We start from the raw sequence: 56,267 nt of genomic DNA, 5'->3' as shown, positions 1-56,267 counted from the left end.
GCGACCCGAGAGAAAATCCTCAAGGCGGTGAACGAACTCGGCTACGTACTTGACCACACGGCCGGCACTCTGTCGTCAAGACGTACAGGCTTTATCGCGGCTCTGGTTCCATCCATTAACAATTCCAACTTTTCCGACACCGCACGCGGGATCACCGAAGAGCTCCAGCGCGCCGGTTTGCAGCTCATGCTTGGATACACGGACTACTCGGAACAGAAAGAAGAGGAATTGATCGAAACAATGCTCCGCCGTCGGCCCGAGGGCATCATTCTCACCGGGGGTGTCCATACCGAACGCGCCCGGCGCATGCTCAAGATGGCGGCTATTCCTGTCGTGGAGACATGGGATTTGCCAGCGGATCCGATTGACCAGGTTGTGGGCTTTTCGAATGAAGAGGCCATGGCGCTGCTGACCCGCACGCTTGCCGGACGCGGCTACCGACGGTTCGGCTTCATTGGCGGGACGTCAGCGCGCGACCAGCGCGGCGACCAGCGCCGAAGGGGCTTCATCCGCGCTCTCGATGAGTTGGGACTGCCACCCGGCCGATTGGTGTCCTTCGGCGTTCCGCCAATATCCATCGAGCAAGGCGGTCAGGCGATTGCGATGATGCTGGAACACTGGCCCGACACGGAAGTCGCCATTTGCGTTTCCGATCTTTCCGCGTTCGGCGCCCTCATGGAGTGCAAGCGCCGTGGCCTGGCCGTGCCCGGCGATCTCGCAATCGCCGGCTTTGGCGACTACGAGGTCGGAGCTTTTTGCTTTCCGCGGATCACCACCGTCAATGTCGATTGCTACGGCATCGGCCAGCAGGCCGCCGCGCGGGTGGTGCAAATCCTTGGCGGCAAGGAGACCTCTCGCCACCATGAAATCGTGCTTACGTCCTTCCGCGTTGTCGAGCGCGAAAGCACCTGAGTGCTCCGCCCAGGCAAAAGCCCGCTTGACAGTGTTATCGATAACATAAACACTGCCTGAAATCATTCGACTGCAATGTACGAGGAAGCCATTGCGCCCTCCACTTTTCGATCTCAGCGGCAAAAGAGCGTTGGTGACCGGTTCCAGCCGTGGCATTGGTTTCGCCATCGCAGAGGGACTGGCGCGGCATGGCGCCACCGTCGTGCTCAACGCACGCGAGACGACTGCACTCGAGTCTGCATGTGGCAGGCTCGCAGCCGATGGTTATTCGGTGGTTTCGGCGCCTTTCGACGTCACCGACCATGCTGCTTCGCGGCAGGGAGTAGACGAGATCGAGCGTGACATCGGGCCAGTCGACATCCTGGTCAACAATGCCGGCATGCAGCATCGCGCGCCGCTGGAGGAATTTCCCGCGGAGCGCTGGGAAGAACTGCTGCGCACCAATGTGTCGAGCGTGTTCAATGTCGGTCAAGCGGTTGCCCGCCACATGATCAAGCGTGGCCAAGGCAAGATCATCAATATCGGTTCGGTTCAGAGCGAGCTCGCTCGCCCCAACATAGCGCCCTATACGGCCACCAAAGGCGCGGTGCGCAATCTGACCCGCGGCATGGCGACCGACTGGGCCAGATACGGTCTGCAGGTCAACGCCATTGCGCCGGGATATTTCAAGACCGTTCTCAATCAGGCCTTGGTGGATGATGCGGTGTTTTCCACCTGGCTGCAGGGACGCACACCCGCGGGACGCTGGGGCGAAGTCGAAGAACTGGTCGGCGCCACCGTGTTCCTCGCCAGCGCTGCGTCATCCTTTGTCAATGGACACACGCTCTATGTCGATGGCGGCATTTCGATCTCGCTCTGAACCGGCGCTGGCCGTGGTGATGGGCGTCTCCGGTTCGGGAAAGACCCGCGTCGGCGCGGCCCTGGCGCAGCATCTTGGCGTCGGCTTCCTCGAAGGCGACAGCCTGCACCCGGCGTCCAACATCGATAAAATGTCGAGGGGCGTTCCGCTGACCGACGAAGATCGCTGGCCCTGGCTTGATCGCATCGGCGATGCGCTGCGCGATGCGGCAAGACAAGGCGAGGGTTTGATTGTTTCCTGTTCGGCGTTGAAGCGCAGTTATCGCGAGCGTCTGCGGGGCGACGCTGAAGGGCTCGCCTTCATCCATCTCACCGGCAGCCAGACGCTGCTTGCGGAGCGACTTGCCAGTCGCACCGGTCATTTCATGCCGGCGCGTCTTCTGGCCAGCCAGTTGGCGACGCTGGAGTCCACGCGTGGCGAGTTGCGCACGATCGATATCGACATTGGCGCTGCGCCCGAGGTGCTCGTCGCGCACGCGGCGCGTTTCCTGAAAGACATCTGGGCACCGGCTGTGGTCAGCGCGCGCGGGAAGTCCTAGATTTTGGAGATGAAAACTTGACCAAGGTGGAAATTCTACAGGTCGGCGGTTATCCCGCCGGTGACGAGGAGGCGCTCAACCAACGCTTCGTCACGCATCGCTATTTCGAGGCTGCCGACAAGGCGGCGTTTCTCAGAAGAAACGGCGCCAATGTCAGGGCCATAGCAACGCGCGGTGAACTTGGCGCCAGCCGCGAGATGATTGATGCGCTGCCCAAACTCGAGATCATCTCGATCTACGGCGTCGGCTACGACGCGGTCGATCTCGCGGCGGCGCGCGAGCGCGGCATCCGGGTCACCAACACCCCCGACGTGCTGACCAAGGATGTCGCCGATTTCGGCATCGCGATGATGTTGGCGCTTGCCCGCGGCATCGTCGGTGGCGAGGACTGGGTGAGATCAGGCGATTGGGCGCGCAAGGGCGGCTATCCGCTGCAGCGGCGGGTGCATGGCAAACGGGCGGGTATCCTCGGCCTTGGACGGATCGGCTACGAGGTCGCGCGGCGGCTGGCGGCTTTCGATATGGACATTGCCTACTCCAGCCCCGAGCCAAAGGCGCATGCCGGCGAGTGGACCTATGTGAAAGATCCAGTCGAATTGGCTGCGCGGTCGGATATCTTCTTCGTCACGCTGGCGGCATCGGCGAAAACCCGTCATATCGTCGGGCGCCAAGTGATCGAGAGGCTCGGCCCCGAAGGCATGCTGGTCAACATTTCACGCGCCGCCAACATCGATGAGGTCGCCTTGCTGGACGCGTTGGAGAGCCAAACGCTCGGCTCGGCCGCGCTGGATGTCTTTGACGGCGAGCCGAAGATCAATCCGCGCTTTCTTGCGCTCGATAATGTGCTGCTCCAGCCGCATCAGGCCTCGGGCACGGTTGAAACCCGCAGGGCGATGGGCAAACTGGTGTTCGACAATCTGGCCGCCCATTTCGATGGTCGCGCGCTCCCCACTCCAGTCTTGTAAGGCCAAAGCCATGCGTGCCGTCGTCATTCACCAGGAGATGGATCTACGGATCGACGACCGGGAGATTTCTCCCCGGTCCCGGCGAAGTGCAGGTCCGGCTTGCCGTCGGCGGCATATGCGGGTCTGATTTGCACTATTACCAGCATGGCGGCTTCGGAACCGTTCGGCTCAAGGAACCGATGATCCTTGGCCACGAAGTGTCCGGGCACATCGCGGCCTTGGGCGAGGGCGTTTCGGGGCTGGCGATTGGCGATCTGGTCGCCATCTCGCCGTCGCGCCCGTGCGGCCATTGCCGCTATTGCGCCTTGGGCATGCGCAACCAGTGCCTGAACATGCGGTTCTACGGGTCGGCCATGCCTTTCCCGCACATCCAGGGCGCCTTCCGCGAATTGCTGAACTGCGATGCCGTCCAGTGCGTGCCGGCATCGGGTCTCACCCCTGGCGAGGCGGCGCTGGCCGAACCTTTCTCCGTCATTCTTCATGCGGCGCGTCAGGCGGGCGACTTGATGGGTGCCCAGGTGCTGGTGACCGGTTGCGGCCCCATCGGCATTCTTGCCATCGCCGAGGCGCGACGCGCCGGAGCAATCGAGATCGTCGCCACCGATATCGCCGATGCCGCCCTGATGATGGCCGGAAAACTTGGCGCCGACCGCACCATCAACGTCGCATCGAACCCCGACGCTCTCGATGCCTACCTGCCGGACAAGGGGTATTTCGATGCCATGTTCGAATGTTCGGGCTCGGCGGCCGCGCTCGCGCAAGGCATGACGGTGGTACGGCCGCGCGGCGTCGTGGTTCAGGTTGGTCTTGGCGGCGACATGAGAGTTCCCGTGCAGTTGCTGACGGCGAAGGAATTGCGGCTGCATGGCACGTTCCGGTTCCACGAGGAATTCCCGCTTGCCGTCGAGTTCATGCGCTCGGGTCTTGTCGATCTGAAACCGATGATCAGCCACACGCTGGCGCTCGATCGGGCGGTCGAGGCGTTCGATCTGGCCGGCGACCGCTCGCAGGCCATGAAGGTCCAGATAGACTTCAACTGATCCCGGTAGGAAAATTCGTCGCAAGATCATCCCAGAAGGCTTCCGGAATTTCGGCGCCGAACCAGGACAGGGCCGACGACAATTCCTTGCCGTTGCGCAGGCCGGGGAGCACGGCTGCAACCGCCTTGTGTCGAAGCGGGAATTGCAGGGCGGCGGCGGGCAGGGCAACACCGTGAGACCGGCAGATCTCTTCCAGGGCAGCGACCCGCTCAAGCACCGTTCCGGTGGCCGGCGCATGATCATACGTGGTTGCGACGCTAGAGCCGGTCACCAGGATGCCGGAGTTGAATGGCGCGCCGGCAATTATCGAAATGTCGCGTTTGACGCACTCGTCGAAAAGCACATCGGTGTTGGACTGTTCGAGCAAGGTGTATCGGCTCGCCAGCAGGAAGACGTCCATATCGCCGTACTGCAGGGACTCGAGGCAAGGTTCGACCGTATTGACGCCAAGCCCGATCGCCTTGATGTCCCCACTCGAGCGCAGTTCGCTCAAGGCTTTCAGGCCGCTCTCCATCGCGATTTTGAAGTGCCTCGCATACTCGTCCGCAGAATGCATGTCGCGCGACAAATCATGGATCAGCAGGATGTCGATCCTGCCGAGCCCGAGGCGATGCAGGCTCGCTTCATACGAGCGCATGATACCGTCGTAGCTGTAGTCGAACACGAAGTCGAAGGGCATCGGGCTGTCGTAGAAGGCCGAAGGCGCACGCTGGCTGATGCCGCCGGCCAGCGGGTAGAGCAGCCTGCCGACCTTGGTGGACAAGGCAAAGCTGTCACGCGGCAGATTGCGCAGCGCATCGCCCATGCGGCGCTCGCTCAGGCCAAAACCGTAAAATGGCGAGGTGTCGAAGAAAGCCACGCCCGCTGCCGCGGCGTTCTGGATCACGGCATCGACGTCGCGATCCTCGACCTTGCTGAACAGATTGCCGAAGGGGCCGCCGCCGACGCCAAGTGGCGATACCGCGACGGTGGAGCGACCGATCGTGTTCGATCGTGAAAGCGTTCTGGCCATCGAGTGTGTTTCCTAGAGGTGGCGCGATCGCATGAACACGCGCAGGTCATTGAGGTTTCGTATGCCGCCGAACACCACCAGCGTGCCGACCAGCACGGCGCCAGTGACGATATCCTGCTGTTCCGGCGTCATGCCGATCAGGCCAAGGATGTTCTTGACGAAGGCCAGCACCAAAAGCGCGAGCAGAACGCCAAACAGGCTACCCGACCCGCCAAAAATGTTCACTCCGCCCAGCACCACGGCGGTGATGACAGGCAGCTCCAGCCCGATCGCCGTGTCCGAACGCGCACTCGCGAGATAGGCAGTGAAGATGATTGCCGCGACCGAACAGATGATCCCCGAAAGGATGAAGATGACGAGCATCTTTTGCCGCACGTTGATGCCAGAATATTCGACCGCGACCTTGTTGTTGCCGATGGCGTAGATGGCTCGGCCGCCATGGCTACGGTGCAGGTAGAGGGCAAACCCCACGAACAGCACCAGGAATACCAAAATGCTCCAGGGCACTGGTGTGCCCGCAACGGTGCCAAAGCCAAGCTCCTGGTACCAGTCCGGGAAGTCGCTCACGCCACGCTCCTTGAGCAGGATCTGCGCGATACCCCGGTAGAGCGCCAGCGTGCCGATGGTGACCACCAGCGAGGGCAGCCCGAAGCCGACGATGATCAAGCCGTTGAACAGGCCAGCCAAGGCCCCGACCGCGACGCCGACCAGCATCGCGGTCTCGATCGGCAAATGCTGTTCGAGACAGATGGCCATGATCGACGCACACAGGCCGACCATGGATCCGACCGAAATGTCGATTTCGCCGGTTATGATGATCAGCGTCATCGGCAGCGCGACGATTGCCGTGGGCGCCATTCCGGCCAGCGCGATCGAGATGTTGGAGGATGTAGCGAAATAGGGCGACACCTGTGTACCCACGACCAGCGTGGCGATCAGGATCACCAGCAGAAAGCTTTCCCAGCGCAGCAGACGTGTCCATGCCGTCATCGCGCATCTCCTCGTTTCTGCCTCGGCGTCTTGCCATCGCGAAGGGTGATGCGGCTGTAGAGGATCACGGTCACCAGGATCGCGGCACCGATCATGGCCTGAAGCCAGAACTGGTCCATGCCGAGAAGCTGGACCCCATTCTGCAACACGACAAAGATCGCGGCACCGATGGCGGCGCCATAAACCGAGCCGCTGCCGCCAAAGATGCTGACGCCGCCGACGACAGCGGCCGATATTGTTTGCAGTTGCAGGTCGGGCGCGATGACCGCGTCGATCGTACCGAAGCGGGCGCCCCAGAGCACGCCGGTCAGGCCACACAGGCCGCCCGACAGCAGGAACAGGTAGGCGCTGTGCCATCTGACGCTGATGCCGGCGAATTCCGCCCCCTCGCTGTTGCTTCCCACCGCGTAGATGTTGCGCCCGGTTCTGGCATAGCGCGCCAGAATGCCAAGTAGCAGAGTCAAGCCGATCGCAATCCAGATCAGCGGCGACAGGCCTGCAATGGTCTTCTGGGCGAAGGCACCGTAATCCGGAGGTAGAATGGTCGCCGAGATCTGGCGGCCTCCGGCATAGACGATGGCGCCGCCGCGATAGATGGCGAGCGTGCCGAGCGTCGCGACGATTGCAGGGATCCTCAACCCCGCAACCAGCAAGGCATTGCCGGCGCCGAGCAAAAGACCGACGCCGATGCCGATCAGGAAGACAAGCACCAGCGGACTGTCCGGATGTCCCGACAGCCATTCGGTTGCGACAAAGGCGCTGCTGGCGACGATGGCGCCCACCGAAAGGTCTATCTGGCGACCGATGATGAGAAGCGCCTGTCCAAGCGCCACAATGCATAAAAGCGTGCCCGAAAGCGCGATCTGTTCGAGATTCTGGAGGCCGAGAAAACGTGGCTCCCGCAAGGCGATGCCGATGCAGATGATGATGAGGACAAGCAGCAGCTTGAGCTCGCGCGATCTTGTCAGCGACACCAGCATACTCATCCCTGCCGCTCCGCCACGCGGGCATGGTTGGTCTGCGGGGCGTGGGCGGCGGCCAACAGCATGCGCTGCCGGTCGAATTCGGGACGTGCCAGCTCGGTGGCGATACGGCCGTTGCGGAAGACGAGAATCCGGTCGGCCATGCCGATCAGTTCGCCGGCATCGTCGCTGATCATAATGATTGAAAGCCCCTCTGTCGCGAGCTGCGATATGACACGATGGATTTCCGACTTGGCACCGACGTCAATGCCGCGCGTCGGTTCATCGAGGATCAACAGTTTCGGCGACGGTATCAGCCATTTGGCCAACAGCACCTTCTGCTGGTTGCCTCCCGACAAGGTGCCGGTCACCTGCTCGATGCCGGAGGAGACCACGCGCATGCGCTCGGCATACTGGCTGGCGATCTGGCGTTCGCGGCCACGATCGATAAAGCCGAACCGCCCCGAAAGCTTGCGCAGGATCGGCATGGTCTCGTTGGCGCGAATGGGAAACTGCAGCACCAGTCCCTGCTTGTGCCGGTCTTCTGGAACCAGCGAAATGCCATGCGCCACCGCTTCCCGGGCCGACCGCGGGGCGATCGTCTCGCCAGCCATGGTGATAGTCCCTGCATCCGGCTCGATCATGCCGAAAAGCATGTTGGCGACTTCCGAACGGCCGGCGCCGACAAGACCGAAAAAGCCGAGGATCTCGCCTGACCGGACCTCGAAACTCACGTCCTCGACAAGGTTGGCGCCGATGAGACCGTGCACGCCCAGGACGGGATCGCCGATCGTTGCTTCCTGCTTGGGATAGAAGGATTCCAGTTTCGTGCCGATCATCGCACTGACGATGGTTTCGGCGGTGAAATCCCTGGTCGGCGCCGTGACGACATGCCGGCCGGATCGCAACACGGTGGTGTCGTCGGAGAAGTCGAGGATCTCGTCGATGAAATGGGTGACGAACAAAACCGCGACGCCGTCGGCCTTCAGCCGCCCCACAACGTCGAAGAGACGCGTGACCTCGCGGCTCGACAAGGCTGATGTCGGTTCGTCCAGAACGAGCACGCGCGCGTCGATGGCAAGCGCCCGGGCGATTTCGATCGCCTGCCGCTCCGCAACGCCGAGCAGCTTCACCGGCGACAGCACATCGATATCGACGCTCAACCGGGCCAGCAATTCACGCGACCGTTCGACCATCTGTTGCCAATCGATACCGCCGAGCCGGCGAGGCTGGCGTCCGATGAACACATTCTCGGCGACCGTCAGGTCGGGAAACAGGGCAGGGTGCTGGTGAACCACCGCCAGGCCGCGCTTCTGGCTGTCGAGCGGGCCGGCCAGATGAACGTCCTGGCCATTGACGACGATGCGGCCACTGTCGGGCCGATGGATGCCGCCGATAATCTTGACCAGCGTGCTCTTGCCGGCGCCGTTCTCGCCGGCCAGCGCATGCACACGGCCCGCTTCGAGAGACAGTCCGACGCCGCTGAGAACATTGACCGTGCCGAAGCGCTTGTTGACGTCATGCAGCTCGAGAGCGGCAACGGTGGGGGCGGAAACCATGGGCACAAGCTCTGTTGGTCGGCGCACACTTGCATGAGCGCCACGTCTGGAGCGGGTCTCGCTCGTCTTTGATCGATACCATGTTCCAGACCGTCGGCGCGGCAAAGCTGCCGCGTCGACAAGTCTAATGCTGAAATCGCCTAGAAGGGAAAATCCTTGTAGTTCTTGGCGGTGAATTCGACAGGCGTCCCGGTGATGATCTGGCCATTGTCACCGATGGTGTAGGTGCCCGGCCACTTGCCCTTGCTCACCGTTACCGATTCGCCGGGCTTGCCTTCGATCGTGCCTTCGGCGAGTGCCTTGGCGACATAGTAGGAGACATAGCCGAGCTTGCTCGGATCCCAGAGGTAGAAGCCGCCGATGGTGCCATCGAGCATGTAGTCGGCGGTGATGCTGGGCACGCAATTGCCCGAAAGCTTGATCAGGCCCTTGCCCTTGTTGACGGATTCCAGCGCGCGCGCCACCGCGGGCAGGCCAGGGCAGGTCGGTGCGAATATGCCCTTGAGGTCGGGATACTTGGTCGTCAACGCAACGGTCGCGTCGAATGCCTTCTGCTCATTGTCGTAGCCGTAGACGGTGTCGACCAGTTCAAGGCCCGGGTGCTTTGAAACCTCATCCTTGAACGCCTCGATCCACAGGTTCTGGTTCGCCGCGGTCGGCTGTGCCGAAACCACCGCGACTTGGCCCTTCGGGTCCGGTCCGAGTTCACGGATCAGGAGTTCCGCGCCGAAGCGCCCGATCGAGTCGCTCGTTGCCTGATTGACGAACACGGTGCGGCCGCCGCTGGCATCGGCGTCGAAGGTGATCACCTTGGCGCCCAATTTTGCCGCGCGCTTCATGGCAGGCACGACTGCGTCGGGGTCGTTAGGCGCGATGGCGATGGCCGGGATATGGCGATCGGCCAGGCTGTTGATGATATCGACCTGCGCCTTGGCGCTGGCTTCGGTGGGACCATAGTTCTTGACGCTGCCGCCAGTCTCCTCGGCCGCGATCTTCGCGCCAGCCAGCGTCGCGTTGTAGTATGGATTGGTGGTCGATTTGATCACCATGGCCAGTTCGAAGTCGGCGGCTTGTGCCGCTCCGCTCATCATCAAGCCACCGGCCGCCATCGCGGCCAGCGTACCCGCGGTAAAAGTCCGCATAAGCCTTCTGCACATCTCAATTCCTCCCTTATTGGTGCAATTCGGCACCGACGCCGCTTTCACGTGAAGGTCCACCTTGTTGCTCTCTGCGATGTGCCTCCATGCCGGTCAGAAGACGGGCATCAACCTCCCTGGTTTTATGCGGCACGATCGATGTTGTTAGTGGTTACATGTTATCGATATCAAGTCAAGCAACCGCTCTGCGCCAAGGCCTGTTTCTGCCGAAATATCGACGATTCTGGAATAGATTCATCTGGCGGCGATCCGCAAAATTATGTTACCGATATCTGCAAACATATTTGGCTTTTACGAGGAGACACATCGCCATGAAAAATCGTCAATTTGGCCGCTTGGGTCGCAACGTCAGCGAGATCGGTTTCGGGTCCTGGGGCATCGGCGGCGGCCAATGGGTCGAGGTCGAGGAAGACCAGGCGCTGGCCGCGCTCGATGCAGCGCTTGATCTAGGCGTGACATTCATCGACACCGCTGACGTCTATGGCGATGGCCGTTCCGAAAAGCTCATCGCCAAGGTGCTCAAAAGGCGAGGCGGGCCGCGTCCCTTCATCGCGACCAAACTCGGCAAACGGCTGCCGATCCAACTGGTGTCGGGATACACGCTTGAGAACATGAAAAGCTGGGTGCAGCGCAGCCTGGATTTTCTCGAGACCGATGCGCTCGACCTGGTGCAACTGCATTGTCCGCCGACCGATCTCTACTACCATCAGGAGGTTTTCGCCGCGCTCGATGAGATCGTCGCCAGCGGCAGGCTGAAAGCCTATGGCGTCAGCGTCGAGCGCATCGAGGAAGCGCTCAAGGCGATCGAGTTTGCCAACGTGGTCAGCGTGCAGATCATCTTCAACATCCTGCGCCAGCGGCCGATCGACCTGTTTTTCGAGCAGGCCAGGAAGAAGAATGTTGCCATCGTCGCACGCGTCCCGCTGGCGAGCGGGCTGCTGTCGGGCAAGTTCAAGCCGGACAGCCAGTTCGACAAGGCGGACCACCGCAACTTCAATCGCAATGGCGAAGCCTTCGATGTCGGGGAGACCTTTTCCGGAATGCCCTACGACAAGGGGTTGGAGGTGATCGAACGTATCCGACCGCTCGTCGGCAGTGTCAGCATGGCGCAGTTCGCGCTGCGCTGGATCCTGATGTTCGATGCCGTCACGGTCGTCATTCCAGGGGCAAGGACTGCCGAACAGGCCAGGTCCAATTCGCAGGCAGCCGCACTTCCGGCGCTGTCCCCGGAGGTGATGGCGCAGTTGAAGGCAATCTATGAGACCGATGTGAAACCGTTCGTTCATCAGCGCTGGTGAGCAGGGCATAGCGGGGCCGCACGGTGCGGCCCCACCTGAAACATCCTAAAGCCCTTCTTCGAGAGCGATCAGATTGATCTGCGTCATGCGTGCGTTCGGCCGCTGTGTCGCGGCAAAGACCACGGCATCCGCCACATCCTCGGCCTCAAGAAAACCGGACTGGTCGATGAAGTCCTGTGTGCGCCCCTTGCCGAGGGCGAACTCGGTCTTCACTCCGGCCGGACAGATCACCGCCACCTTGATGCCGAAGGGCTGAAGTTCGATGCGCAACGCATTGGTGAAGCCCACCTGTGCATGCTTTGTCGCGCAATAGACAGCCTCGCGCGTGAAGCCGCGGATGCCGGCCTGTGACGAGACCTGAAGGATCAGCCCCTTCTTCTGCGATTTCATCACCGGCACCGCATGGCGGGTGAACAGGAAGGTGCTGCGCATGTTGGTGTTCATGATCTCGTCATAGGCCTCGACGTCATAGTCGAGAAAATCGGCATAGCTGCCGATACCGGCATTGTTGAGCAACACGTCTATCCGGCCGAATTTGTCGACCGCCCCTTCCACGGCTTGCCTGGCTGTCGCCTCCTGCGCGACGTCGCCGGCCACAACAAGGCAGCGGCCACCCTGTTGTTCGATCTCGGCCTTGAGGCTTTCGAGCTTGTCCGCCGAGCGGGCTACGGCAACGACCGCAGCGCCTTCGCGGGCCAGTCCGAGCGCGCTGGCGCGACCGATGCCCTTGCTCGCTCCCGTCACGATCGCGACTTGATCCTTCAGTCGATCCATCCTGCTTCCTCCTGTCATTTCGCGATCGAGCCGCCTTCGACACCCAGCGCCTGTCCGATGATCATGTTGGACGCTTCGGATGCCAGGAACACAGCGGCGGCGCCGATCTCCTCGGGATCGGTGATGCGGCCGGCGACGCCACGCGCCAGCAACTCCCTGGCGATCTCGGGCTTCTGCATGGCCGGCGTCGTCATGTCCGACCATGTGGCGCCCGGACAGATGGCATTGACCTGCACATTGTGCGGTCCCCACTCGACCGCGAGGATGCGGGTCAGCTGGATAAGGCCGCCCTTGGTCGTGCCGTAAGCGGCATGGCCGGCATAGCCGACGATGCCTGCGTCGGAAGCGATGTTGATGATCTTGCCGCGCCGGCGCTCGATCATGCCGCCGGCGACGGCCTGGGCGCAGAAGAATGGCGCCCTGAGATTGACGTCCATCAGCCGGTCCCAGGTCTCCGGCGCCACATCGAGCGAAGGCTCGACCTGGTTGATGCCGGCATTGTTGACGAGAATGTCGATCGGGCCGAGTGCACTCTCGGCCTTCTTCACCATGGCCCCGACTAGGGCGACATCGGACAGGTCGGCTGGAACTTCGACCACCCGTCGGCCCATTGCCTTGATTTCGGCGGCGACACTGGCAAGCCCTGCTGCTTTGCTTCCGTTGACTGCGATATCGGCTCCGGCATGCGCCAGTGCCAAAGCAATCGAGCGACCCAGGCCGCGGCCGGCGCCGGTCACCAGCGCCACCTTACCGTTCAGTCCAAATTCGAGAAACTTCGTCAAACCCTTCCTCCAATTGTCGACGCCGCCAGCGCCATTTTCAAAAGCCTATTGGAGCGCCGCGCGGGCGCAGTCTTCGTCCTGTTCGCCTGTGCCGCCGCTGACACCGATGGCGCCGATGATCGTCTCGTCCCGCCTGACCGGCAGTCCGCCGGGCGAGAGCACGAAGCGTTGATCGATGCTGTTGATGCCGAACCCGCCGGCGCCGGGCTGGGCGATCGGCCACAACTCGCCGCTGGGCCGCTGCCAGGAGATGGCGGTGTAGGCCTTGCCGGCCGCGATCGTCAGCGATGCCAGTTGCGTTCCGTCCATCCGTTCGAACGCCACCGGATTGCCGCCCGAATCCACCACCGCCGCCGCCACTTGGATACCGATTTCGGCAGCGCGTTGGTGGGCCTTCGCGATCATGGCGCGGGCATCGTCGATTCTCATGTCAAAACCTTTCAGTTGGCCGGCCGGAAGCTGCGCTCGGGCAGCCCGGCGATGTCGGTGTCGAGGGCAAAGAGCGCGCCGGCCAGCCGTTCGCCCCTGTGCAGCCGCATCATCGCGGTGGTGATGTAGAGCGTCTTGAAGTCGGCGCCGCCGAAGGTGCATGTCGTCACGTCGGTGCAAGGCATCTCGACGATGCGGTCGATCTTTCCATCCGGAGACACGCGCACGACACAGCTGCCGCCAAAACGACAATTCCACAGATAGCCCTCGCTATCGACGATCGAGCCGTCCGGCCTGCCGCGCTCGAAGCCGGCGAAGAAGACGCGGCCATTGCCGATCGCTCCGGTTGATCCGTCGAAATCAAAGGCGCGGATTTCGTTGGCGGTGGTGTCGCCGAAATAGAAGGTGTTGCCATCCGGGCTCCAGCAGACGGTATTGGAAATCCCGATCTCGGTTCTCATGGCGGTGCTGGCGCCGGACGCCTCGATGCGAAAGAGCGTGCCCAGTCCCGGTGTCGTCCAATTGGCCTCGACCTCGAAATCGAGGTCGCCATTTTCCAGGATGTTGTTCTCCATCGAGCCCACCCAGAAGCGGCCTTGGGGATCGGCGCGCCCGTCGTTGAACCTGACTCTGGGATAGCCAGGTAGGGTCATAGGAAGAGGCTCGATGGAATGGTCTTTTGGCCGCCATAGAACCAGCCGGCTGCCAAGCGTCACCAGCATCACGCCATTGCGCGTGGTCGGGGCAAGGGCGACCACCGTCTCGGGAAACTCCCAGGACCGGACGCTAGCGCTCGACTCATCGTAGCGGTGGACCAGGAATCGGCCGATATCGCACCAGTAGAGCGCGTTCTCGGCCGCACACCACGTCGCGGCCTCGCCGCAGCGGTTCGCGGTTGGTTCGACCAGCCTCACATTCCCCATATCAAACTCCCCCGCACGTAGCTGTTGACGAGATGAAAACTTTCTGCAACTTTTGTCGATATTGCAAGAACTAGTCAATAGCTTGCATTCTTGCAATGCCGAGGGATCAGATGCTGGGAGGAGGCGTCATCCCGCCGGGTGAGGAAATTCGCAAATATCCCCCGAGAAATGATGAAATCGCGTCCATTTCGGGCGATGGTTAGAACGTGTGGAGGAAATCGATGCAATCGACGATCCGTCTCAATCTCACGGCCATGATGATGGCTAGCGTTGCAATTTTTGCAACTACTGCAACGGCGCTGTCTCAGGAGAAGCCACTTATCGCCTTTGCGCAGGAAGGGCTCTACAACAGCTGGCGCACCGCCAACAACGACAGCATTCTCGCCGAGGCCGAGAAGGCAGGCTACAAGATCCAGTGGGTGCAGGCCGAAGGCGACCAATCCAAGCAGGTCGCACAGGTTCAGGACTTGCTTAAGCTGAAACCCAAGGTGCTGATCGTGGAGCCCGCCGAACAGCAGGCGGCCACTCCAATCGCCGCTCTTGCCGATGCTGCCGGCGTGCCGCTAATCGTGGCGGACCGTGGGCTTGGCGTGCCGCCTGGCAAAGGCCAGTACAAGATCCTGATCGAAGTCGACTGGAAGGCGGTCGGCGTTGAACTCGGCAAGTCCGCGGTCGAGGCTTTGAAGCTGCGCAAGGGATCACCCGCCGGCAACATCGTGGAGCTGGTCGGCACCGTCGGCTCGACGCCGCAGATCGGCATGGACGAAGGCTTCAAGTCGGTCATCTCCGCCCACCCGGACATCAAGATCATCGCGACGCAGGACGGGCATAACGAACGTGGCCCGGGCCTGACGATCATGGAGAACTTCCTGACCGCGCATCCCGCCGGCCAGATCGACCTCGTCTGGGCTCAGAACGATGAGATGGCGATTGGTGCGCTGAAGGCCATTCAGGCGGCCGGCCGCGACGAACTGCTGGGCGGCATTCTGAGCAAGGACGGCCAGCTTGAGGCGGTGAAGGAAGTCGCCGCGGGCAATTTCGCCGCCGACTGCACCAACACTCCCTATTTCGGGCCGATCATCATGCCGTATGTGGCTGATCTGCTCGCCGGCAAGGAGATCCCGGCGCATCCGCCGAAGCCGTTCATCTGCATCAACAGCCTGACCGACGCCGCCAAGAAGGAGGCCCAGGACCTGCTGGCCCAGATGCAAGATCAGAAGATGGCATTCGCGCCGAAGTGACCAGCCAGGCGAGCCTCTCGCCGAGAGGATCTGGCGCTTCGGCGCCGGATCCCTCCAACAAAGAGAACCTGACAGTGGAGCCTCTGCTCGAAGCCCGAAATCTGACCAAGGCCTATCCCGGCACGGTCGCCTTGCGAGACGTATCGTTCGATCTGCTCAGCGGCGAGGTTCACTGCCTGATCGGCGAAAATGGCGCCGGCAAATCAACGCTCATAAAAATCCTCGCCGGCGCGGTGATCCAGGATACCGGGGATATCCTCATCGAGGGCAATTCGGTCCGCCGCACGCAGGTGCGCGAACGGCGGGACCTCGGCATCAGCGTGATCTACCAGGATCTCAACCTCGTGCCGCAGTTGACCGTCGCCGAGAACATCTATCTCGGCCATGAGCCGCGCACGACCTTTGGAGGCGTCGACGTCAAGAAGATGCGTGCCATGTCGCGCGAACTCATCGAGATGCTTGGCGTCGAGTTTCCGGTCGACGCCCAAGTCGGCGACCTGCCCATCCCACTGCAGCAGCTGACCGCCACCGCGCGTGCGCTGTCGCTGAATGGCAAGGTGCTGATCATGGACGAGCCGTCGACGGTTCTCTCAGGCAAGGATCTCGACGTGCTGTTCGATGTGGTGCGGCGGTTGCGCCAGCGCGGCATCGGCATCATCTATATCTCTCATCATCTGGAAGAGGTTTTTGCGCTTGGCGACCGGGTCACGGTGCTGCGCGACGGTCAGTTCGTTGCCACCAAGCCGGTGAGCGAGACCAGCAAGGACGATCTGATTCGCATGATGGTCGGCCGTTCGCTCGGCGACCTGAACAAGCCGATGGGCGGTCGTAGCGTGGGTGAGGAGGTGCTCAGGGTCGAGCGCCTGACCCGAGGACGCGTGCTGCGAAACATCTCGTTCTCACTGCGCAAGGGCGAAGTGCTGGGCATTGCCGGCCTTGTCGGGGCAGGGCGGACGGAACTGGCGCGTGCCATCGTCGGGCTCGACCATTTCGATAGCGGCGACATCTACTTCGAGGGCAAGGCGCGCCGCATCAAGGGGCCGAGCCAGGCAGTGGCGATGGGTATCAGTCTCGTTCCCGAGGACCGCAAGGCCGAGGGTCTGGTCTCGGTGCTCAGCATTCGAGCGAATGCCTCGCTCAGCGTGCTGCCACGCATGACCCGCTTCGGCTTCATCCGCTTCCGTGCCTTGCGCGAACGCATCGACCGGCTCGCCAAGCGCATGGCGATCAAGGCGCCGCGCCTCGACATGCGGGTGTCCGGGCTCAGCGGCGGCAACCAGCAGAAGGTCGTCCTGGCCAAGTGCCTCGCCACCGATTGCAAGGTGCTGATCCTCGACGAGCCGACCCGTGGCGTCGATGTCGGGGCGAAGGTCGAGATCTACAAACTGGTCGACGATCTTGTCGCCTCCGGCATGGCGATCCTGCTGATCTCGTCCGAGCTGCCCGAGATCCTGTCGCTCAGCGACCGCATCCTGGTGATCTCGGAGGGACGCATCGCGGCGGAGCTCGACGGTCGCACGGCCACCCAGGAAGAGTTGATGGCGCATGCGGTTCCCAGTTCAAGCCGCAACGAACCGGAAAAGGCCGCGTGATGAGCACGAACTCGACCACCGAGCCCGGCCGCTTCAGCCGCCGGCTGACGCCGAGGACGGTCGCGCTGGAGTACAGCTCCTGGATACTGCTGGCAGTGCTGATCATCATCGGCACTTCGGTCAGCCCGCTGTTCCTTACGCCTGAGAATTTCGTCGACATCCTCTACCAGTCGTCGATCATCGGCGTGCTTGCGATCGGTCAGTTCCTCGTCATTCTCACCGGCGGCATCGATCTCGGCGTCGGCTCGGTCTTGGCGCTGTCTGCGGTGGTCGGCGCTCTTGGGGTTACCGTCGGCGGCGTTCCCTTGGGGATTGCCGGCAGCCTCGTCGTCTGCGGCACGTTGGGTGGGCTGACCGGAGCGGTGGTTGCACTCGGCCGCATGCCGCCCTTCATCGTCACCTTCGGCACGCTCGCCATCGCGCGTGGACTGGCTCTGACACTTACCAGCGGCGGGCCGGTCAACCTGGCCGATCCGGCATTCTTCGCCATAGGCAATGGTTATTGGCCGCAGGTCATCTGGGCCGCTGTCATTGTCGCAGGCTATGTGTTGCTGGCGCGACTGCCGGTTGGCCGCCACATCTATGCGACCGGCGGCAATGAGGACTCGGCGCGTGTATCGGGCATCAATACCACTCGCATCCTGGTGCTTGTCTACGGTTTGTCCGCGGTCTGTGCGGCTATTGGTGGCCTGATATTCACGGCCCGCTCCACAGTGGCGCTGCCCACTTACGGTCAGGGCTACGAATTGCAGGCAATCGCTGCCTGCGTCCTTGGCGGCACCGATCTGTTCGGCGGCACCGGCAAGCTGGCCGGCGTGGTCATCGGCGTGATCATCCTGACGATGCTCGGCAATATCCTGACGCTCACCGGGGTCAACCCATTTTGGAATTTCATCGCCATTGGCGCCGCGCTCTGGATATCGGTGACCTTCCGCTCGCGGCTCATGGTGTCGCGCTGATGCCGGGATTTGTTGCAACCAGGCTTGATGGAGCGGTCGCATGACCCAGACCGATACTGTTGAACCCTCCGCGCACGGGGAGAGCCCTTTTCGCCGCCTGCTCGGTGTGCGCAGCCTGATTGTGCTGCTTCTCGTGATCCTGCTGGTGGCAGCACAGATCGCCTCGGGCGGCACGTTCATGCAGCCGCGCAACCTGCTCAACATCCTGGCACAGAACAGCATTACCGGCACGCTCGCCATTGGGCAGACGATCGTCATCCTGAGCGGCGGCATCGATCTGTCGCTGGGGTCGATAACCGCGCTGAGTTCGATTGTCACGCTCTCGCTGCAGGATCATGGACCGCTCGTGGCGCGTCTTGGCGGGCTTGGCGTCGGCCTCGGCTGCGGCGCGATCAACGGGCTGTTGGTGGTGGTCGGCCGCGTGCCGCCTTTCATCGCCACTTTGGGCATGATGCAGGCAGCGCTCGGCATGACCTACATCGTCTCCAACGGCTATCCGATCTATGAGACCGATCACATGGCGCTGGTCTTCGGCCTCGACAAGATCGGGCCGGTGCCGCTCATCATCTTCCTTTGGCTGTTCGTTGCGCTGGTTGCCTGGGTACTGCTCGCGTTCACGCGCTTCGGCGCCAGCGTCTACGCCATAGGCGGCAATGAACGGACCGCGATCAGCTCCGGCATCGAGGTCGGCCAGGTCAAGTTCTTCATCTACGTCATTGCCGGTCTCTGCGCCTCGGTGGCCGGCATCATCTCGATCAACCGGCTGGGCTACAGCCAGCCGACCATCGGCGCCTCGTTTACCCTGGACTCGATCGCACCGGTGGTGCTTGGCGGCACCAGCCTGCTGGGTGGTGTCGGCGGGGTGATCTCGACGCTCGGCGGCGTGCTCGTATCTGGCGTGCTGAACAATCTGATGGTGCTGCTTGGCGTCAATATTTACGTCGAACAGATCGTGCAGGGTGCGATCATTCTCGCCTTCGTCTTCCTCTTCATCCGCTTCCAGCGACGATGAACTCTGAACTCCTCCGCATTCGCAAGGGCCACGAACAAATGCCGAATTTGCTTGTCAAACCGAACCGCTCCGGCCCCGACGGGCAGGTTCATGACGTGTCCCCGGCATCCGCCCAATGGCGCTATGTCGGGTTCGATGTCTACGACCTTGCCGCCAGCAAGACGCTCAAGCGATCGACGGGTGATCGCGAGGCGCTGCTTGTATTTGTCAGTGGCCTCGGGTCGGTGCAGGCGGGTTCATACAGTTTCCCGGCGGTGGGTGGGCGCCTCACGCCTTTCGACGATGCACCGTTCTCGGTCTACCTCCCTCCGAGAACCGAGTTCATCGTCACGGCGTCGAGCCAGCTGGAACTGGCCGTGTGCAGCGCACCCGCCGTCGGGAAATACACGCCGCGGCTGATCCGGGCCGATGAGGTCGAGAAGATCACCCGCGGAACCGGTACGAACACACGCTATGTCCGCAACATCTTGCCGGAGACGGCTGAAGCCGAAAGCCTGCTAGTGGTGGAATCGGTGACGCCCGGGGGGCATTGGTCGAGCTACCCGCCGCACAAGCACGACACCGACAATCTGCCCAATGAGAGCGCTCTGGAGGAAACCTACTATCATCGCCTCTCGCCGCCGCAGGGCTATGGATTCCAGCGTGTCTATACAGACGACCGTTCCCTCGATGAAACCATGGCTGTGTATGATCGGGATGTGGTGCTTGTTCCAAAAGGTTATCACCCGGTATCGTCACCGTATGGTTTCAATCTTTACTATCTCAACGTCATGGCTGGACCGAAACGGATTTGGCGCTTTCACAATGAACGGTCGCATGAGTTTCTGGTCGCATAATTTGCGCGCAAGTCGTTGTGCAAAAGGCGCCGTTTGCGCTGCCGCCGCTGCCTGGCGCATGATCCTGCGGAGCGGAAACTGCGATTCGACAGGAATGGACAGGCCGCGGGGTCGCAACGGAAGTCGATCACCATGAAACGCCTGGCTCCCCTGGCCGAGATTGCAGCGCAGGTCGGTGTTTCCACGGCGACTGTCTCGCGCGCGCTCAAACGTCCCGACCTGGTGCGTGAAGAGACGCGGGTGGCTATTGTCTCAGCGGCCAGGAAGGCCGGCTATGTCGGTGCTGACGAGATGCTGATGGGCAAATCCGGCAAGGGCGTCATCGGCCTTGTCGTGCCCGACATCGAGAATCCATTCTTTTCCGTCTTAACGAAATCAGTCTTGCAGGAGCTTCGCCGCAGTGGCGTCAGTCTTATCGTGGCCGATACCAACGAGGAGTCGGTCGACGAAGGCGAGATCATCACAACCATGCTGCCGCGCGTGGATGGAGTGATCGTTGCCTCGTCGCGTCTTGGCGACAGCGAGATCAGCGAACTTGTGACTGGCAAACCCGTTGTCCTGATCAACCGTGAGCTGCAAGGGGTCTCCTCGATCGTCATCGACTACAGCACCGGCAGCCGACAGGCGGTCGAACATCTTGCAGCGCTTGGACATCGCCATATCGCTTACGCTGAAGGCCCTTCTACATCATGGTCCAACACGCAAAGACGCAAGAGTTTTGAAGCCGCGATGGCCGATCTCAAGCTTGAGGCCCAGATATTCGGTCCCTATACGCCGAAATTCGATGGCGGCGTCCAGGCGGCCGACATCGCTGTCGCGCGCGGCGTGACGGCGATCGTCGCCTACAATGACCTGATGGCATTCGGCATCATGTCGCGGCTGGCCAGCCGCGGCATTCGTGTGCCGGATCAAATGAGTGTGGTGGGCTTCGACGATGTGCCCGAGGCCTCGATATGGTCGCCCGCGCTCTCGACCGTCACCGTCTCGATCGGGGCAAGCGGCAGGCTTGCGGCCCTGGCGCTGCTGCGGGCCATTGCCGGAAAGGATCGCGACGCCGGCAGCCGCCGCATCATGAGCCAGCTGGTCGTGCGCGGTTCGACGGCCGGCATTGGCGCGGCGGACAAGTAACACAGGACCGAGCCACGTCTGCCCGAAGCTCTATCGCTCAACAAGGTCTAGAAAATCTGCGGTTCGGGCACGGCAGGGCCGAAGCCGGTTTGAAGAAAATCGAAGTCGCAGCCATCATTGGCCTGGGAGATATGGCGGGCGAAGAGCCAGCCATAGCCGCGCCCGTAGGGAGCGGGTCTGGCAGGCAGGCTGGATAGCCGCGATGCAATCTCGGCGTCGCCAAGCACTGCGTTCAGCGTCCGGTTTGGTACATCGAGCAAGATGCGGTCGCCGGTCCGCAGCGCGGCAAGCGGACCGCCAATATGCGCTTCCGGCGCGACATGGAGGATACAGGCGCCATAGCTGGTGCCGCTCATCCGGGCGTCGGAAATGCGTACCATGTCGCGGATGCCTGCTTTGATCAGCTTGGCGGGTATAGGCAGCATCCCCCATTCCGGCATGCCTGGCCCACCTTGCGGTCCGGCGTTGCGCAACACCACCACGTCATCGGCCTGCCAGTCGAAGTCGAGATCTTCCACACCGGCCTTCATGTCCGGATAGCTATCGAAGACCACGGCACGGCCCTCGTGAACGAGAAGATGCGGCGCACAGGCGGATGGCTTGATGACGCAGCCATCGGGCGCCAGATTGCCGCGCAACACGGCAAGCGCGCCCTCGTGGTAGACCGGATTGTCGAGGCTGCGAATGACGTCGGAATTGATCACTTCCGCATCCTCAAGCGTTTCGCCGAGCGAGTGTCCGGACACTGTGAGGGCGGACCGGTCGAGTTTGTCGCCCAACTGGGCCATCAGCGCCCGGAGGCCGCCGGCATAGAAAAAATCTTCCATGAGGTAGGTCTTGCCGCTCGGCCGGATGTTGGCGACGACCGGTGTGGTTCGGCTGACGGCGTCGAGGTCGTCAAGCGTCAAAGGCACACCGGCGCGACGGGCCATGGCAATCAGATGGATCACCGCGTTGGTCGAGCAGCCGGTCGCCATTGCAACGACGACGGCGTTGGCAACTGAGCTGGCGGTGATGATCTTCGCTGGCGTCAGGTCCTCCCAGACCATCTCGACCGCTCGGCGGCCAACTGCCGCTGCCATGCGGATGTGGTTGGAATCGGCCGCCGGAATGGAACTCGCACCCGGCAGCGTCAGCCCCATGGCTTCAGCGATCGCTGTCATGGTCGAGGCGGTGCCCATGGTCATGCAATGGCCGTAGGAGCGGGCGATGCCGCCTTCGACGCCGGCCCATGCCTCGGCGGTAAGCTTGCCGGCACGCCGCTCGTCCCAGTATTTCCATGCATCGGAGCCGCTGCCCAGCGCTTCGCCGCGATAGTTGCCGCGAAGCATGGGCCCAGCCGGCAGAAAGATCATCGGCAGTCCGGCGCTAATGGCGCCCATCACAAGACCCGGCGTGGTCTTGTCGCAACCGCCCATCAGCACCGCGCCGTCGGCCGGATGTGAACGCAACAGCTCCTCCGCCTCCATGGCGAGGAGATTGCGGTAGAGCATGGTGGTCGGCTTGACGAGGGTTTCCGACAGCGACTGCACCGGAAGCTCCATGGGGAATCCGCCCGCTTGCAGCACCCCACGCTTCACGTCTTCGACGCGATGCTTGAAATGGGCATGGCACGGGTTGGCGTCGGACCATGTGTTGAGGATTGCAATGACCGGCCTGCCGCCCCAGTCGGCTTCACCATAGCCCATCTGCATCATGCGTGAGCGATGGCCGAAAGACCTGAGATCGTCGGGCGCGAACCAGCGTGCGCTTCTAAGGTCGGCGGCTGCTTTTGTCATGATCAGATTCCGAAGCAATTTGGGTGCGCCTGTCGTGCACGATCGGCTTGAAGGCGCCTGCGACAGGGTCTCGAATGAGGCTTACTGTCGATACAATATCGACGTGCACTTCTGCAGGCTCAGGCGGAGGCGAGTGCTGAGTTCATCAACGTAACAGCCGGTGCCTGCCAGACAGGGCGTACCATGGGCTGCGACGACCCCGAGCGACTGGGCTGGGCACGGATTGCTGAATTTCTCGATCGCGACGGCGTCTGCGGCTTCCGTCTTATCCCATCCAGCAATGCGGACAGGCTACAATCCCATCTGGAAGCACAGGGTTTCCGCTTTGATAGATGGGACGTTTTCCTTGCTGATCGCCGTTCCGCTCTCGCAGCTTCGGAGGCAATCCTGTCACATGGTTTACCGGACGAATTTAGGGAGCTTGAGCGGCCGGCCGACCCGCAGGGAAGGGACATGGTTGGAATTCAGACCCTTATGAATGATGCGGGCGTGGTGCCATTTTCAGGCTCGATGCTGACGGGCGGCGTGGGCCCCGCATCCACTGTGACGATTGGTGAAAAGGACGGCACTGCAGTGGCAGTGGCTCACGGCTACCTGCCACACAACTCCTTCAGCCCCTATCACCGATATGCTTGGGGCGGGCTTGTTGCTGTGGCGGAAGCGCAGCGGGGTAAAGGGCTGGGCAGCTACGTCAACGCGCTTATGATTGTCAGCGTATTCCGCGATCTCAACGCGACCCACGTCTATCAGCTTATCTCACCAACGAACTTACCATCCCGCCGAATGGTGGAGGCGTGCGGGCTGCGGCACGAACCTGAGCTTGTCTGCGGCATTGCAGCGCCTCACCAGAGCGCACGTCTGACGCGGTAATTCAACAGTGCTCCAACGTTTGTTATAGGACCACAAGCTAAACGGCAGGTTGTCTCCAGGTTTAGTCGGATACCGGACGGCCTGCTTTCGCGACGGCCTATTGGGCTGACATCTGGCGCGCTCTAAGGGGATAGCGCCTCACACGACGTGGGGTGTGCATGAGCGACCTTGTCTGGATGCGACTGATTGGCGACATAGGCCTGCGCACCGAAAGGGGAATGGCCGGGTCGGTTGCGGTTAAATCGGAACCGACCCTGCCGCCGCTCGTTGACCGATGCTGGTTGATCCCAGCGCACTTCCTGGACTTGCCCGCTGATCTCCCCCAAGGGACGGCGGGCCTTTTTGCGGAACAATTTCCTGCTGACGAAATTAGAAGGCTGCACTGCCGCCCATGCGGTGCGAGTTCCAACCTTGTCTGTGCCCGCTACCGAGAGGTGGCGGGCTTTTTTATGTGGCGCAGCCGCAACACGCATCTGCAACTTTGGCGCGAACGTCGTCCAGGCGGCGAAGTGCATTCATGACGGCGTCGAACGTCACCGGGCTCGAAGCACCCGGTGGTTTTCGCAGCACAGGCACGGATTCGACTGTGCAGGCATCGCACGCCCATGAGGCAAGAATGGCGCGCTTTTCCTGAGTGTCGAGCGTGGGGTCGCCCACCACATCATTGGGATGACTGAAGTGCCGCGCCGGAAACAGCAGTCGGTCAGCGAAGGATCACAAGTTCCACGGGCGATCGAGGGGACATTTTTCGACAAGGTTTGTTCCATCGAAAGTCTCCGCTTCCTAACAATCTCCTTGGCATCGTTGTGGGCCGTTTCCCTTCGACTTCAACCGCCGCAAAACTTCGTGGAGTTCGGTGCGAATTTCGAGACCTGAAAACCGCGCCCTGGCGAAATATATGCATGAATTCATGCCCCTAGCGGTCTTGAATGGAGAGTGCCCAAATTATTCGAGCGACCTCTTGAAACTCGAAAATACCGAAACTAGCTCGATATGCGCGCGACGCGTGAAAAGGGTCGCGGCACCCTGCACTGGCCGATATTGCCGTCCGGTGCGGAGGAACCTCAAAAATCTGTTTGTCCCGAAGGAGAACGATATGACGTTCCGTCCATTGCACGACCGCATTCTGCTCCGCCGCATCGAAGCCGAGGAGAAGACGGCCGGCGGCATCATCATTCCCGACACCGCTAAGGAGAAACCGCAGGAGGGCGAGGTCATCGCCGTTGGTCCCGGCACCCGCAGCGAGGCGGGCCAACTTCAGCCTCTCGACGTCAAGATCGGCGACCGCATCCTGTTCGGCAAATGGTACGGCACGGAGGTCAAGCTGGATGGCGAGGATCTCATCATCATGAAGGAAAGCGACGTGATGGGCGTGATCGATCAGGCCGCCACTCTGAAGAAGGCTGCCTGACGGCTTCTTCGAACGTCAACCAGTCAACGAAAGCTGCCTGAGAATTGAAGGAGTGATCCAATGGCTGCGAAAGAAGTGAAATTCCATACCGAAGCGCGCGAGAAGATGCTGCGCGGCGTCGACATTCTCGCCAATGCGGTGAAGGTCACGCTCGGCCCGAAGGGCCGCAACGTCGTCATCGACAAGTCGTTCGGTGCGCCACGCATCACCAAGGACGGCGTGACCGTCGCCAAGGAGATCGAGCTTGAGGACAAGTTCGAGAACATGGGAGCTCAGATGGTCCGCGAGGTGGCCTCTAAGACCAATGACCTGGCAGGTGACGGCACAACGACCGCCACTGTTCTCGCCCAGGCGATCGTGAAGGAGGGCGCCAAGGCTGTCGCCTCCGGCATGAACCCGATGGATCTGAAACGCGGCATCGACAAGGCGGTGGACGCAGTGGTCGCCGAACTGAAGTTCAATGCCCGCAAGGTGACCAAGAACGACGAGATCGCGCAGGTCGGCACGATCTCGGCCAATGGCGACGCCGAGATCGGCCGCTTCCTCGCGGAGGCAATGCAGAAGGTCGGCAACGAAGGCGTCATCACTGTCGAGGAAGCCAAGACCGCCGAGACCGAGCTCGAAGTGGTCGAAGGCATGCAGTTCGACCGGGGCTATCTCAGCCCGTGTTTCATCACCAACCAGGATAAGATGCGCGTCGAACTGGACGAGCCCTATGTGCTGATCCACGAGAAGAAGCTGTCCAATCTGCAAGCGCTGCTACCGGTTCTCGAAGCCGTGGTGCAGTCCGCTAAACCGCTGCTGATCATCGCCGAGGATGTCGAAGGCGAGGCGCTGGCGACGCTGGTCGTCAACAAGCTGCGCGGCGGCCTCAAGGTAGCCGCCGTCAAGGCGCCCGGATTCGGTGACCGTCGCAAGGCCATGCTGGAGGATATAGCCATCCTCACCGGTGGCACGGCCATCAGCGAGGATCTCGGCATCAAGCTGGAGAACGTGACCCTGCAGATGCTCGGCCGCGCCAAGAAGGTGGTGATCGAGAAGGAGAATACCACCATCGTCGACGGCGTCGGCCGCAAGGAGGAAATCCAGGGCCGTGTCGGCCAGATCAAGGGGCAGATAGAGGAGACCAACTCCGACTACGATCGCGAGAAGCTGCAGGAGCGGCTGGCTAAGCTTGCCGGTGGCGTCGCGGTCATTCGCGTCGGCGGCTCGACCGAAGTCGAAGTCAAGGAGCGCAAGGAGCGCGTCGATGATGCCATGCATGCGACGCGTGCTGCGGTCGAGGAAGGTGTATTGCCAGGTGGCGGCGTGGCGCTTCTGCGGGCGGCCAAGGCACTGGACAGCGTGCAGGCCGAGAATGAGGACCAGAAGCACGGTATCGAGATCGTGCGCCGCGCGATCGAGGCGCCTGTGCGCCAGATCGCCGAGAATGCCGGCGCGGAAGGCTCGATCATCGTCGGCAAGCTGCGCGAGAAGCCCGAATTCGGCTGGGGCTGGAATGCACAGACCAACGCGTTTGGCGACCTCTACAACGAGGGCGTCATCGATCCGGTGAAGGTGGTGCGGACCGCGCTCCAGGATGCGGCATCGGTTGCCGGTCTGCTGGTCACCACCGAGGCGATGGTGGCCGAGAAGCCGAAGAAGGAAGCGCCGGTTCCTCCAATGTCAGGCGCCGGTGGAATGGGCTTCTGACAAAAGATGGCAAGGTCCGCGCCCACCGGGGCGCGGCCCCCCTGCCAAAAGGGTAGAGCATGAACGTGATGAACTTTAACGTAATCCCCCCGCCGTCGCGTGCGGCCACCGATCTGAACTACGAAACGGACCTGAAAGTCGCTCTCGACCCGCTACTGGTCGAGTTGCTCGACAGAGCGGAGGCCGCGGGTTGGGATCGGCGCAAGGCAGCATACACGGTGATGTTTCTGGCCGCGCGAGATCTTACCGCCAGCAAGGGCCCTGGAAACGGGAGTTCGGCAAGCTAAGGCGCGCCGCGCGCGATCCATCGCGCGCCGTGGGAAGGGCTACCGGACGATTGAGCTAACGGCGTGAAACGGACTGCGCGTGGGAACCCTCGAGGGAGCGGGTGGTTGCCATCAATTGGTACGCACTTGAGTCCCACCGTGATCAATCGCAGAATGAGCGAGAGGACCAAGCTATCAAGCTGCCCGCCGCACGTGCCGCGACTCCTTGGACGGATGGCGGGCTCCGCAACAAGCAAGAAGGGCATTTTGAAAGCAGCCCGTCATGCAGGCCTGGTCAAAGCCTCATAGCGAGATCAGCGCCGAGGCAAGTGTTTGCTTTGCAGACGACGCAACCTGGACGATCGCATGCCTCCGTCAAACGACAAAAGGAAGCGTCTCGGTTGGGGCCGAAAACGGAATGGCAACTCCTGGGAAAGTGAGACGAGAAGGCCGCCTTATGCTTATCCAGCAACTCGGGAAAACCAGGCCGCGCTAAGCGAATAGGGCCGATTGTGTGTTGAGTTGTCGACGAGCTTCGTCAGCGCTGACCGCATGACTGAACAAGAAGCCCTGACCCTGCTGACATCCCTCATTCACCAGCATCGTTTGCTGCTGCTCGTTCTGAACTCCTTCTGCAGCAACCGTCAGCCCTAGACCGGACCCGAGCCCGACCAACGCGCGTACGATCGCGGCACTCTCCGGATTCTCGGCCATCGCCTGAACAAAGCTCCGATCGATCTTAATGGTGTCCAACTTGAAATTGCGCAGATGATAGAGGCTCGAATAACCCGTTCCGAAATTGTTCAGCGCGATCTTCACTCCGGTCTCGTGAATGGCTCCGAGAACGCGCTTGGCGGCGTCGAGGTCGGCAACCAGCGCACTTTCGGTAATCTCCAGTTCGAGACGCGATGCGGGCAGGCCGCTCTCTCCAAGAATAGCGACGATACGGAGCCCAAACGTATCGTCCCTGAGAAGCGCCGGGGGCACTCCAAGAGACAGCGTGACATTGCGTCCCCACGTGGCTGCATCCCGGCAGGCCTTTCGTAGAAGATCGTCCACAAGCGCCTGAATGAGGCCTGTGGTATCTGCGATGGCGATGAGGCGCGCCGTGTCCAATTCTCCATATTGGTCATGCATCCATCGGATCGTGGCTTCAAAGCTGATGATCGCGCCACTCTTCAGGTCGATTCTCGGTTGGTAGATTACTTCCAATTTACTCGTGCCGATCGCCGCACGAAGATCGCGCTCAAGGTTGTCGCGCTCCCGAATATGGTGGTCCATCTCCTCTTCAAAGAAGCGTAGCGCACTCTGACCCACAGCCTTGGCGCGATAGAGCGCGACATCCGCTTTGCGCACGAGCGTTTCGGCGTCAGCCCCATCGGCGGGTGCCAGGGCAATGCCGATGCCCGCGCCGATCGAATGCTCACCCGCACCCGTGGGCACGGGATCTTTCAAGGCGTCGATTATCCTTAGAGCCAGGGTCGCAGCGGCCTCGGCACCTGCCAGATGGCGAGCCAGAACTGCGAACTCGTCACCCCCCAACCGCGCGACCATATCGTTGTCCCGAATCGCCTTACGGAGGCGGATCGCCGTCTGGATCAGCGCCTCATCACCCGTCGGGTGTCCATGAACATCGTTGATGCGCTTGAACCCGTTGAGATCGAGCATGAAGACCGCGTGGACGGCATCCGCACCAGGCGGAGCTGCCAGAGCTGCTTTAAGGGCAGAGTTGAACTGGCGCCGGTTGGGAAGACCAGTGAGTGTGTCCTCGAAAGCTAGGGCACGAGCCTCTTCTTCTGCCGCCCGCCGGCGGCCAATCTCCCGCCTTTGCGCCCCAAGCCGCGACCACCCAAACAAAGCAAAGCCGAGCGCACATACGGCGAATATCTCGTCAAGCTCAAAGGTGAGATCCCTCTCGACGACGGACTCGTTTGGAAAGACGTCAAATTGCCAAATGCCAAAGCCGGCTGCGATCACGACAGCGGCTATCATGCCCATATCGGTCAAGGTGAAGCGATACCGGATGATCATATCCTTAAGCCAGGTCAAAAGGCGGGAATTCATGGTCGTGCTCCAGCCGCCATATTCGCTCGGTTGGCTGAACGATCGCTTAAGACCGTCAAACGGTGCGACGCGGGAGCACGACTGCAGACTGGCCGTTCCCTCGGCCCCACTGCGGAGACACCTACGGTAGGGTGGCATTGGGCACTGGTCATCATCATCGGCCGAGTGAAGCACTTGCGCGGCAAGGAAGATTTACGCCATGGTTCGCTCCAAGACTTTCGCGGGAGTGAACAGAGGAGGCTCACGAGATGTCGCGGTGCACGATGAGGGGCAACCTTGCTTCTGCCGATCGCCACTTCCCACCAAACACCGCTACGTCCCCTGGCCCTTTTGTTCATGCCGTTCCGTTTCGAACGCCCGCTTTCCCTTCTTGGCCCAGAAGTCCCGCGCATGCTCGCCTTCATGGCTCTGGAGCTTGGCGGCCATCCAGAGCAGTGCGCCGTAGATTATGGCGCGGTTATCGCCGGTGAGGTCGACGATGCCAGCCTTGACGACGAGACCTCCGAGTTCGATCAGATGTCGGGTGCGCTTGCGTCGCTCGACCTGCCAGGTGCGCATATCATGCCGAGCCCGCGCCGCCTGCCGGCGATTGCGCGCTGCCCGGTTGCGCTTGAGCGCTGCGCAGGTTGCGCTGAGATGCCGGAGCAGTTCGCCGGGACCGGCTCTCGAAAAACGTTACTCCACGCTTGGCCCATGCCTCACGCTTTGCGGCTTCCTTCGTCTCGGCGATGGCGACGAGCGCGCCGGCGAGTTCGTCGGTGCTGAGCTGATCGGCGCCGGTGGCGATCACCAGGTCGCCAAGCTGCTGCACCTTTCGCGTTTTGAGTTCTCGCGCTTTGTCTTCCAGCGCCTTCAGTTCGGCGTCGAAGTCCCGTGGTTTTCGCATGGTTGTCTCCGTTGATTGTTGATGCGGCGATGATAAGCGAGCGTCCGCCGGAAGGCTTCAGGGTTGCCGAGACAGCCCGGGACGGGCTGGTCCATCCCGAGATTTTTTCGAGGGAGGGCGCGCTTATACGTCGTGCCGACGTACGCTTTGCCGTGCAAATGATCCTGTCGCGATGGCGATCTATCATCTTCACGTCAAGGTCATTGGCCGCAAGGCAGGCTCCAGTGCCGTGGCGTCTGCCGCCTACCGCTCGGCTTCGCGGCTGCGTGACGAGCGGATCGAACGCAGCCATGATTTTTCGGCCAAGCGCGGTGTCGTTCATTCCGAGGTGATGTTGCCGGAGGACGCACCGGAGGCCTGGCGCGACCGCGAGAGGCTGTGGAACGATGTCGAGGCGTTCGAGGTGCGCAAGGATGCGCAGCTCGCGCGCGAGGTCGAGTTTGCGCTGCCACGCGAACTCAGCCAGCCGCAAGGCATCGAACTGGCGCGCGACTTTGTACAAGCCGAGTTTGTCAGCAAGGGTATGGTGGCCGATCTCAATGTGCATTGGGACAGGGCGGAGGATGGCAGTCCCAAGCCGCATGCTCATGTCATGCTCACCATGCGGGCCGTGGACGAGAATGGTTTTGGGTCAAAGGTTCGAGACTGGAATGCTACCCAGCTGGTCGAGCGCTGGCGCGAGCGGTGGGCCGAGCTTGCGAACGAGCGCCTGGCCGAACTCGACATCGACGCCCGCATCGATCATCGCAGCCTGGAAGCGCAGGGCATTTCCCTCGAGCCGCAGACCCAGATTGGTGCACCGGCGCAACGTATCGAGGGCAGTGGCCTTGCTGCTGGCGACATGGAAGCAGATCGCGCCGAACTGCATCGCGAGATCGCGCGCAACAATGGTGCGCGCATCATTGCCGATCCATCCGTGGCGCTCGATGCCATCACCCATCAGCAATCGACCTTCACCCGAAAGGACATGGCGAAGTTTGCGCATCGCCACAGCGATGGTCTCGAGCAGTTCAACGTGGTGGTGGCAGCCATCAGCAATTCACCCGATCTGATTGAGCTCGGCAAGGACAGGCGCGGCGAAGACCGTTTCACCACCCGGCAGATGATCGAGACCGAGCAGCGCCTTCACCGCGCGGCGGAGCGTATGGACATGGACGAGCGACACGCGGTGAGTGACGTCCATCGCGAAGCAGCACTGGCGCGCGCAGCACAACGCGGGCTTGTTCTGTCAGGCGAGCAGACCGATGCGCTTGCGCATATCACCGATGGCCGTGGTCTTGGTGTCATTGTCGGCTTTGCCGGAACGGGCAAGAGCGCCATGCTGGGCGTTGCGCGCCAGGCATGGGCAACGGCGGGCTACGAGGTCCGAGGCGCCGCTCTCTCCGGCATTGCCGCTGAAAATCTCGAGAGCGGATCAGGAATTGCTTCGCGCACCATTGCCAGCATGGAGCATAGCTGGGGACAGGGCACGGATCTGCTCACAGCACGCGATGTCCTGGTGATCGATGAGGCCGGCATGGTCGGCACGCGCCAGTTGGAGCGCGTGCTTTCCCATGCGGCGGACGTTGGCGCAAAAGTCGTCCTCGTCGGCGATCCGCAGCAGTTGCAGGCGATCGAAGCTGGCGCCGCATTCCGCTCGATTCACGAGCGACATGGCGGCGTCGAAATCGGCCAGGTGCGCCGGCAGCGCGAGGACTGGCAGCGCGACGCAACGCGCGATCTGGCAACCGGCAGGATCGCCGCTGCGATCGATACCTATGAGGCACAAGGCATGGTGCATCAGGCCGCGACGCGCGACGAGGCACGTAACGAACTGGTCGAGCGCTGGGATCGCGACAGACAGGCGCATCCAGAGGCAAGCCGGATCATTCTCACCCATACAAATGACGAAGTGCGCGCGCTGAACCGGGCAGCGCGGGGGCGCATGCGCGCCGCCGGCGATCTCGGCGACGAAGTGCAAGTGACTGTCGAACGCGGCCCAAGAAACTTTGCCAGCGGCGACCGCGTCATGTTCCTGCGCAACGAGCGCGGGCTCGGCGTCAAGAACGGCACGCTGGGCATCGTGGAGGAGCTCAGCACACAGAGCATGACCGTGCGCACCGATGATGACAGATCGGTGCGCTTCGACCTGAAAGACTATGCCCACATAGACCATGGCTATGCCGCGACCATCCACAAGGCGCAGGGTATGACCGTCGACCGGACCCATGTGCTGGCGACGCCGGGCATGGATGCCCATGGCAGCTACGTCGCCCTGTCGCGGCATCGCGAAGGGATGGAACTGCATTACGGCAACGATGACTTCGCAACCCGCGAACGGCTGGTCCGGACGCTGTCACGCGACCGCGCCAAGGACATGGCGTCGGACTACGATCAGATCGACCCGGCGAAACACTATGCCGAGCGGCGCGGCATCACGGTCCGTGACCGCGTGGTCGAGATCGTGCGCCGCATCGTTCCCGAGAAGCTGCGCGACAGGATCGGCGGACTGCTGGACGGGTGGCGCTCGCCCGGAGACGTCGAACCCGGCCAAGAACGTGGTCGGCCGGCAAGGGAAAATACTGGGACGCAAATCGGAGATGCTGGCTCCACGCCCGAAAGGAAAACTCCCGCCACGGGAGTGTCGCGCGACACGGATATGCCGATAGACGCGGAAGCTGCGTTGCGTAGCGCTCGCACGAAGGCGCTTGTGCGTCACGCGCGCGCTCTCGACGCGATATCGCACAATGCAAATGCGGACGGGCAGGGCAGTCCCGACCAGATGCGCGAATTGAGGGATGCCCGTAGCGCTTTCGAGCAGGTTCGGCCGCATGGCTGGCGCGATGCCGAAGCGGCCTATGTGAAAAATCCCAAACTTGTCCGCGAAGCGGGGGCCGGCCGCGTCAACCGCATCGTGCTTGCTCTCCAGCTTGAGACGGAAATCCGCACTGGGATGGACATCGATCCCGGCCGCCGCGCCGACCGGTTTGTGGAACGCTGGCAAAAGCTCGATCGGACAGGACGGGGGCAATATCAGGCCGGCGACATGTCCGGCTACAAATCAACGCGCTCGGCCATGTCCGACATGGCCAAGAGCCTCGAACGCGATCCTCAACTTGAGTCACTCCTTGCCAATCATAAGAAGGCGCTCGGCATTCAGATCGAATCCGGCCGTCGTCTCGGGGCGGAACTCGCCTTTAACCACAGCATCGGGCTTGGCCGAGGCAAAGGCATCGGAATCTGACCATCCGGTTTGCCGCCGTTTCCACGCCGCAGACTGCTGAAGCGACAAACCTGGTTGTGTCCAGCTTTCGGTCCGTCCTGTCTGTCCCAGCAGGTACCGGCAACAACCAATGAGAAGCAGGCGAGCTATGTCTCAGCCAGATCGCATCGTACGCCTCAGAACCGTCCTTGACCGGACCGGCCTGTCCCGCTCAACCCTTTATCGCAAGATTGCCGAAGGCACGTTCCCAGCCCAGATCAAAATCAGCATAAACGGGGCCGGCTGGCGGGAATCAGAAGTAAATCAATGGATCGAAAATCCGGTCGCCTGGCGAAGAGATTCCTAGCTCTGATTGCGCGATAAACGAACGCCAGGGCCACCGCCGTTCTCTGGAATGAATTCTATTCCGGCTGCTTCGAACGTGTCGCGGAGTGCACCGACGGTAGTCACTTTTAGTTCTTCTCCCCGCTCAAATCGGGCCACAGTATCGGGCGATACACGAGCATTTCGAGCCAAGTCTCTCATCCCCCAGCCGAGGGCGACCCGTGCCATCTTGCACTGGATGATGTTCATTTCGTAACATCGCTACGATTTACGTTAATCTGCATCGTCACTGGAGCTATCGTAACCCTGATACGATTATAGGAGGCGCTTTCTGCGGCTGCTGACGGTGTTACGACCACCTTCAGCAGCCTTGCCACGCCCCAAGCTGTTAGGAGCTCGGATCATGGCTGATTCCGACAACAGCACGACTTTGCCCTCCGTCACGCATAGCCGCTGCGAACGGCGGATTGCTAAAACCCCTAGATCTTTTGACGATACCGACCCCGCAATTCTGCTGTTGCGAGGTCGGTCGCGGGCACAGCGCGTTTCCAGGTCCTTTGCCGACTTCAACAGCGTCTGGAGAGGCCCGGAACTTTTCTTGCGGGTCGCGGCGGCCTTTTTCGCGGAGGCCGAGCGATCGGCCGCCGAACGCGACGATGAGGCCTGACCGCCTTTTTCGCCACCCTTATGCGCGGTGGGATGGCCAGTATGCTTGCCTCGGCCGGAGCCACCCTCCTTCTTGCCGCCGCCGTCGTCCTTGTTGACCGTCGCCCAGGCGCGACGTTCGGCCTCTTTTTCGGAGACCCCGCGTTTCTCATAGCCTTCCGCAATATGATCGGCCTTGCGTTCCTGCTTGTCGGTGTATTTCGATTTTTCGCCACGTGGCATGGTCGGATCTCCTGTTTGAGCTAGTTTGAACGGCAAGGTCGCGCGAGAGTTCCGCGCAAGCTGCTGGGGACCGTCATGCTGTCTGATCCGAGCGTTCTTATCCTGATGTATTTCATCCTTCCGCTCTGGCTATTGGCCGGGTTTGCAGACTGGCTATGTCATCGCGCGTCGCACATCGAAACGACCACCGGTGCTAAAGAGTCCCTGATCCATCTCCTGATGTTCGCTGAGGTTGGCATTCCGCTGCTGGCGGCGATGTTCCTCGAAATCAACGCCCTGATCATCGCGAGCATGCTTGTCGCGTTTATCGTCCACGAAGCCACCGCCATGTGGGACGTGAGCTACGCCACAACAGTCCGGACGGTGACGCCAGTCGAGCAGCACGTACACAGCTTCCTGGAGATGATCCCATTGATGGGCATCATCATCGTGGTCTCCCGACACTGGGGCCAATTCCTGGCACTCTTCAGCGTGGGATCCGAACCGGCACGATTCAACCTTGTCTGGAAACCAGAGTCTCTACCGGTGGCGTACATCGTGACGATGCTTACCCTGGTGGTCTTGTTCGAATTCCTGCCCTATATCGAGGAATTCGTCCGAGGGCTCCGCGCCAATGCCGGAAGGCTGGTCCCTGAAAAGGCGCGAAACGCAAATCCTGGGCAGACCACCCGCCGCTGAACACCCTTTCGGGCGGGCGCCGATGGATCGCCTAGGAAAATTTTCTGCACCACGGAGCTTTTGTGTTAGCGGCAAGTTTCCTCGCCCGGAGTGGAGGAAACCTTCGGCATGCAAAAGAGCGATCCGGTTGTTGGCCCGTCGAAGCCCAGGCTTCTTGGCAGTTTGGGACCTGGCCTGATCACGGGAGCGTCCGACGACGATCCCAGCGGCATTGCCACCTATTCCCAGTCGGGTGCGCAGTTCGGCTTCAGTCTTACATGGACGTTGCTCTTTAGCTATCCGCTGATGTCGGTGGTGCAGGAGATCAGCGCCCGGATCGGACGCACCACCGGCCAAGGGATCGCCGGGAACATGCGCCGATATTATCCGAACTGGCTGCTTCAGTCGGTCGTCGTCTTGCTCCTCATCGCCAACATCATCAACATCGGCGCCGACCTCGGCGCCATGGGGGACGCCCTGAAACTGATTATCGGTGGACCCCATCTCGCCTATGTCATCATGTTCGGGGCGATATCCGTCGTCCTGCAGATCTTCCTCAAATACAGCCGCTACGTCTCGGTACTGAAGTGGCTGACACTGTCGCTCTTTGCGTACTTCGGTACCGTGCTGGTCGTGCACGTGCCGTGGGGTGAGGTCGCTCGCGGTCTGTTCATCCCGGAATTGACTGCCGACCCAAGCTTCTGGACGTCGGTGGTGGCGATCCTCGGCACCACGATCAGCCCCTATCTATTCTTCTGGCAGGCGTCGCAGGAAGTCGAAGACCAGAAAGCCAAGCCCGAGCGCAAACCCCTCAAGAAAGCGCCGGAGCAGGCCGGGAGCGCGATCGAACGCATCCGGCTCGACACGTATATCGGCATGGCGTTCTCCAACCTGGTTGCGCTGGCAATCATGGTTACGGCCGGTGCGACGCTGCACGCCAGCGGCGTCACCGACATCGCGTCGACAAGCCAGGCCGCCGAGGCGCTGAAACCCGTGGCTGGCGCGTTTGCGTTCGGGATCTTCGCGCTGGGCGTGATCGGGACTGGGCTGCTGGCGATCCCGGTGTTGGCAGGCTCGGCGGGCTATGCCCTGGGCGAGGCGCGCAAATGGCCGACCGGCCTCAACCGCAAGCCGCTTGAGGCCAAAGCCTTTTATGTGACCATCGCAACCGCCACGCTTCTCGGCGCCTGTTTGAACTTCACCTCCGTCAATCCGATCAAGGCCCTTTACTGGAGCGCGGTGGTCAACGGCGTGGTGGCCGTTCCGGTGATGGCCGTGATGATGCTGATGACGGAGCGGCGCGACATCATGGGCAAGGCGACGGTGCCCCCGGTGATGCGGATCGTCGGATGGGTTGCCACCGCGGTCATGGCGGTCGCGGCGATCGTGATGATCGTTCAGCTCTTCTGGAAATAGCGCGCGGAGAGCAATTCCCGGTTGACGGGAACTTGGCGGCCGGCCGCAGATTAATCCGCCACCGAGGCCTTGGCCAGCGCCTTCGTTCAGCAGGCCGGCCTCGACTGGAATGGGAGGAACACATGGATGCACATACCCAAACATATCGGCGCCTGAACATGCTGATCGAGCAGTATGTCGAAGTCAGGAAAAAGCGGCATGATGTCGTCTCGGTCGGACAGGCCGGCAAGGCGATCAAGACGGTGCTGGGAGAGTGCCCGGTCACGGGAAAGGCCCTCGATGACATGATCGCGGCCAGTGCCGTTGCGCACGGGCTTGGCGTCGTGTTCGATAGTCAGGTGACATAGACCATGGCGGCTGGCCCGACACTTCGTCCTGATCCCATCGGAAATGCCGTCCACATCTGCGTCGACATGCAGGGGATGTTCCGCGAGGGGTCGCCTTGGGCGTTGCCGTGGATGGAGCGCGTGCTCCCGAAGATCGTCGCGCTGTGCCGTGCCCATCCGTCACAGGTCATGTTCACCCGGTTCATCCCGGCCCGGCGGCCGGGGGGAGGGACAAGGGACCTGGCGGCGGTACTACGAGCGTTGGGCAAACATGACCCTTGAGCACCTCGCTCCGGGGCAGATCGAACTGGTGCCTGAGCTTCAACCCTTTGCGCCACCGGTACCGGTCATCGACAAGCCGGTGTATTCGCCCTGGCTCGGTTCGGACCTTCGGGCACGGCTGGGCGCCCATGGGTGTGACACCGTGATTGTGACTGGCGGCGAAACGGACATGTGTGTTGTCGACCGTCCTGGGGGCCGCCGACTACGGTCTGCGTACGATCGTAGTCGAGGACGCGCTGTGCAGCGCCTCGGACGAGGCACATGATGCCATGATCGACATCTTCAGCAACCGGTACGGCCAGCACATCGAGACCGCAGACACGGACCAACTGCTGGCGGCGTGGCGCGCTGGTCAATCTGGCTGACGGAGGGTCCCATCGGCGCAACGTTGAGGGGTCTCGAAGGAGCCCTTCGGACGAACAACAAATTTGGAACGTGCCGCATAAGGCCGAGCCGGGTGGCTTCCTGCAAGATGACGCGAATGGCCACTCCCAACTCACCAACAGCACGATCTCACGCCTGCACCGTTAGCGCGAATTCGCTTCCCAGCGCAAAGTTTTTAAGGAGATTGTGCCGGGTGACGCTTGACTGACGACGGTCACAAGCCCTCTTGAATAAGGGCAATTGCGGCGTAAAATAACTCTCCGCCATGACCACCCAATACCTCAATCATCATCTGGAGTGTCCCCACTGCCTGACCATCCGGCTGAGGATACCGGCTGATGCGCAGCCCGATACGAGGATTTTCTGCGACGACTGCGGCGAATTCCTCGGGACGTGGGATGACCTGCTGACCGACTTTGAACGGCAGGGCGGCAACACCGGGGTTTTTCGCCTCGACAAAGGTCGTATCAAGCGAATTGCTGAATGACCGCCCGGACAGGGCGGCTGCACATCAATGCAAAGGCGGCCGTGGCTGAAAACGCTGACCGCTAGCCACCATTGGCAACGGACGCCTCAACGGCGGCCAACGGGGCTTCCAGGCTCCAGGTGACCCCATGCGGCCCATGCTGTAGATTTCCCTGCCCTCCAACCGCCGCCGGCGCCACCCGTTTCAGGACCACGGTTCCAAAGCCGCCCTGTCCGATATTCTGGACTTCGGGCCCGTCGGTCTCGGCCCACGAAAGATGAAAGAGCCGCGATCCTCCCGAACCGGTAACGCTCCATCTAACCGAAATCCGACCGTTGTCGCCCGAGAGCACTCCATATTTGGCCGAGTTGGTTGCCAGTTCGTGGAAGGCGATGCCGAGATACTGCACCGCATTGGGACTGAGGACCAAGGATGGGCCCGACATATTGATAGCGTCACCCCGTGGGAAAGGCTGGGCCTGGGCCGCCAGGAGTTCGTTGATGGTGGCACCCTTCCAGTCCGCCGACACTAGCAGGTCGTGGGAGCGGGACAGCGCCATGATGCGCTCGCGGACCTGCGATTCAAACTGCTTGGGCGTTTCCGCTCGGTTGTTGGTCTCCCGGATCATCGACAGGATGACGGAGTACTGGTTTTTCACCCGGTGGTTGACCTCGCGCATCAGCATGCGAATGCGGTATTCATTCTCCTTTACGGACGTGATGTCCCGTGCAATTTTCGATGCCCCGACGATCTGCCCCGTTGCGTTGCGCACGGGCGAAATCGTCAGCGAGACCGGAACAAGGGTGCCATCCTTTCGCTGGCGGATCGTCTCGAAGGGTTCGACGCGTTCGCCACGGCGAATGCGTTCGAGAATTCGGGGTTCTTCGTCCTGGTGGTCATCGGGGATCAGCATCGTCACCGACTGGCCGATTGCTTCGTCGGCGGTGTAGCCGAACAGCCGTTCGGCGCCCTGGTTCCAGCTCCTGATGATGGTGTTGAGGTCCTTGCTGACGATTGCATCAAACGATGATTCCACAATCGCCGACAGATGCTGCCTGGCTTCTTCCGCACGCTGGCGGTCCGTCAGGTCGAGCAGCATATTGACCGCACCAATGAGGGTGCCGTGCTCATCCTGCAGCGGCGTGGGGTAGGGCAGGAATGGAAAAAAGGATCCGTCCGGACGCTGCGCCACGGCCTGCCGATTGCGGACTGGCCGGTTTTCCTTGAGCGCGATCGCCATCGGGCACTCGTCATGTGGTAGTTCCTTGCCGTCGGCGTTGAACAGCTTGAACGTGACGCACCATTTGTCTTTGCCGATGCAGGGCTCACGCCCTGCCAGGTCAGCGGCCGCGCGATTGTAATAGGTGATGGTGCCATGTTGGTCGGTCGTATAGATGGCGACCGGAAGGCCGTCGAGGATCTGGTGATAGGTACTGTCCTGCTGCCTGAGCTCGGAGCGGGTATGCTCAAGGTCGGTTACATCGACAGTGAAGCACCGGGTGTTAACCAGCTTGCCGTCGCTGAAGTGGCCGCTCGACGTGATTTCGACATGCTTGATCGAACCGTCACAGGCCTTCAAACGCGCGGGATATCGCGTGATCTTCTCGCCGCGGGAAAGGCGTTCCAGAATGTCCTCGATGACATGCCGGTCGGGGTAGAAGTCGGCGATGTGGCGGCCGACATAGTCCTCTGCGGAATAGCCGAGGAGCTCGAGTTCAGCCTTGTTGGCATGAAGGATGACACCATCTGCGCTCACCAGATGGAGAGCAATGGCACCATTTTCGAAAAAGTCTTGAAAATCGAAATGGCGGCTATCCTTTGAGGACATTCCCGGGTTGTTGAAGGCAACAACGGCCGCCTTTGGTAGTTCATTCATTCCGGGATCCCCGATGTAGCAAAACACATCGAAACGCAGCACGTGGCCGTTCGTTCCAGAATCGGCCCCGTTCACATAGTACAATTGTCGCAGAGCAGGGCTCCTGATACTAGGCGCCCGTTACTTGACCATTGCCCTCCCGCTGGTCTGAAGCGTCACAGAACTGGTGGAGCGATTCCTCGCAACCCGCGATCGGTCGTGTTGACAATATGGCTGGGAGAAAGCGGCCTCCCCGAGGCAAACCGGACGCTGCACCTCGTGCCAAAACGGGGATTGATCGAACTCTAGTCTTTACCCGGCAAGATCGAACTGAGCATCTGATTGACTGTCCCCCGGATGACGCCGGCTTCATTCGGGTCGCCCTTCGCCAGGGAGGATGTCAGGTTTTTGACTTGCGCGAATGTAAGATGTGGCGGCAGCGGCGGCACTTCGGGATCTGTCTTGACCTCCAGCACAACCGGGCTGTCCGACGCGAGTGCCTCGTCCCACGCAGCCGCAAGGTTTTCAGGGCGATCGACGAACAGCCCCTTGAGACCGATCAGTTCGGCGAACCGATGATATGGTACGTCGGGGATGTTCTGTGAGGCATCAAATTTCGGATCACCTTCCATCACCCGCTGTTCCCACGTCACCTGATTGAGGTCCTGGTTGTTGTAGACGCATATGACGAACCTGCCGTCCTCCCAGCCCTTCCAGTATTTCGCCACGGTGATCAACTCCGCCATGTTGTTCATCTGCATCGCGCCATCGCCAACTAGGCCGACCACCGGCCGATCTGGATGGGCGAATTTCGCGGCGATCGCGTAGGGAACGGCTGCTCCCATCGAAGCAAGCCCGCCAGAAAGAGAGCCCACCATTCCAGGTCTCATCTTGATATCGCGCGCATACCAATTGGCGCAGGACCCTGAGTCGCTGGTCAGGATGACGTCGTCTGGCAGCCTCGACGACAGTTCCCATGCGACCAGTTGAGGGTTGACGGGATCGGCCTTCGCGTGTGCCCGCTTGTCGAGGAGCTCCCACCACTCGATAACACCCTTCTCGACCTGTTTGCGCCATTTGCCCTTCTTCTGCTTCAAGAACGGCAGCAAGGCCTCGAGCGTCTCGGCGGCGTCGCCGACAAGGTTGATCTCCATGGGATAGCGTAGCGACATCATGCCGGGTTCGATATCGATCTGAACGCCTCGAGCCTGGCCTTCTTTCGGAAGGAATTCCGAATACGGAAATCCCGACCCGATCATCAGCAACGTGTCACACTCGCGCATCAGATCCCAAGACGGCTCGGTGCCGAGCAGTCCTATGGAGCCCGTGACCCAGGGAAGGGTATCCGCTAGCACAGCTTTGCCGAGAAGTGCCTTGGCGGCGCCAGCATCCAGGCGGTCGGCAACGGCAATGACTTGCGCCGTCGCGCCAAGAGCGCCAGCGCCAACGAGAATCGCGACACGTTTGCCGTTGTTGAGAACACTCGCCGCGGCCTCGAGATCGTTACGCTGGGGAACGATCAACGGCGGCGCGTAGCCGATGCCGGAATGCACCGTGCCGTGCGCGCGCGCAGGTTCTTCATACGCCATCTCCTGCAGGTCGTTTGGCAGGATCAGCGCTGTCACCGTACGGTTTGCCAGCGCGATCCGAATGGCGCGATCGATGAGATGGCGCACTTGCCCGGGGACGGCAGCCTGATGAACGAAATCCCCGGCGACGTCCTTGAACAGGGACGCGAGGTCGACCTCTTGTTGGTAGTGCCCGCCGGTGGCAGCGCGCGCCTGCTGGCCGACAATGGCAAGAACTGGTTGGTGATCAAGCCGCGCGTCATAGAGCCCGGTCACAAGATGCGTAGCGCCTGGACCCGAGGTCGCAATGCACACCCCCAGTTCGCCGGAAAACTTGGCGTAAGCGGACGCCATAAAAGCAGCCATTTCCTCATGCCGGGCCTGGATGAATTCGATTGCGCCTTCCGCCCGATTGAGCGCGCCGAACACGCCGTTGATGCCGTCACCCGGGTAGCCGAATAGCTGCCGTACGCCCCAGGCGTGAAGGCGTGAGACAAGAAAATCGCCAACGGTCCGAGACATGAGGAAGAACCTTGTAACTGCTGTTGTGAACGCAAAGGCCAACCACTGGCAGAAAGCAGGTCTGCGAGTTGGAGCGATTCCCGCGCGTTAGGAATCTCGCTCAACGTTCGGCTCGTCAGGCACTCCGCTATCTGCGTCTTCGCGGTCAATCTCTGTCGCGGCTTGGTGCCAATGCTGTTCATGGGAGCCGTGGCGACGGCCTTCGCGTTCCCAGATTTCGTAAGCTCTGGTTCGAATGCGATCGGTTCGCCTGTCTGGCGGGTCTCGGCCGAAAGCATCGCCCAGATCGCCGTCAGAGTCCTCAAGGACCTCGCCTGCTGCGTCCGGATTTCTTCTCGGTTCGTCACTTGCTGGGAGATAGCCCCGGGGCCTTGTTTCCGGGGGTCCCTCCCAGTGCGGAGATTGATCAGTTGTGCCCGGTCGGCCGTCTTTCGGTCTTATGCTCATGACGATGCCTCTTTTTCTCCATCAGCGACCGAACTGCGACAGCGCGATGAAGTTCCATTTTCCTCGATTTTTTCCGCGAAAAATGGCCCACGGAAAACTCTCGGAGCAACTTAGAACGCGACTGGTGTGGTGGTGCTGGGAGCCTACGCCTTAGAAGCGTTGGGTGCTGGATTATGCAAGGCCTCTCGCAAGGCTCTGGCTGACAATAACGGATCGCCGCCATCTTCGTCGGGCTGCTACATCCCGGCGCGACTGGTGCCACGATCCTAAGCACTCCAGCCCGATGTCAGGATCAGCGACGCTTCGAACATCTGTGCCCCGCCATCACTCCTGACCTTCACTGTAAGCTTGACCAGGTCGCGGTCAGGCAGCTCATCGCGCGCTATGTCGTGCAGGATTCGCAGGGCCTCGGCTCGGGCGCGGTCGCGCGACTCGAATAATTGGCCGTCATCGTCGAGAACTTGGCCGTCACTGTTGTAGACATCGAAAAAATATCGGTTCATTAACAGACCACCCCGGGAGATCAGATAAATCTCCTCGATGAATCGTGGTTCCTTCACTGCTGGCGTTTCGGTAAAAAATACATCAGATTGTTCCGGCGAATGCATATGGAGTTGGCGGCCTTGCGGCTCTTCCGGGTTGATCCGCCAAGGCGGCAATCTCCGCCTAAGCCGCGAGACCCGTGATGCTTGATCCTCTTTTTTTGCAGCTTGAACAACACGATGTTGTGTCAGATTCCGAACGGGCTTTGCTAACGCAGGCGATATCAACCGGACGTGATTTCGCCATCGGCCAGGATCTGGTGGCTGCCGGATCCCGCCCGACCTACAGCACCCTGCTGGTCGAAGGACTGGCAGCGCGCTACAAAGTGCTGGAGGATGGCGGCCGACAATTCACGTCGCTTCAGGTACCGGGCGATTTCGTCGACCTTCACGCTTTCCTGCTCAAAACCATGGACCATGGCATTATCGCCTTGTCGGCTTGTCGTGTGCTTTTCGCCGATCATATCCGGCTGCGAAAGATCACGGAGACGGCGCCACATCTCACGCGACTTCTCTGGTTGGATACGCTGGTTGACGGGGCGATCCATCGGGAATGGATCGTTGCAATGGGACGTCGGTCGAGGATTTCGCATCTGGCGCATCTGATTTGCGAACTTTACGTCCGGCTGAAGGTGGTGAATCGCACAACCGGGATGAGTTTTCGCCTGCCGATAACGCAAGCCGAACTCGCCGACGTGTTGGGGCTGTCGGTCGTTCATATGAACCGCATCGTGGGCGAACTTCGTAAGCTCGGCGCCATCAGCTGGGCTGATCAGTTGTTGACGATCGTCGACTTGGAACGCCTGCTGGAGATCGCGGAATTTGATCCGACCTACCTCAGCATGGTGCGAGATCCGCGCTAACCGCCGCCATCAACTCAGCGACGGAACCGTCGCACTTATTGCACGTTGCAGCCCTGATACGAGCTAAACCGACGGCCGCCCGTGCTGTCGGCCCTGCGTGTCATATGCCGCTGGAATAGATGAAGGATAACGCCATGGGATTTTTCTCCAAGGACATCAAAACGCTCAATGACCTGTTCGTGCACACATTGCAGGACATCTACTATGCCGAGCAGCAGATCGAAAAATCGCTGCCCAAGATGGTCGAAAAGGCCACCGACCCCGACCTGAAAGCTGGGTTCCAAGAGCACCTCGAACAAACCAGGGAGCATATCGTCCGCCTCGAACAGGTGTTTGAAATTCATGGCGAAGCCGTGAAGGGTGTCGATTGCCCGGCCATCGGCGGCATTCTTGAGGAAGCCGACGACGTGAGCGGCGACGTCGATGACAAGCAGGTGCTGGATGCCGCGTTAATTGCGTCGGCGCAAGCGGTCGAACACTACGAGATGACCCGCTACGGAACGCTGATCGCCTGGGCCAAGGAATTGGGACATGAAGACTCTGCCAGGATATTGGCCGAGACGCTTGAGGAAGAGCGGGCGACGGACCAGAAACTGACCGAACTGGCCGAAAGCGGTGTGAACCGCCAAGCAGCATGAAATCCGGGGCGCGGCGCCGGATCGCCGATCCTTACCGCCGCGCTCGGTCAAAAGCACCGGCCGGCAAGATTACCAGACTGGATCAGCGCTGATGTGCCGTGGCAGCGGGATGCGGCGCCGGGCGTTCGGCGACCCGGTACTGGTTGTCGCGATGTGCGGCAACCAACTCATAGCTCCCGGTAAGTCCGTCGATCACAATGTCGAGGAACGCGTTGCAGGCGGCAACCCAGTCCATACCGTCACACACCGCGAGCGAGATAGTCTTGCCCGGGCAATAGCTGGCAAACAAGACAACTGGTAAGCCGCCTCCGCTGTCCCCTATGCTCATCTCAACCCATGCATTCGGCGATCCTGCCTGCTGGGGTGCAGCCCTGGCCGGAAGTCGCCGGCGGCTGCAACATTCTCCCAGGATCGATAGCCGCCGGTCAAATCCTCGGAGCCGGATTGTCGGCGATTTTCCCAACCTCTTGCGCGGCGCACGCCACCAGCCCGTCTGTGCAAGCACGGGATGGCCGAAAGATTGCCTATTCACCATCGCTGAAATGGCATCAGCCATAATCGTTCTGCGCGGAACGTCTGCCCTTACATCAAACACCCCACATTCGTAGTACCCATCCTCGCGCATCATCATGGAATTCCAGTCCACGGCGCCGAATAGTGACCAAGCCGTGACGGCACGTACGTCAATGCCCTCAGCCGCGCATTCGACTGCACCCTGCCATCCCTCCATGAACCAGCGCAACTGTTCCTCGCGGGTGCAGGCGTTGTGCACTTCTCCGATTGCCACCGGCAGGGCGTAGCGGCGCCACACCTCACGCAAGCGTGAGGCGAACCCGAGTGCACCGGCCGGCACACCGGCGCGGAAAGCGGCGACATCGACATAGGGTTCTGTGCCGTTACCGCCAACGGGTTCTCGATGATGCCGTTCGACGCGATGGTCGAGGAACCTGTCGCTGGTGAGGTAATAATCAACGCCGATAAGGTCCGGAGGGCAGGGCGCGGCCTCCAAATCGGCCAAATGGTCAGGATCGATACCAGCGTCGAGGAGGCGCCCATGGAACGGATGGCGCGTGTCGACATGCCCACAAAGCAGGTCCAGCGATAACCATCGCCGGCCATTCTCGTATGCAGCCTGGTATGCCAGCTTTGGCGTCGCAAAGATTTTTCCGAAATCCTCGGTTTGCAGAAGGCGGGCATCGGGGATGACCTTGCGGATGGCCGACATTGCCTTGGCGACCGCGCGACATTGGGCAACCAGAAGCCGGAAACAACTTGGCTCGTCCGCGCGGTGCGGGTGCCAGAATCCATATAGACCGCTGAGGCGAGCGGTCGTCATCGGTTCGTTTATCGGCGTGAAAGTCCTTATCCACGGGTATCGACGTGCGAGCCTACCGGCAAACGCCGCGAGGCGATCGGCAAAATCCGGGTCGAGAATGGACGTCCAGCACGGCCCGCCGCCATGGTGGACAAGGGCTGAAATTGGGTTGATGCCGAGTTCGCGCATGCGCTCAAACCGCTCGTCGTGCCAGCTCCAGTCATCCTGCCCCTCCACCATCTCGACGTGTTCCCACAACGCAGGATATCGAAGCGTTTTGATACCAAGGGAAGCGACGAGGTCTAAATCCTCGATGCGTTTTGAATGACCGGTTTCGGCGAGCTGATCGCGGATCACGCCACCGACACGAACCACACTGCACTCAATGCCGCCCCAAACTTCCACCATGACTACCCCGCCGCGCCCCTGGCAAGGGATAGCTCCGGTGCGCCCGTCTCCTGAATGCGATTGAACGCGGCCAGTGCCTGACCAATCACCTGGTCCATATTGTAGTACCGGTAGGTTGCCAGCCGACCGACAAAAATCGCATCGGCTTGCTGAGCAGCGAGCGCCTCATATCGCTTGTAAAGCACTTCATTCTCCGCCCTGGGCACCGGATAGTAAGGATCGCCGTCATCCGTCGGATATTCGTAGGTCAGGCTGGTTTGAGGATGCTGCTGTCCCGTCATATGCTTGTATTCCGTGATCCTGGTGAAGGCCTCGGTTTGCGGGTAGTTGACGACGGCGACCGGCTGGAACCGTGGCGTGTCGATTGTGACGTGCTCAAAACGCAATGATCGGTACGGCAATTTCCCCAGCCTGAAATCGAAAAATTCATCGATTGGACCGGTATAGATGAGGCGCCGATAGGGGATCACCTCTCGAACCTCGCGGTAGTCCGTTTGCAGCATCACCTTGATATTGGGATGGGCCAGCATCCGTTGAAACATGCGTGTGTAGCCGCCCGCCGGCATGCTCTGGAAACTGTCGGCGAAATACCTGTCGTCGCGATTGGTTCGTGTCGGCACGCGCGCCGTCACTGACTTGCTCAGCTGCGAGGGGTCGACCCCCCACTGTTTTCGCGTGTAGCCTTGGAAGAACTTCTCGTAGAGCTCCCGCCCCACCGTTCCCACGACCACGTCCTCGGCGGTGCGGATCTCTTCCACGCTCTCTCTGCGTTCGGCCAAAAACCGCTCCATCTGGTCGGAGGTCAGGTCGAGGCCATAGAGGCGATTGATCGTGTCCAGGTTGATGGGGATTGGCAAAAGCTGATCGTCTACCTTGGCCAGCACACGGTGCTCATAGGGACGCCACGACGTGAACTGGGACAGGTAGGCGACAATGGCCTCAGCATTAGTGTGGAAGATGTGCGGTCCATACCGATGCACAAGAATACCGGCTTCATCGTACCAATCGAAAGCGTTGCCGCCGATGTGACTGCGACGGTCGACGACCAGCACTGTCTCCCCGCGTTGACTGGCTAGGCGCTCTGCCAAAACACTTCCGGCAAAGCCTGCGCCAACGACAAGCCAATCAAACATGGTTGACCAAGCTCCTGAATCCCTGATGACGCAAAACCTGCGCGGGCTTGAGCAAATCGTGCATTGCGCTCCAGGTCGTGTCCCAAGACATTCCTGAGAGGAAGGCGTCGACCTTCGCCATTTCACAGCCCTTGCGCAGAGCGGCATCGAGGGCTGCTGGCATCGAGCCTGCATCAGCAATGTCGACCAATCCGCGACGGCCGTAGGTTTGCACCACATCGACGATTGCAGTCGATACCACAGGCAGTCCGCCGGCTAGGAATTCAGGGGTCTTGGTCGGACTGATATAACGCGTCGCATCGTTCAAGGCGAAAGGCATCCACCCTACGTCCCAACCGGCCAAATATCCGGGCAGTTCGCCATACCGCTTGGCGCCCAGCCAATGGATGTTTGAGCCGGTTGGCAGCGTGGCCGGGTCGATCTTGACCACTGGACCTATCGTGACGAACTGGACCGCAGGCATCGCCGCAGCAGTTCGAGCCATCAAGTCGATATCGAACCGTTCGTCGATCACTCCAAAGAAGCCTATGCGGGGATGCGCTATGCTTTGCTGATCTGCAGGGTCTGCCTGAGGCCGGCGGGCCTGATGGAAGTGTGCCGTGTCAATGCTGCTTGGAAACGCGTGGACGGAGGGATGCCGCCGGCGCTTGGACTCATAAAGGCTCATTCCACCGGTGAACACGACGTCGGCCTTGCCAAAGAGCTGCTCTTCCAGTCGCTCGAGTTCAGGAGGCGCATTTTTGAAGGCGGAAAGTTCGTCCATGCAATCATAGACGCAGACATCCTCCTGCAGCGCTTCGGTAAACTTCAGGGCCATGGGGGTGTAGTACCAAGTCACCAACTGGTCGTGCTCGATGCCGGCGACGAGTTCCTCAAGCAGAATGGTGATAGCTCTGTCGACATCAGTTCCGAACTGACATTGCGGCAGTATCGGCGTCACGACTTCCAGCCCTGGTGCAACCGCCTTGCGGCGCAGAAGAGGTATCTGAACAGGCTCGAAGAGGGGTTCCTCGAAGAACACAACGGCGTAGTCGGCCGCGGCGCGCGTCATCAAATGCTGCGGGCGTTGAAAAACAAAGTCCCACCGCAGGTGGGAAAAACATATCAAGAGTGGGTTATCAAAAGGCACGAGCAAGGGGTTGGATACAGTCTGATCCATTGCAACAATCCGCATTAGAGTTGGCTTATGGTGGATCAAGCTCCGTTCGGAGATCGGGTTCCACGGCAACGCGGAATTTTGTCTTTCTTAGCCGAACATCAAACGCGCCACGATTTGTCGTTATGGCTGGAACAGGCATCGCCTCGGCAAGTTGTCGGCGGGGAGGCGCCAATGATTGTTGATGCACACCTTCATACATCGGGCCGAGAAACGACGGCGGATGTGCTACAGACGCTCGACGATGCGGGCGTCGATATCGCCTTCCTGCTGGCGCCGTTCCTGACGCCGCCCTATTCGCTTAATGACCGGGAGTCGTTGCGCGCTGGCAACCGGTATCTTTCCGAGCTTGTCAAAGGCCACACGGATCGGCTCGTCGGGTTCGCGGTTGTAAATCCGCTCCATCCGCAATCAGCCGACGATCTTCAGGAGGCGGCCGCGCTTCCAGGCATTCGCGCGCTCAAGATGGTTCCGACCGGCTGGTATCCGTATGATGAGTGCGCTCATCGTGTGTACGCGGTCGCCGCAAAGCTTGAGCTCCCCATTTTGTTTCATAGCGGAATTTTCATTGACGGCCGATCTGGCCGGTTCTGCCGGCCGTCCTTCTACGAGGCGGTTCGCGATCACCCCGGCCTTCGGGTCACCTTGGCTCACCTTGGCTGGCCATGGTGTGACGAAGCCAACGCTGTGGGTGTTATCGACCGCATCAATGGCGTTGACCCAGCCGAGAGCCAGTTTCGCTTCGATCTGTCGTTTGGGCCACCTCCGATCTACCGCGAGGAGGTTTTTTGCAAGGCGATCGACGTGATCGGCCCACGCTCGCTGCAATTTGGAAGCGACCGCTTCTTGCCGTGCAGCGGTGCTCACATTCGCGCTGCGTTAGACGAGGTCACGGCCATTCTCGATCAACTGGACGTCGCAGCCGATGACCGAATTTCGATCATGTCGGGGACGGCCATGGATTGGCTGAGGCTGCGCCCGTCGCAAGGAGGAAACTGATGGCCCGGACCCCGCGTGTGCTGCCAGGCGGCCAGACTGATGAGCGCACGCATGTCCTTGAGGTTTTGGGCAATGCCATTGTTGGCGGCATGGAGAATTACGTGCGCAATCTGGCTTCGAACCTGCCGTCGAACGAGTTCAAAGTCTCGCTCCTGTGCCCGTATGAAAGCCCTTACACCGCATTGCTGCGGTCCGAGGGCAGGGACGTCTACATTGCGCCCCTGCGTGACGACCCACCTTGGAAGACAATCGAACTGATCTGCACACTCGTCCGAGAAACCGGTGTCGATCTGCTCCACGCTCACCTGATGAACGCGCATACCGTGGCGGCAGTGGCCGGCCGACTGAGCGGTACGCCGACCGTTGCCACGTTGCATGGGATGAGCTTGCATCCGCAGGAAATCAGCGTGGCGCGCACAACCGGGAGCCACACCATTGTGGTGTGCCGCGAAGCCTGGTCACAAGCACTTGCGGTGGGATTGTCGCCTGAGCATGTGAGCCTCGTTCCTAACGGCGTCGACCTCGCAATGTATCATCCGATGTCGGCTGACCCCTTGGATTTCCGGCAAACGATCAACATCGGCCCTGACGATGTATTGGTCGGGTTCGTTGGCAGGTTGGCTTGGGAAAAGGGCCCCGACAAATTCCTCAAAGCAGCCGAATTCATACTGCAAAGGCGGCCCGAGGTGCACTTCGCAGTGGTTGGCACAGGGTCAATGGAAAAGGATCTCACTGCGACCGTTCGGCGTGCCGGGCTCGATTCGCGCATCCATATGGTCGGGCTCGAGCGCGAACCCCATCGGATCTATCCGGCGCTAGATTTGCTGTTGCATACGTCGCGCGCTGACGCGATGCCGCTTACCATTCTGGAGGCCATGGCATCTGGCGTGCCGGTCGTGGCGATAGGCGTCGGCGGCGTGCCGGAAATCGTCGCGACGGGGGAAACCGGAATTCTTATAGGAACCACGGAGTGGCCCGGTATCGTGTCGGAATATCCAGGCGACTGGGAGGGTGTTGCCCTAGCGGCAATCTCGCTGTTATCCAATCCCACCAGGCTAAAATCGATGGCTGGCGCGAGCGTGAGGCGGGCGCAGGCAAGCTTCGATATCCGCCAGTCGGCCACTCTGACCAGCCATATTTTCCGGCAGCTGCTAGGACCTCGTCGCGACAAGGCGCGCCTCCATTCCGTTCCCTGACTTCAGACAGCAAGGATCAGGATTTGGTGGCCCTGATCCCGGTAATGACAGGGTAGAGGGGATCAACAATGTCGAGCCTTGCGCGGTCGATCTCCTCAAAAGAGAGGCCCTGCAGAAAGGCTGTGGCGGCAAGCACATTGCCGAATTGCTGTACCTCCACTCCGGCTGCCCCAAACCTTTCCTCGAACAGGCGTCGTGCGGCACTCTGTGTCATGGCCCAGAACCATTTTTCTGGCCCGTCATGCGCGTCGATGGGAGTAATGCCTGGTACCGTCGCCAACACGACGCCACCCGGTGCCAGGGCGCGATGGATCGTAGCGATCGCACCCCGCACGTCGTAGATCATGTGCAGCGTTTGGGTCACGATGATGCAGTCGAGGCGCCCACCCTCCACGGCATTCCTATTCTGGAGATCGATGCGCATCGTGGCTTGAGGATTGGCACTTTCTGGCGAGTCGATAATGTCGGAAGTCACAACTCGTGCCGAATCAAAACGGAGCGTGTAGACATTGTCGCCGATCTCCGCGACACGTCCTTGAATGTCCTCCGCATGGCGCTGTAGGAAACGCTCGATGTAGTAACGGTCAAGCGGCATGCCGCGATCGCCGCCAAACTTACGGCTTAGCGGCTCGACCTCGCCAAGGTCTCCAAAGGCCACAGCACCGGGCGCCGGGATCTCTCGCATGTATGCTTCAAGCCTCGGGGCCGTAGCGCAGCGGGGATCTTGCTGGGGCTATAATCAGGTTGCACCGGAGAGGACCACCCGATCTGGAGGCAGACCGCTGGAACAGCTGTGAGGCATTTCCCCGGGTTCCTTCTGGATCACCCATCGGAATTCTTCCTCGCTGCCTTCGCATTTTGACCGCTGGGAGCTGTAGTCTTTGCATCCTTTGAGTGGGCCGCCAGAGCGGGACCAGCCCCGGTCGCCTTACGCATGTCGCCGCTGCGCTTTTCTGGCTGCTCTCTTTTGCCCAAGAGGCCTGAAAAATACTTGCCGAAAAACCCCATGGTTTCCTCCTCAGTATTTCAGCTATGCCTGATACGAATTTGCCGAGAGATGATTTGTTCCCTCCGGGAGCACTTCGAGAGTTGATGTCGTTCAGAATCCGGGCAGGGTCACGCGATTGCGACCGAAGCAGTGGAACGTCTGGAGGTGTTCGACGTTCGCGATGATCTCCACGTCAGGACACTTCGGTATGGTGATGTTCGCGGAGCCTAAGGCTCAACAGATAGCCGAAGACGGATTGCTTTCGACTGAAAAAAAGATCGCGCGGCTGTGCCAATTGCGGGCTCATCTCGACCCGTCAAAAAGGCCGGTCTGTAAAAGCGCCCCTTGGTGGAAGCTTGTTGTCTTGAACGCACTACTATGGAAGGCGTTCACCGCACGAGTGGGTCCGATATCCAACAAAGCGAAATTCCATGGCGGTGAATTCGCACCGAAGCACGGCTTAACCTCCTCGACTACGACCGGATCAGAGCAGCACCGCGATCTTGTGATCGATACTGCTTCTTTAGCGCCTCCGGGAATGCCTTGATGTGCGGACGAGAACGATGCGACGGTTTGAGCGATCGCGCAATCAAAGACTGGTGAAATGCGGCCCCGTGGGCCACACTAAGGCTCAATGTGCAGCCGGTTGTGAAGGCTGCACTCCTTGCTGGTCACCGCCTGTGCTGGACTGCGGCGTGGGATTCTTGTCCACCTTGGGATTTTGATCGACCGGCTCGCTGTTGACACCGTCAGACTGCGATTGAACGGGATCAGTCGAGGCCGGGTTTGGGCTGGAGCCCGCTGGCGCCTGGCTGTCCTGCGGGTCTGTCGACGGTCCTTTGATGACTACGCCATAGATTTCGGCGACGCCCCAGGCGGCAATGGCCAGCAGCAGCGCGGCTACGAGCACAACAAGGACGGGCCTGCCAAGAGGGCCTTGTCGAGCCTGGTTTTCGAGAACGTTGTTTGTCATAGGACACCTGGGAAAAGAGGGGTGGCCCGCGCTTGCGGTCAAGGCCGCGGGCCGACAAGACGACGGACACCTTGGTCACCGGCACGGACCGATGAGCACGTGCTGCCTCGGCTCAACCTTAAACGGTCTCAAAGGTTCCGCCGTCGAGACAGAGTTAGATGACAAACGACAATGAAGCATCGGTTTCTGCGATTGCGCAGTCGCTTGGAATTAAAGCAGGACTGCAGCTCCCCGAACGGCTTGGAGTGCCGAGGCCTATATGGAACTCGCATCGCGGTCTCGGGAAGACTGTTACAAGCCACTTGCAAAGAAGTGGAGACAGAAGCGCTCATAAAAGAGCAAACTATGCCTACACTTTGGTAAGCACTTCTTGGCCCGCGCTGAGCCTTAACTCTCTCAGCCGGGCGGTCTTGGCATCTCTGGCCTGGCGTTCGGCGTCGATCAGCTTGCGCGCCTCGCGATCGGCTCGTTCAAATTTTTCCTTGTCGATTCGACGTTTTGCCAAGGCAGCCTCCTGTTTTGCCGGCTTGTTGGAAACTTCAACATCTAGATCTATGTCGGACATTTTCTCCGATCAGCTCATCGAGCCTATATCCGTGTGAAATCCGCGAGTGCTCAACGCCGCCGTTGACCTTCGGCGTAGACCAAGCAAACGCCTCGATCTCGAAAGAACGCGTATACTCGTGGTTTTCCTCAACCACACGGACGTGCCATTCGCCGTACCTTCGACCAATTCAACTCAGCGAACGTCCAGTTCGGATTTTTCCTGCAATTGTCCTTCTTGTAGATGACAATGGAATCCTAACTTCTTGGGAGCCGGCTGCATTAAGAAATGTTGGTACGGACTCGTACCCAAGCCGCCCAGGCTTCGGAAAATGCTTTTAGCCATTGCGCTAGTTGGAACGCGGCGGGATAGTTTACCCATCGCTTGCTGACTGTTCGGGCGCAAGCGGCTGAGAGATAGCGTGCTCGTGCTCTTGCCCCAAACTGGAGGCCAAGAGCATGGCTCATCTTCAGCAGTCTACCGTGCGCAATCGTCTGCTAGCATCCCTTTCGGCGGATGACTTCGCGCTGTTGCAACCACACCTGGAGACGGTAGACTTAGAGGTGCGCGGTCATCTGTTCCGAGCCGACCAGAAGATTGCCCATGTGTCGTTTCCGGAATATGGAATTGCCTCAATTGTGGCGGATACCGGGGAGGGTAGGTTCGAAGTCGGCATGGTCGGATCTGAGGGTCTGGCAGGAACGGCCGTCGTCCTCGGCATCGACCGCACACCCCATACTTGCCTGGTCCAGGCCACTGGCGTGGCCCTTAGGATTGGCTCAGGCGAACTCCAGTCTGCGATGGACGGCAGCCCAACTATGCGCGCACATCTCCTTCGCTTCGTCCACACATTCATCGTTCAGGTCAGTCAGACCGCTTACGCGAATGCGGGTTACTCGCTCGAGGAGCGGCTGGCGCGCTGGCTGTTGATGACACATGATCGGCTGGACCATGACGACATGCCTATCACACACGAATTTATGAGCATCATGCTTGGTACACGCCGACCCGGCGTCACGCTCGCGGTGCAAATGCTGGAAGGCACCGGGGCTATTCGAGCCAGCCGCGGTCACATCAAAATACTCGATCGCGACAAGTTGGAAAATCTCGCCGGTCAGTCCTACGGCTTTGCCGAGAAGGAGTATTCCAACGTGTTCGCCCTCCCGCTCAAACGGGGTCGGTGAGGTGGATGTTGCGTTACTTCATGAACATACGCTATCGCGGTCGTATCGTGCTTGATCATGAAGGCGACGACTTGCCCGTCGAGGAGGCTGTGCGCGACCATGCGCTTGCCATCGCGCGAGATCTCGTCTTCGGCGCCCGGATGGGCGCAATCCGCAGCTGGTTTGACTGCAGTTTTGAAGTCACTGACCAGAGCGGCAGGGTCGTTCTCGTAATGCCGTTTGCCGCGGTGCTTGGCGAGCCTGATCTCGGATCAGCATGACTGGCCTTCAGGACTGTTCGGAGTCATACAGAGCCTTGAAGACCTCAACGAACCATGCCTACCTTCATCTTTTAGGGAGGCTAAAAGTGACTCACACTTTCCATGCGCTCACGGTTGAGAAGGCAGTAGAAGCCTATGTTCTCTCCAGGAGCAAGGGCCGGTTCATGTCCATGGCGCAGGCGATCCGCGCCATCAGAACGCTAATGCCGGACTGTATGGCAGCCGATCATGAGTTGGAGCGATTGCTGACGAAAACATGCGATGCGCACGGCGTGCCAATCTCGTTTGATCTAGCAACGGGGTCGAGTTCAAAAACCCTGGGCGCGTAGATTGGGAGGGCGCATTCGTGTCTGACCAAAAGCCAAATACGTCGCAGATCCGCCAGGCGATTGTGAGCTGTCTGATCGGCAATGTGGATCATCCCTGCATTTCTATAGCCGACGTTCTCGACAGCTTAAGGAAGACGTTGCTGCTTTACGAACATACGGATCGGGAGCTTGAGGATCTCATCGCGCTGATTGCTGTCGATGCCGGATTTGCTATTGAATTCGATGGCTCGGCTCGCGCGTTAAAAGCCGAGCATCTGGATGTACCGCAAACTGCGCCCCCCCCGGCATCGACTTGACCCCTCCGTCGGCGCCGTCACCCAAACGCCCGCAGGTCTTTCGCTTCTCGTTCGAGGATTGTCGCCACCTCCTCATGACCGAGATGGGTAAGCATTACCGCGATGCAGCATTCCAAGTATGTGAGCGACGAGCGGCGGAGAAAGTCGGCAGTGGCGCTTTCTACCAACTGGTCGATCCGCTTGACCTCGCTCCGACGAACCTCTTTCGTCGCCTTACCTCTCAGCATTTTTCGATCCAGCCAATTGCTGGAACAGCATGACAACTTCCGACATGCCAAGAAGTGGCATCGCCGCCACAATTGTTCTCCACAGCGAGGCCCAATGGATCGCTCGCGCGTGCGGTCGGTTAAAATCAAATATTGAACCTTTTCCAATCACGCAAATTAGACGGCTATGGCGAGATATTTCTTCGATATACCGGATGCGGACATCGCTGATCCAAACGATCTCGTTGACGTGCACGACGCGCGTGAGGCAGGGCTGCGAGCCCTCGCAGCAATCATGAGGGAATCACATCCGAACGGCACCAAACGCGCCTCGAATTCAACGTTTGTGATGAGGCAGGCCGACACCATCTACACCTCACCATCACACTTGAATGGAGGGATGCACCTGGTCATCCGTCCCTGGCAAGCCATTAACCGGATGACCGTCGGGAGGTCGCGTTGTTGGGGTACGTGGCGATACCGCTGGTCGTTATCGCGCGGGCTGGTATGGGCCTGTACTGTAGCTTTGGCCGCCGATGTCCTTCGCGGCCCTCCATATGACGTCCAGCCCGAAATGTTTCGCGCTTGACCGGTCGTGCCAGCGAGTTGCTGGAACAAGCGACTGATGCGGCATTTGCGGATAACATAAGCATTGCGCACACGGTTCAGATTTGGCCGTTCTGCTCATCGATCTCGATCCAGGCCGGCGCGTGATCGCTTGGCTTCTCCCATCCGCGTGTCTCCACATCGACGCCGGCACCGCGCAGATGGGAAGACAGGGAAGGGCTCACCAGGAGATGGTCCATTCGAAGTCCTGAACTCCGGTCGTATCCGCCTCGATAGGAGAAGTTCCAGTAGGTGTAGATGGCGTTGTCTGGATGAGTGTGACGAACGGCATCGATCCATCCTTGAGCAAGCATCCGGCTGTAGGCGTCCCTGCTCTCAGGGAAGTACACCGCGTCGCC

The 56,267-nt window shown here is 60.6% G+C and carries 55 protein-coding genes and 4 pseudogenes (2 of these 59 cut by a window edge); 33 read left to right on the top strand and 26 right to left on the bottom strand.

Annotated features, from left to right (window positions below; translation table 11 throughout):
* The 5 genes and pseudogenes from AC1VON_RS23365 to AC1VON_RS23345 all read left to right on the top strand — a co-directional run.
* Positions 1–912, top strand: the 3' portion of a protein-coding gene (locus AC1VON_RS23365; RefSeq protein WP_172352961.1) for a LacI family DNA-binding transcriptional regulator. Its footprint begins 81 nt before the window's first position; only the last 912 of its 993 coding nucleotides appear in the window; the start codon falls outside the window, past its left edge; its stop codon occupies positions 910–912.
* A 91-nt stretch (positions 913–1,003) separates the two neighbouring features.
* Positions 1,004–1,771, top strand: coding sequence for an SDR family oxidoreductase (locus AC1VON_RS23360; protein WP_483125003.1), 768 nt, complete (start codon positions 1,004–1,006; stop codon positions 1,769–1,771).
* Positions 1,740–2,309 carry a gluconokinase gene (locus tag AC1VON_RS23355; protein WP_246740680.1) on the top strand — a complete coding sequence of 190 codons (570 nt, stop codon included), beginning with the start codon at positions 1,740–1,742 and terminating at the stop codon, positions 2,307–2,309. The genes AC1VON_RS23360 and AC1VON_RS23355 overlap by 32 nt, the downstream gene beginning before the upstream one ends.
* A 17-nt stretch (positions 2,310–2,326) precedes the next feature.
* Positions 2,327–3,274 carry a 2-hydroxyacid dehydrogenase gene (locus AC1VON_RS23350; protein ID WP_483125002.1) on the top strand — a complete coding sequence of 316 codons (948 nt, stop codon included), beginning with the start codon at positions 2,327–2,329 and terminating at the stop codon, positions 3,272–3,274.
* A gap of 10 nt (positions 3,275–3,284) precedes the next feature.
* A pseudogene (locus AC1VON_RS23345) lies at positions 3,285–4,314 on the top strand (L-idonate 5-dehydrogenase).
* Here AC1VON_RS23345 and AC1VON_RS23340 read toward each other — a convergent pair.
* The 5 genes from AC1VON_RS23340 to AC1VON_RS23320 form a co-directional block, all read right to left on the bottom strand.
* Positions 4,307–5,326 (bottom strand): aldo/keto reductase, encoded by a 1,020-nt coding sequence (locus tag AC1VON_RS23340; protein WP_483125001.1) that lies wholly within the window; start codon positions 5,324–5,326, stop codon positions 4,307–4,309. The pseudogene AC1VON_RS23345 and the gene AC1VON_RS23340 sit on opposite strands and share 8 nt — an antisense overlap.
* Positions 5,327–5,338: 12 nt before the next feature.
* Positions 5,339–6,316, bottom strand: a complete 978-nt coding sequence (locus AC1VON_RS23335; RefSeq protein WP_172350234.1) for an ABC transporter permease — start codon at positions 6,314–6,316, stop codon at positions 5,339–5,341.
* Positions 6,313–7,302 carry an ABC transporter permease gene (locus AC1VON_RS23330; protein WP_172350235.1) on the bottom strand — a complete coding sequence of 330 codons (990 nt, stop codon included), beginning with the start codon at positions 7,300–7,302 and terminating at the stop codon, positions 6,313–6,315. The genes AC1VON_RS23335 and AC1VON_RS23330 overlap by 4 nt, the downstream gene beginning before the upstream one ends.
* The gene (locus AC1VON_RS23325; RefSeq protein WP_483125000.1) at positions 7,299–8,837 is read right to left on the bottom strand and encodes a sugar ABC transporter ATP-binding protein; all 1,539 of its coding nucleotides are present in this window, start codon (positions 8,835–8,837) and stop codon (positions 7,299–7,301) included. Before AC1VON_RS23325 ends, AC1VON_RS23330 begins: the two co-directional genes overlap by 4 nt.
* A gap of 140 nt (positions 8,838–8,977) precedes the next feature.
* On the bottom strand, positions 8,978–9,994 hold the full coding sequence (locus tag AC1VON_RS23320; RefSeq protein ID WP_483124999.1) for a substrate-binding domain-containing protein: 1,017 nt from the start codon (positions 9,992–9,994) through the stop codon (positions 8,978–8,980).
* 311 nt (positions 9,995–10,305) lie between these two features.
* On the opposite strand from AC1VON_RS23320, the gene AC1VON_RS23315 reads away from it, so the two are divergent.
* A complete protein-coding gene (locus tag AC1VON_RS23315) occupies positions 10,306–11,292 on the top strand; it encodes an aldo/keto reductase (protein ID WP_483124998.1) in 987 nt (328 codons plus the stop codon).
* Between the two features lie 45 nt (positions 11,293–11,337).
* On the opposite strand, the gene AC1VON_RS23310 is transcribed toward AC1VON_RS23315, so the two are convergent.
* The 4 genes from AC1VON_RS23310 to AC1VON_RS23295 are packed head-to-tail and all read right to left on the bottom strand — an operon-like array spanning position 11,338 to position 14,200.
* Complete coding sequence (locus AC1VON_RS23310; RefSeq protein WP_172350239.1) at positions 11,338–12,066, bottom strand: SDR family oxidoreductase; 729 nt, start codon at positions 12,064–12,066, stop codon at positions 11,338–11,340.
* Between the two features lie 14 nt (positions 12,067–12,080).
* The gene (locus AC1VON_RS23305) at positions 12,081–12,848 is read right to left on the bottom strand and encodes an SDR family NAD(P)-dependent oxidoreductase (protein WP_172350240.1); all 768 of its coding nucleotides are present in this window, start codon (positions 12,846–12,848) and stop codon (positions 12,081–12,083) included.
* A gap of 45 nt (positions 12,849–12,893) precedes the next feature.
* Positions 12,894–13,277, bottom strand: a complete 384-nt coding sequence (locus AC1VON_RS23300; RefSeq protein ID WP_483124997.1) for a GlcG/HbpS family heme-binding protein — start codon at positions 13,275–13,277, stop codon at positions 12,894–12,896.
* An 11-nt stretch (positions 13,278–13,288) separates the two neighbouring features.
* On the bottom strand, positions 13,289–14,200 hold the full coding sequence (locus AC1VON_RS23295; protein WP_172350242.1) for an SMP-30/gluconolactonase/LRE family protein: 912 nt from the start codon (positions 14,198–14,200) through the stop codon (positions 13,289–13,291).
* A gap of 221 nt (positions 14,201–14,421) precedes the next feature.
* Between AC1VON_RS23295 and AC1VON_RS23290 the strand changes: the two genes are divergently transcribed.
* From AC1VON_RS23290 to AC1VON_RS23265, 6 genes are all read left to right on the top strand, one after another.
* Positions 14,422–15,441 carry a substrate-binding domain-containing protein gene (locus tag AC1VON_RS23290; RefSeq protein WP_172350243.1) on the top strand — a complete coding sequence of 340 codons (1,020 nt, stop codon included), beginning with the start codon at positions 14,422–14,424 and terminating at the stop codon, positions 15,439–15,441.
* Between the two features lie 74 nt (positions 15,442–15,515).
* Positions 15,516–17,033: a sugar ABC transporter ATP-binding protein gene (locus AC1VON_RS23285; protein WP_483124996.1), complete on the top strand. Its 1,518-nt coding sequence runs from the start codon at positions 15,516–15,518 to the stop codon at positions 17,031–17,033.
* Complete coding sequence (locus AC1VON_RS23280; RefSeq protein WP_172350245.1) at positions 17,033–17,992, top strand: ABC transporter permease; 960 nt, start codon at positions 17,033–17,035, stop codon at positions 17,990–17,992. The genes AC1VON_RS23285 and AC1VON_RS23280 overlap by 1 nt, the downstream gene beginning before the upstream one ends.
* A 40-nt stretch (positions 17,993–18,032) precedes the next feature.
* Positions 18,033–19,004: an ABC transporter permease gene (locus tag AC1VON_RS23275; protein WP_483124995.1), complete on the top strand. Its 972-nt coding sequence runs from the start codon at positions 18,033–18,035 to the stop codon at positions 19,002–19,004.
* A 38-nt stretch (positions 19,005–19,042) separates the two neighbouring features.
* On the top strand, positions 19,043–19,840 hold the full coding sequence (iolB, locus tag AC1VON_RS23270) for a 5-deoxy-glucuronate isomerase (protein WP_483126365.1): 798 nt from the start codon (positions 19,043–19,045) through the stop codon (positions 19,838–19,840).
* A gap of 132 nt (positions 19,841–19,972) precedes the next feature.
* Positions 19,973–20,968, top strand: coding sequence for a LacI family DNA-binding transcriptional regulator (locus AC1VON_RS23265; RefSeq protein ID WP_172350247.1), 996 nt, complete (start codon positions 19,973–19,975; stop codon positions 20,966–20,968).
* 47 nt (positions 20,969–21,015) lie between these two features.
* Here AC1VON_RS23265 and araD read toward each other — a convergent pair whose 3' ends face one another.
* The gene (araD, locus tag AC1VON_RS23260; protein ID WP_483124994.1) at positions 21,016–22,746 is read right to left on the bottom strand and encodes an L-arabinonate dehydratase; all 1,731 of its coding nucleotides are present in this window, start codon (positions 22,744–22,746) and stop codon (positions 21,016–21,018) included.
* 183 nt (positions 22,747–22,929) lie between these two features.
* Here araD and AC1VON_RS23255 point away from each other — a divergent pair, with 183 nt between their 5' ends.
* The 6 genes and pseudogenes from AC1VON_RS23255 to AC1VON_RS23230 form a co-directional block, all read left to right on the top strand.
* The gene (locus tag AC1VON_RS23255; RefSeq protein ID WP_483124993.1) at positions 22,930–23,616 is read left to right on the top strand and encodes a GNAT family N-acetyltransferase; all 687 of its coding nucleotides are present in this window, start codon (positions 22,930–22,932) and stop codon (positions 23,614–23,616) included.
* 158 nt (positions 23,617–23,774) lie between these two features.
* On the top strand, positions 23,775–24,137 hold the full coding sequence (locus AC1VON_RS23250) for a hypothetical protein (protein WP_483124992.1): 363 nt from the start codon (positions 23,775–23,777) through the stop codon (positions 24,135–24,137).
* Between the two features lie 575 nt (positions 24,138–24,712).
* Positions 24,713–25,027, top strand: a complete 315-nt coding sequence (locus tag AC1VON_RS23245) for a co-chaperone GroES (protein ID WP_483124991.1) — start codon at positions 24,713–24,715, stop codon at positions 25,025–25,027.
* A 60-nt stretch (positions 25,028–25,087) separates the two neighbouring features.
* Positions 25,088–26,719, top strand: coding sequence for a chaperonin GroEL (groL, locus tag AC1VON_RS23240; protein ID WP_483124990.1), 1,632 nt, complete (start codon positions 25,088–25,090; stop codon positions 26,717–26,719).
* Between the two features lie 59 nt (positions 26,720–26,778).
* On the top strand, positions 26,779–27,006 hold the full coding sequence (locus AC1VON_RS23235; RefSeq protein WP_483124989.1) for a hypothetical protein: 228 nt from the start codon (positions 26,779–26,781) through the stop codon (positions 27,004–27,006).
* A gap of 172 nt (positions 27,007–27,178) precedes the next feature.
* A pseudogene (locus AC1VON_RS23230) lies at positions 27,179–27,256 on the top strand (DUF982 domain-containing protein); the annotation flags it as partial.
* Positions 27,257–27,477: 221 nt separating this feature from the next.
* Here the strand turns inward: AC1VON_RS23230 and AC1VON_RS23225 are convergent.
* From AC1VON_RS23225 to AC1VON_RS23215, 3 genes are all read right to left on the bottom strand, one after another.
* Positions 27,478–29,049, bottom strand: coding sequence for a putative bifunctional diguanylate cyclase/phosphodiesterase (locus tag AC1VON_RS23225; RefSeq protein ID WP_483124988.1), 1,572 nt, complete (start codon positions 29,047–29,049; stop codon positions 27,478–27,480).
* A 312-nt stretch (positions 29,050–29,361) separates the two neighbouring features.
* The gene (locus tag AC1VON_RS23220; protein ID WP_483124987.1) at positions 29,362–29,607 is read right to left on the bottom strand and encodes a conjugal transfer protein TraD; all 246 of its coding nucleotides are present in this window, start codon (positions 29,605–29,607) and stop codon (positions 29,362–29,364) included.
* 1 nt (position 29,608) lies between these two features.
* The gene (locus AC1VON_RS23215; RefSeq protein WP_483124986.1) at positions 29,609–29,935 is read right to left on the bottom strand and encodes a conjugal transfer protein TraD; all 327 of its coding nucleotides are present in this window, start codon (positions 29,933–29,935) and stop codon (positions 29,609–29,611) included.
* A gap of 172 nt (positions 29,936–30,107) precedes the next feature.
* On the opposite strand from AC1VON_RS23215, the gene traA reads away from it, so the two are divergent.
* Together traA and AC1VON_RS23205 are read left to right on the top strand one after the other, a co-directional pair.
* Positions 30,108–33,158, top strand: coding sequence for a Ti-type conjugative transfer relaxase TraA (traA, locus tag AC1VON_RS23210; RefSeq protein ID WP_483124985.1), 3,051 nt, complete (start codon positions 30,108–30,110; stop codon positions 33,156–33,158).
* 127 nt (positions 33,159–33,285) lie between these two features.
* On the top strand, positions 33,286–33,483 hold the full coding sequence (locus AC1VON_RS23205) for a helix-turn-helix transcriptional regulator (protein WP_483124984.1): 198 nt from the start codon (positions 33,286–33,288) through the stop codon (positions 33,481–33,483).
* On the opposite strand, the gene AC1VON_RS23200 is transcribed toward AC1VON_RS23205, so the two are convergent.
* The gene (locus AC1VON_RS23200) at positions 33,480–33,710 is read right to left on the bottom strand and encodes a transcriptional regulator (protein ID WP_483124983.1); all 231 of its coding nucleotides are present in this window, start codon (positions 33,708–33,710) and stop codon (positions 33,480–33,482) included. The genes AC1VON_RS23205 and AC1VON_RS23200 overlap by 4 nt on opposite strands.
* Before the next feature lie 339 nt (positions 33,711–34,049).
* Positions 34,050–34,349, bottom strand: a pseudogene (locus tag AC1VON_RS23195) (plasmid stabilization protein); the annotation flags it as partial.
* Positions 34,350–34,424: 75 nt separating this feature from the next.
* Between AC1VON_RS23195 and AC1VON_RS23190 the strand changes: the two are divergent.
* The 5 genes and pseudogenes from AC1VON_RS23190 to AC1VON_RS23170 all read left to right on the top strand — a co-directional run bounded on the left by AC1VON_RS23190 (position 34,425) and on the right by AC1VON_RS23170 (position 37,901).
* Positions 34,425–35,027 (top strand): diguanylate cyclase, encoded by a 603-nt coding sequence (locus AC1VON_RS23190; RefSeq protein ID WP_483124982.1) that lies wholly within the window; start codon positions 34,425–34,427, stop codon positions 35,025–35,027.
* A gap of 108 nt (positions 35,028–35,135) precedes the next feature.
* Positions 35,136–36,422 (top strand): Nramp family divalent metal transporter, encoded by a 1,287-nt coding sequence (locus tag AC1VON_RS23185; RefSeq protein ID WP_483124981.1) that lies wholly within the window; start codon positions 35,136–35,138, stop codon positions 36,420–36,422.
* Positions 36,423–36,544: 122 nt separating this feature from the next.
* Entirely contained in the window at positions 36,545–36,769 is a 225-nt protein-coding gene (locus AC1VON_RS23180) for a hypothetical protein (RefSeq protein WP_483124980.1), read from the top strand.
* A 43-nt stretch (positions 36,770–36,812) separates the two neighbouring features.
* A pseudogene (locus AC1VON_RS23175) lies at positions 36,813–37,395 on the top strand (cysteine hydrolase family protein).
* Positions 37,396–37,679: 284 nt separating this feature from the next.
* Positions 37,680–37,901 carry a hypothetical protein gene (locus tag AC1VON_RS23170; RefSeq protein WP_483124979.1) on the top strand — a complete coding sequence of 74 codons (222 nt, stop codon included), beginning with the start codon at positions 37,680–37,682 and terminating at the stop codon, positions 37,899–37,901.
* Between the two features lie 61 nt (positions 37,902–37,962).
* Here AC1VON_RS23170 and AC1VON_RS23165 read toward each other — a convergent pair whose 3' ends face one another.
* The 4 genes from AC1VON_RS23165 to AC1VON_RS23150 form a co-directional block, all read right to left on the bottom strand.
* Positions 37,963–39,798, bottom strand: a complete 1,836-nt coding sequence (locus AC1VON_RS23165) for a PAS domain S-box protein (RefSeq protein ID WP_483124978.1) — start codon at positions 39,796–39,798, stop codon at positions 37,963–37,965.
* A 242-nt stretch (positions 39,799–40,040) separates the two neighbouring features.
* A complete protein-coding gene (locus tag AC1VON_RS23160; RefSeq protein ID WP_483124977.1) occupies positions 40,041–41,825 on the bottom strand; it encodes a thiamine pyrophosphate-requiring protein in 1,785 nt (594 codons plus the stop codon).
* Positions 41,826–41,912: 87 nt separating this feature from the next.
* The gene (locus AC1VON_RS23155) at positions 41,913–42,272 is read right to left on the bottom strand and encodes a DUF2934 domain-containing protein (RefSeq protein ID WP_483124976.1); all 360 of its coding nucleotides are present in this window, start codon (positions 42,270–42,272) and stop codon (positions 41,913–41,915) included.
* Positions 42,273–42,538: 266 nt separating this feature from the next.
* Positions 42,539–42,880: a DUF6894 family protein gene (locus tag AC1VON_RS23150; protein WP_483124975.1), complete on the bottom strand. Its 342-nt coding sequence runs from the start codon at positions 42,878–42,880 to the stop codon at positions 42,539–42,541.
* Between the two features lie 77 nt (positions 42,881–42,957).
* On the opposite strand from AC1VON_RS23150, the gene AC1VON_RS23145 reads away from it, so the two are divergent.
* Together AC1VON_RS23145 and AC1VON_RS23140 are read left to right on the top strand one after the other, a co-directional pair.
* Entirely contained in the window at positions 42,958–43,677 is a 720-nt protein-coding gene (locus AC1VON_RS23145; RefSeq protein ID WP_483124974.1) for a Crp/Fnr family transcriptional regulator, read from the top strand.
* Between the two features lie 134 nt (positions 43,678–43,811).
* Complete coding sequence (locus AC1VON_RS23140) at positions 43,812–44,315, top strand: YciE/YciF ferroxidase family protein (protein WP_483124973.1); 504 nt, start codon at positions 43,812–43,814, stop codon at positions 44,313–44,315.
* Positions 44,316–44,397: 82 nt separating this feature from the next.
* Here the strand turns inward: AC1VON_RS23140 and AC1VON_RS23135 are convergent, their stop codons facing one another.
* The 3 genes from AC1VON_RS23135 to AC1VON_RS23125 are packed head-to-tail and all read right to left on the bottom strand — an operon-like array spanning position 44,398 to position 48,330.
* Entirely contained in the window at positions 44,398–46,038 is a 1,641-nt protein-coding gene (locus AC1VON_RS23135) for a glycoside hydrolase family 1 protein (protein ID WP_483124972.1), read from the bottom strand.
* Positions 46,039–46,040: 2 nt separating this feature from the next.
* The gene (glf, locus tag AC1VON_RS23130; protein WP_483124971.1) at positions 46,041–47,171 is read right to left on the bottom strand and encodes a UDP-galactopyranose mutase; all 1,131 of its coding nucleotides are present in this window, start codon (positions 47,169–47,171) and stop codon (positions 46,041–46,043) included.
* Positions 47,164–48,330 carry a glycosyltransferase family 1 protein gene (locus tag AC1VON_RS23125; RefSeq protein WP_483124970.1) on the bottom strand — a complete coding sequence of 389 codons (1,167 nt, stop codon included), beginning with the start codon at positions 48,328–48,330 and terminating at the stop codon, positions 47,164–47,166. The genes glf and AC1VON_RS23125 overlap by 8 nt, the downstream gene beginning before the upstream one ends.
* A 171-nt stretch (positions 48,331–48,501) precedes the next feature.
* Between AC1VON_RS23125 and AC1VON_RS23120 the strand changes: the two genes are divergently transcribed.
* Positions 48,502–49,326: an amidohydrolase family protein gene (locus AC1VON_RS23120; protein ID WP_483124969.1), complete on the top strand. Its 825-nt coding sequence runs from the start codon at positions 48,502–48,504 to the stop codon at positions 49,324–49,326.
* The gene (locus AC1VON_RS23115) at positions 49,326–50,522 is read left to right on the top strand and encodes a glycosyltransferase family 4 protein (protein ID WP_483124968.1); all 1,197 of its coding nucleotides are present in this window, start codon (positions 49,326–49,328) and stop codon (positions 50,520–50,522) included. Before AC1VON_RS23120 ends, AC1VON_RS23115 begins: the two co-directional genes overlap by 1 nt.
* A 16-nt stretch (positions 50,523–50,538) precedes the next feature.
* On the opposite strand, the gene AC1VON_RS23110 is transcribed toward AC1VON_RS23115, so the two are convergent.
* From AC1VON_RS23110 to AC1VON_RS23100, 3 genes are all read right to left on the bottom strand, one after another.
* A complete protein-coding gene (locus AC1VON_RS23110) occupies positions 50,539–51,207 on the bottom strand; it encodes a methyltransferase domain-containing protein (protein ID WP_483124967.1) in 669 nt (222 codons plus the stop codon).
* A 934-nt stretch (positions 51,208–52,141) separates the two neighbouring features.
* Entirely contained in the window at positions 52,142–52,483 is a 342-nt protein-coding gene (locus AC1VON_RS23105) for a hypothetical protein (RefSeq protein ID WP_483124966.1), read from the bottom strand.
* 349 nt (positions 52,484–52,832) lie between these two features.
* Entirely contained in the window at positions 52,833–53,048 is a 216-nt protein-coding gene (locus AC1VON_RS23100; protein WP_483124965.1) for a hypothetical protein, read from the bottom strand.
* Positions 53,049–53,485: 437 nt separating this feature from the next.
* Between AC1VON_RS23100 and AC1VON_RS23095 the strand changes: the two genes are divergently transcribed.
* The 4 genes from AC1VON_RS23095 (at position 53,486) to AC1VON_RS23080 (ending at position 55,096) form a co-directional block, all read left to right on the top strand.
* Complete coding sequence (locus AC1VON_RS23095; RefSeq protein ID WP_483124964.1) at positions 53,486–54,211, top strand: Crp/Fnr family transcriptional regulator; 726 nt, start codon at positions 53,486–53,488, stop codon at positions 54,209–54,211.
* Between the two features lie 5 nt (positions 54,212–54,216).
* Complete coding sequence (locus tag AC1VON_RS23090; RefSeq protein WP_483124963.1) at positions 54,217–54,471, top strand: DUF6894 family protein; 255 nt, start codon at positions 54,217–54,219, stop codon at positions 54,469–54,471.
* 86 nt (positions 54,472–54,557) lie between these two features.
* Positions 54,558–54,800 (top strand): hypothetical protein, encoded by a 243-nt coding sequence (locus AC1VON_RS23085; RefSeq protein ID WP_483124962.1) that lies wholly within the window; start codon positions 54,558–54,560, stop codon positions 54,798–54,800.
* 17 nt (positions 54,801–54,817) lie between these two features.
* Positions 54,818–55,096 (top strand): hypothetical protein, encoded by a 279-nt coding sequence (locus AC1VON_RS23080; RefSeq protein WP_483124961.1) that lies wholly within the window; start codon positions 54,818–54,820, stop codon positions 55,094–55,096.
* Positions 55,097–55,967: 871 nt separating this feature from the next.
* On the opposite strand, the gene xth is transcribed toward AC1VON_RS23080, so the two are convergent.
* Positions 55,968–56,267 carry the final stretch of an exodeoxyribonuclease III gene (gene xth, locus AC1VON_RS23075; protein ID WP_483124960.1) on the bottom strand. Its footprint extends 495 nt past the window's final position, so 300 of the gene's 795 nt are visible here — the last part of the coding sequence; its start codon lies off the right edge, out of view; its stop codon occupies positions 55,968–55,970.

It is taken from the genome of Mesorhizobium sp. HAY1-8B (assembly GCF_056868045.1).
Note: the sequence above shows the minus strand (reverse complement) of the source record. Positions and strands in the feature narration are given on the sequence as shown.

Coding starts and splice junctions, on each gene's coding strand:
- AC1VON_RS23355 (WP_246740680.1), top strand. CDS start 1,740: ATGTCGATGGCGGCATTTCGATCTCGCTCTGAACCGGCGCTGGCCGTG.
- AC1VON_RS23340 (WP_483125001.1), bottom strand. CDS start 5,326: ATGGCCAGAACGCTTTCACGATCGAACACGATCGGTCGCTCCACCGTC.
- AC1VON_RS23335 (WP_172350234.1), bottom strand. CDS start 6,316: ATGACGGCATGGACACGTCTGCTGCGCTGGGAAAGCTTTCTGCTGGTG.
- AC1VON_RS23330 (WP_172350235.1), bottom strand. CDS start 7,302: ATGAGTATGCTGGTGTCGCTGACAAGATCGCGCGAGCTCAAGCTGCTG.
- AC1VON_RS23325 (WP_483125000.1), bottom strand. CDS start 8,837: ATGGTTTCCGCCCCCACCGTTGCCGCTCTCGAGCTGCATGACGTCAAC.
- AC1VON_RS23320 (WP_483124999.1), bottom strand. CDS start 9,994: ATGTGCAGAAGGCTTATGCGGACTTTTACCGCGGGTACGCTGGCCGCG.
- AC1VON_RS23315 (WP_483124998.1), top strand. CDS start 10,306: ATGAAAAATCGTCAATTTGGCCGCTTGGGTCGCAACGTCAGCGAGATC.
- AC1VON_RS23310 (WP_172350239.1), bottom strand. CDS start 12,066: ATGGATCGACTGAAGGATCAAGTCGCGATCGTGACGGGAGCGAGCAAG.
- AC1VON_RS23300 (WP_483124997.1), bottom strand. CDS start 13,277: ATGAGAATCGACGATGCCCGCGCCATGATCGCGAAGGCCCACCAACGC.
- AC1VON_RS23295 (WP_172350242.1), bottom strand. CDS start 14,200: ATGGGGAATGTGAGGCTGGTCGAACCAACCGCGAACCGCTGCGGCGAG.
- AC1VON_RS23290 (WP_172350243.1), top strand. CDS start 14,422: ATGCAATCGACGATCCGTCTCAATCTCACGGCCATGATGATGGCTAGC.
- AC1VON_RS23280 (WP_172350245.1), top strand. CDS start 17,033: ATGAGCACGAACTCGACCACCGAGCCCGGCCGCTTCAGCCGCCGGCTG.
- AC1VON_RS23275 (WP_483124995.1), top strand. CDS start 18,033: ATGACCCAGACCGATACTGTTGAACCCTCCGCGCACGGGGAGAGCCCT.
- iolB (WP_483126365.1), top strand. CDS start 19,043: ATGCCGAATTTGCTTGTCAAACCGAACCGCTCCGGCCCCGACGGGCAG.
- AC1VON_RS23265 (WP_172350247.1), top strand. CDS start 19,973: ATGAAACGCCTGGCTCCCCTGGCCGAGATTGCAGCGCAGGTCGGTGTT.
- araD (WP_483124994.1), bottom strand. CDS start 22,746: ATGACAAAAGCAGCCGCCGACCTTAGAAGCGCACGCTGGTTCGCGCCC.
- AC1VON_RS23255 (WP_483124993.1), top strand. CDS start 22,930: ATGGGCTGCGACGACCCCGAGCGACTGGGCTGGGCACGGATTGCTGAA.
- AC1VON_RS23250 (WP_483124992.1), top strand. CDS start 23,775: ATGAGCGACCTTGTCTGGATGCGACTGATTGGCGACATAGGCCTGCGC.
- AC1VON_RS23245 (WP_483124991.1), top strand. CDS start 24,713: ATGACGTTCCGTCCATTGCACGACCGCATTCTGCTCCGCCGCATCGAA.
- groL (WP_483124990.1), top strand. CDS start 25,088: ATGGCTGCGAAAGAAGTGAAATTCCATACCGAAGCGCGCGAGAAGATG.
- AC1VON_RS23235 (WP_483124989.1), top strand. CDS start 26,779: ATGAACGTGATGAACTTTAACGTAATCCCCCCGCCGTCGCGTGCGGCC.
- AC1VON_RS23225 (WP_483124988.1), bottom strand. CDS start 29,049: ATGAATTCCCGCCTTTTGACCTGGCTTAAGGATATGATCATCCGGTAT.
- AC1VON_RS23220 (WP_483124987.1), bottom strand. CDS start 29,607: ATGCGCACCTGGCAGGTCGAGCGACGCAAGCGCACCCGACATCTGATC.
- AC1VON_RS23215 (WP_483124986.1), bottom strand. CDS start 29,935: ATGCGAAAACCACGGGACTTCGACGCCGAACTGAAGGCGCTGGAAGAC.
- traA (WP_483124985.1), top strand. CDS start 30,108: ATGGCGATCTATCATCTTCACGTCAAGGTCATTGGCCGCAAGGCAGGC.
- AC1VON_RS23205 (WP_483124984.1), top strand. CDS start 33,286: ATGTCTCAGCCAGATCGCATCGTACGCCTCAGAACCGTCCTTGACCGG.
- AC1VON_RS23200 (WP_483124983.1), bottom strand. CDS start 33,710: ATGAACATCATCCAGTGCAAGATGGCACGGGTCGCCCTCGGCTGGGGG.
- AC1VON_RS23190 (WP_483124982.1), top strand. CDS start 34,425: ATGCTGTCTGATCCGAGCGTTCTTATCCTGATGTATTTCATCCTTCCG.
- AC1VON_RS23185 (WP_483124981.1), top strand. CDS start 35,136: ATGCAAAAGAGCGATCCGGTTGTTGGCCCGTCGAAGCCCAGGCTTCTT.
- AC1VON_RS23180 (WP_483124980.1), top strand. CDS start 36,545: ATGGATGCACATACCCAAACATATCGGCGCCTGAACATGCTGATCGAG.
- AC1VON_RS23170 (WP_483124979.1), top strand. CDS start 37,680: ATGACCACCCAATACCTCAATCATCATCTGGAGTGTCCCCACTGCCTG.
- AC1VON_RS23160 (WP_483124977.1), bottom strand. CDS start 41,825: ATGTCTCGGACCGTTGGCGATTTTCTTGTCTCACGCCTTCACGCCTGG.
- AC1VON_RS23155 (WP_483124976.1), bottom strand. CDS start 42,272: ATGAGCATAAGACCGAAAGACGGCCGACCGGGCACAACTGATCAATCT.
- AC1VON_RS23150 (WP_483124975.1), bottom strand. CDS start 42,880: ATGCATTCGCCGGAACAATCTGATGTATTTTTTACCGAAACGCCAGCA.
- AC1VON_RS23145 (WP_483124974.1), top strand. CDS start 42,958: ATGCTTGATCCTCTTTTTTTGCAGCTTGAACAACACGATGTTGTGTCA.
- AC1VON_RS23140 (WP_483124973.1), top strand. CDS start 43,812: ATGGGATTTTTCTCCAAGGACATCAAAACGCTCAATGACCTGTTCGTG.
- AC1VON_RS23135 (WP_483124972.1), bottom strand. CDS start 46,038: ATGGTGGAAGTTTGGGGCGGCATTGAGTGCAGTGTGGTTCGTGTCGGT.
- glf (WP_483124971.1), bottom strand. CDS start 47,171: ATGTTTGATTGGCTTGTCGTTGGCGCAGGCTTTGCCGGAAGTGTTTTG.
- AC1VON_RS23125 (WP_483124970.1), bottom strand. CDS start 48,330: ATGGATCAGACTGTATCCAACCCCTTGCTCGTGCCTTTTGATAACCCA.
- AC1VON_RS23120 (WP_483124969.1), top strand. CDS start 48,502: ATGATTGTTGATGCACACCTTCATACATCGGGCCGAGAAACGACGGCG.
- AC1VON_RS23115 (WP_483124968.1), top strand. CDS start 49,326: ATGGCCCGGACCCCGCGTGTGCTGCCAGGCGGCCAGACTGATGAGCGC.
- AC1VON_RS23110 (WP_483124967.1), bottom strand. CDS start 51,207: ATGCGAGAGATCCCGGCGCCCGGTGCTGTGGCCTTTGGAGACCTTGGC.
- AC1VON_RS23105 (WP_483124966.1), bottom strand. CDS start 52,483: ATGACAAACAACGTTCTCGAAAACCAGGCTCGACAAGGCCCTCTTGGC.
- AC1VON_RS23100 (WP_483124965.1), bottom strand. CDS start 53,048: ATGTCCGACATAGATCTAGATGTTGAAGTTTCCAACAAGCCGGCAAAA.
- AC1VON_RS23095 (WP_483124964.1), top strand. CDS start 53,486: ATGGCTCATCTTCAGCAGTCTACCGTGCGCAATCGTCTGCTAGCATCC.
- AC1VON_RS23090 (WP_483124963.1), top strand. CDS start 54,217: ATGTTGCGTTACTTCATGAACATACGCTATCGCGGTCGTATCGTGCTT.